The organism is Streptomyces sp. NPDC026522 (genome assembly GCF_055567555.1).
Genome location: NZ_JBVHQF010000006.1, coordinates 18,075 through 75,745 on the forward strand (window position 1 = coordinate 18,075; position 57,671 = coordinate 75,745).

Annotated in this window: 46 protein-coding genes and 2 pseudogenes (1 of these 48 only partly in view); 15 read left to right on the forward strand and 33 right to left on the reverse strand. The window is 71.3% G+C overall.

What is annotated here, in order from left to right; all coding sequences use genetic code 11:
- Positions 1–369 (reverse strand): tetratricopeptide repeat protein (locus ACZ4M3_RS16605; RefSeq protein WP_467733164.1); only part of this gene is annotated, 369 nt, incomplete at its 3' end.
- Between the two features lie 592 nt (positions 370–961).
- Positions 962–1,729 (reverse strand): type I methionyl aminopeptidase, encoded by a 768-nt coding sequence (map, locus tag ACZ4M3_RS16610; RefSeq protein WP_467733166.1) that lies wholly within the window; start codon positions 1,727–1,729, stop codon positions 962–964.
- A gap of 64 nt (positions 1,730–1,793) precedes the next feature.
- On the opposite strand from map, the gene ACZ4M3_RS16615 reads away from it, so the two are divergent.
- From ACZ4M3_RS16615 to ACZ4M3_RS16625, 3 genes are all read left to right on the forward strand, one after another.
- Complete coding sequence (locus tag ACZ4M3_RS16615) at positions 1,794–2,099, forward strand: helix-turn-helix domain-containing protein (RefSeq protein ID WP_467733168.1); 306 nt, start codon at positions 1,794–1,796, stop codon at positions 2,097–2,099.
- Between the two features lie 1,488 nt (positions 2,100–3,587).
- Entirely contained in the window at positions 3,588–4,844 is a 1,257-nt protein-coding gene (locus tag ACZ4M3_RS16620) for an SLC13 family permease (protein ID WP_467733170.1), read from the forward strand.
- Positions 4,845–4,849: 5 nt separating this feature from the next.
- Complete coding sequence (locus ACZ4M3_RS16625; RefSeq protein WP_467733171.1) at positions 4,850–5,377, forward strand: universal stress protein; 528 nt, start codon at positions 4,850–4,852, stop codon at positions 5,375–5,377.
- Between the two features lie 199 nt (positions 5,378–5,576).
- Here the strand turns inward: ACZ4M3_RS16625 and ACZ4M3_RS16630 are convergent.
- The 3 genes and pseudogenes from ACZ4M3_RS16630 to ACZ4M3_RS16640 form a co-directional block, all read right to left on the reverse strand.
- Positions 5,577–6,210: pseudogene (locus ACZ4M3_RS16630) on the reverse strand (transposase); the annotation flags it as partial.
- 87 nt (positions 6,211–6,297) lie between these two features.
- Positions 6,298–6,933 carry a VOC family protein gene (locus ACZ4M3_RS16635; RefSeq protein ID WP_467733173.1) on the reverse strand — a complete coding sequence of 212 codons (636 nt, stop codon included), beginning with the start codon at positions 6,931–6,933 and terminating at the stop codon, positions 6,298–6,300.
- A 922-nt stretch (positions 6,934–7,855) separates the two neighbouring features.
- Positions 7,856–8,233 (reverse strand): hypothetical protein, encoded by a 378-nt coding sequence (locus tag ACZ4M3_RS16640; RefSeq protein WP_467733175.1) that lies wholly within the window; start codon positions 8,231–8,233, stop codon positions 7,856–7,858.
- Between the two features lie 1,128 nt (positions 8,234–9,361).
- Between ACZ4M3_RS16640 and ACZ4M3_RS16645 the strand changes: the two genes are divergently transcribed.
- On the forward strand, positions 9,362–10,531 hold the full coding sequence (locus ACZ4M3_RS16645) for a hypothetical protein (protein WP_467733177.1): 1,170 nt from the start codon (positions 9,362–9,364) through the stop codon (positions 10,529–10,531).
- A 790-nt stretch (positions 10,532–11,321) separates the two neighbouring features.
- Here the strand turns inward: ACZ4M3_RS16645 and ACZ4M3_RS16650 are convergent.
- From ACZ4M3_RS16650 to ACZ4M3_RS16675, 6 genes are all read right to left on the reverse strand, one after another.
- Entirely contained in the window at positions 11,322–12,206 is an 885-nt protein-coding gene (locus tag ACZ4M3_RS16650; protein ID WP_467733179.1) for a COG4705 family protein, read from the reverse strand.
- Positions 12,207–12,624: 418 nt separating this feature from the next.
- Positions 12,625–13,368, reverse strand: coding sequence for a YoaK family protein (locus ACZ4M3_RS16655; RefSeq protein WP_467733181.1), 744 nt, complete (start codon positions 13,366–13,368; stop codon positions 12,625–12,627).
- Positions 13,369–13,417: 49 nt separating this feature from the next.
- Positions 13,418–14,401 (reverse strand): NAD(P)-dependent oxidoreductase, encoded by a 984-nt coding sequence (locus ACZ4M3_RS16660; protein ID WP_467733183.1) that lies wholly within the window; start codon positions 14,399–14,401, stop codon positions 13,418–13,420.
- A gap of 273 nt (positions 14,402–14,674) precedes the next feature.
- Complete coding sequence (locus tag ACZ4M3_RS16665; protein ID WP_467733185.1) at positions 14,675–18,619, reverse strand: WD40 repeat domain-containing protein; 3,945 nt, start codon at positions 18,617–18,619, stop codon at positions 14,675–14,677.
- Positions 18,616–19,026 carry a hypothetical protein gene (locus ACZ4M3_RS16670; protein ID WP_467733187.1) on the reverse strand — a complete coding sequence of 137 codons (411 nt, stop codon included), beginning with the start codon at positions 19,024–19,026 and terminating at the stop codon, positions 18,616–18,618. The genes ACZ4M3_RS16665 and ACZ4M3_RS16670 overlap by 4 nt, the downstream gene beginning before the upstream one ends.
- Before the next feature lie 49 nt (positions 19,027–19,075).
- Positions 19,076–21,070, reverse strand: coding sequence for an outer membrane protein assembly factor BamB family protein (locus tag ACZ4M3_RS16675; protein WP_467733189.1), 1,995 nt, complete (start codon positions 21,068–21,070; stop codon positions 19,076–19,078).
- Between the two features lie 1,146 nt (positions 21,071–22,216).
- On the opposite strand from ACZ4M3_RS16675, the gene ACZ4M3_RS16680 reads away from it, so the two are divergent.
- The 4 genes from ACZ4M3_RS16680 to ACZ4M3_RS16695 all read left to right on the forward strand — a co-directional run bounded on the left by ACZ4M3_RS16680 (position 22,217) and on the right by ACZ4M3_RS16695 (position 26,878).
- Positions 22,217–23,086 (forward strand): MBL fold metallo-hydrolase, encoded by an 870-nt coding sequence (locus tag ACZ4M3_RS16680; RefSeq protein ID WP_467733191.1) that lies wholly within the window; start codon positions 22,217–22,219, stop codon positions 23,084–23,086.
- Positions 23,087–23,576: 490 nt separating this feature from the next.
- The gene (locus ACZ4M3_RS16685; protein WP_467733999.1) at positions 23,577–23,912 is read left to right on the forward strand and encodes a hypothetical protein; all 336 of its coding nucleotides are present in this window, start codon (positions 23,577–23,579) and stop codon (positions 23,910–23,912) included.
- Between the two features lie 342 nt (positions 23,913–24,254).
- A complete protein-coding gene (locus ACZ4M3_RS16690) occupies positions 24,255–26,090 on the forward strand; it encodes a glycoside hydrolase family 15 protein (protein WP_467733193.1) in 1,836 nt (611 codons plus the stop codon).
- A 284-nt stretch (positions 26,091–26,374) separates the two neighbouring features.
- Positions 26,375–26,878, forward strand: coding sequence for an EF-Tu C-terminal domain-related protein (locus ACZ4M3_RS16695; RefSeq protein ID WP_467733195.1), 504 nt, complete (start codon positions 26,375–26,377; stop codon positions 26,876–26,878).
- 118 nt (positions 26,879–26,996) lie between these two features.
- On the opposite strand, the gene ACZ4M3_RS16700 is transcribed toward ACZ4M3_RS16695, so the two are convergent.
- Together ACZ4M3_RS16700 and ACZ4M3_RS16705 are read right to left on the reverse strand one after the other, a co-directional pair.
- Positions 26,997–27,827 carry an alpha/beta fold hydrolase gene (locus tag ACZ4M3_RS16700; RefSeq protein ID WP_467733197.1) on the reverse strand — a complete coding sequence of 277 codons (831 nt, stop codon included), beginning with the start codon at positions 27,825–27,827 and terminating at the stop codon, positions 26,997–26,999.
- A 503-nt stretch (positions 27,828–28,330) separates the two neighbouring features.
- Positions 28,331–29,374 (reverse strand): saccharopine dehydrogenase family protein, encoded by a 1,044-nt coding sequence (locus tag ACZ4M3_RS16705; RefSeq protein ID WP_467733199.1) that lies wholly within the window; start codon positions 29,372–29,374, stop codon positions 28,331–28,333.
- Positions 29,375–29,501: 127 nt separating this feature from the next.
- Here ACZ4M3_RS16705 and ACZ4M3_RS16710 point away from each other — a divergent pair, with 127 nt between their 5' ends.
- Positions 29,502–30,464 (forward strand): helix-turn-helix domain-containing protein, encoded by a 963-nt coding sequence (locus tag ACZ4M3_RS16710; RefSeq protein WP_467733201.1) that lies wholly within the window; start codon positions 29,502–29,504, stop codon positions 30,462–30,464.
- Between the two features lie 372 nt (positions 30,465–30,836).
- Positions 30,837–31,052: a DUF6243 family protein gene (locus ACZ4M3_RS16715; protein WP_467733203.1), complete on the forward strand. Its 216-nt coding sequence runs from the start codon at positions 30,837–30,839 to the stop codon at positions 31,050–31,052.
- 133 nt (positions 31,053–31,185) lie between these two features.
- Here ACZ4M3_RS16715 and ACZ4M3_RS16720 read toward each other — a convergent pair whose 3' ends face one another.
- On the reverse strand, positions 31,186–31,773 hold the full coding sequence (locus ACZ4M3_RS16720; protein ID WP_467733205.1) for a TetR/AcrR family transcriptional regulator: 588 nt from the start codon (positions 31,771–31,773) through the stop codon (positions 31,186–31,188).
- A gap of 139 nt (positions 31,774–31,912) precedes the next feature.
- Between ACZ4M3_RS16720 and ACZ4M3_RS16725 the strand changes: the two genes are divergently transcribed.
- Positions 31,913–32,818 (forward strand): class I SAM-dependent methyltransferase, encoded by a 906-nt coding sequence (locus ACZ4M3_RS16725; protein WP_467733207.1) that lies wholly within the window; start codon positions 31,913–31,915, stop codon positions 32,816–32,818.
- A gap of 400 nt (positions 32,819–33,218) precedes the next feature.
- Here ACZ4M3_RS16725 and ACZ4M3_RS16730 read toward each other — a convergent pair whose 3' ends face one another.
- From ACZ4M3_RS16730 to ACZ4M3_RS16745, 4 genes are all read right to left on the reverse strand, one after another.
- Entirely contained in the window at positions 33,219–33,629 is a 411-nt protein-coding gene (locus ACZ4M3_RS16730; protein WP_467733209.1) for an alpha/beta fold hydrolase, read from the reverse strand.
- Positions 33,630–34,092: 463 nt separating this feature from the next.
- Positions 34,093–34,872, reverse strand: coding sequence for a hypothetical protein (locus ACZ4M3_RS16735; protein ID WP_467733211.1), 780 nt, complete (start codon positions 34,870–34,872; stop codon positions 34,093–34,095).
- Between the two features lie 784 nt (positions 34,873–35,656).
- A complete protein-coding gene (locus ACZ4M3_RS16740; protein WP_467733213.1) occupies positions 35,657–36,322 on the reverse strand; it encodes an RlpA-like double-psi beta-barrel domain-containing protein in 666 nt (221 codons plus the stop codon).
- A gap of 989 nt (positions 36,323–37,311) precedes the next feature.
- A complete protein-coding gene (locus ACZ4M3_RS16745) occupies positions 37,312–37,428 on the reverse strand; it encodes an LmrA/YxaF family transcription factor (protein WP_467733214.1) in 117 nt (38 codons plus the stop codon).
- 229 nt (positions 37,429–37,657) lie between these two features.
- Here ACZ4M3_RS16745 and ACZ4M3_RS16750 point away from each other — a divergent pair, with 229 nt between their 5' ends.
- Positions 37,658–37,984, forward strand: a complete 327-nt coding sequence (locus tag ACZ4M3_RS16750; protein ID WP_467733216.1) for a hypothetical protein — start codon at positions 37,658–37,660, stop codon at positions 37,982–37,984.
- 132 nt (positions 37,985–38,116) lie between these two features.
- On the opposite strand, the pseudogene ACZ4M3_RS16755 reads toward ACZ4M3_RS16750, so the two are convergent.
- The 3 genes and pseudogenes from ACZ4M3_RS16755 to ACZ4M3_RS16765 all read right to left on the reverse strand — a co-directional run bounded on the left by ACZ4M3_RS16755 (position 38,117) and on the right by ACZ4M3_RS16765 (position 41,990).
- A pseudogene (locus ACZ4M3_RS16755) lies at positions 38,117–38,672 on the reverse strand (effector binding domain-containing protein).
- A 102-nt stretch (positions 38,673–38,774) separates the two neighbouring features.
- Positions 38,775–40,442 (reverse strand): amidohydrolase, encoded by a 1,668-nt coding sequence (locus ACZ4M3_RS16760; RefSeq protein ID WP_467733218.1) that lies wholly within the window; start codon positions 40,440–40,442, stop codon positions 38,775–38,777.
- Between the two features lie 147 nt (positions 40,443–40,589).
- The gene (locus ACZ4M3_RS16765) at positions 40,590–41,990 is read right to left on the reverse strand and encodes a purine-cytosine permease family protein (protein ID WP_467733220.1); all 1,401 of its coding nucleotides are present in this window, start codon (positions 41,988–41,990) and stop codon (positions 40,590–40,592) included.
- A 204-nt stretch (positions 41,991–42,194) separates the two neighbouring features.
- Between ACZ4M3_RS16765 and ACZ4M3_RS16770 the strand changes: the two genes are divergently transcribed.
- Complete coding sequence (locus ACZ4M3_RS16770; RefSeq protein WP_467734001.1) at positions 42,195–42,752, forward strand: TetR/AcrR family transcriptional regulator; 558 nt, start codon at positions 42,195–42,197, stop codon at positions 42,750–42,752.
- 169 nt (positions 42,753–42,921) lie between these two features.
- Here ACZ4M3_RS16770 and ACZ4M3_RS16775 read toward each other — a convergent pair whose 3' ends face one another.
- Together ACZ4M3_RS16775 and ACZ4M3_RS16780 are read right to left on the reverse strand one after the other, a co-directional pair.
- Positions 42,922–43,701 (reverse strand): TIGR03943 family putative permease subunit, encoded by a 780-nt coding sequence (locus tag ACZ4M3_RS16775; RefSeq protein ID WP_467733221.1) that lies wholly within the window; start codon positions 43,699–43,701, stop codon positions 42,922–42,924.
- A complete protein-coding gene (locus tag ACZ4M3_RS16780) occupies positions 43,698–44,705 on the reverse strand; it encodes a permease (protein WP_467733223.1) in 1,008 nt (335 codons plus the stop codon). Before ACZ4M3_RS16780 ends, ACZ4M3_RS16775 begins: the two co-directional genes overlap by 4 nt.
- A gap of 345 nt (positions 44,706–45,050) precedes the next feature.
- Here ACZ4M3_RS16780 and ACZ4M3_RS16785 point away from each other — a divergent pair, with 345 nt between their 5' ends.
- On the forward strand, positions 45,051–45,197 hold the full coding sequence (locus ACZ4M3_RS16785) for a hypothetical protein (protein ID WP_467733225.1): 147 nt from the start codon (positions 45,051–45,053) through the stop codon (positions 45,195–45,197).
- Positions 45,188–45,508, forward strand: coding sequence for a hypothetical protein (locus ACZ4M3_RS16790; RefSeq protein ID WP_467733227.1), 321 nt, complete (start codon positions 45,188–45,190; stop codon positions 45,506–45,508). The genes ACZ4M3_RS16785 and ACZ4M3_RS16790 overlap by 10 nt, the downstream gene beginning before the upstream one ends.
- A gap of 25 nt (positions 45,509–45,533) precedes the next feature.
- On the opposite strand, the gene ACZ4M3_RS16795 is transcribed toward ACZ4M3_RS16790, so the two are convergent.
- From ACZ4M3_RS16795 to ACZ4M3_RS16840, 10 genes are all read right to left on the reverse strand, one after another.
- Entirely contained in the window at positions 45,534–47,534 is a 2,001-nt protein-coding gene (locus ACZ4M3_RS16795; RefSeq protein ID WP_467733229.1) for a class I tRNA ligase family protein, read from the reverse strand.
- Positions 47,531–48,691, reverse strand: a complete 1,161-nt coding sequence (locus tag ACZ4M3_RS16800) for an NAD(P)/FAD-dependent oxidoreductase (protein ID WP_467733231.1) — start codon at positions 48,689–48,691, stop codon at positions 47,531–47,533. Before ACZ4M3_RS16800 ends, ACZ4M3_RS16795 begins: the two co-directional genes overlap by 4 nt.
- Entirely contained in the window at positions 48,688–50,010 is a 1,323-nt protein-coding gene (locus tag ACZ4M3_RS16805) for a lysine N(6)-hydroxylase/L-ornithine N(5)-oxygenase family protein (protein ID WP_467733233.1), read from the reverse strand. Before ACZ4M3_RS16805 ends, ACZ4M3_RS16800 begins: the two co-directional genes overlap by 4 nt.
- Before the next feature lie 94 nt (positions 50,011–50,104).
- Positions 50,105–51,286: a saccharopine dehydrogenase family protein gene (locus ACZ4M3_RS16810; RefSeq protein WP_467733234.1), complete on the reverse strand. Its 1,182-nt coding sequence runs from the start codon at positions 51,284–51,286 to the stop codon at positions 50,105–50,107.
- Positions 51,287–51,434: 148 nt separating this feature from the next.
- Positions 51,435–52,838 carry a KamA family radical SAM protein gene (locus tag ACZ4M3_RS16815; protein WP_467733236.1) on the reverse strand — a complete coding sequence of 468 codons (1,404 nt, stop codon included), beginning with the start codon at positions 52,836–52,838 and terminating at the stop codon, positions 51,435–51,437.
- A 163-nt stretch (positions 52,839–53,001) separates the two neighbouring features.
- Positions 53,002–53,637, reverse strand: coding sequence for an SET domain-containing protein (locus ACZ4M3_RS16820; RefSeq protein ID WP_467733238.1), 636 nt, complete (start codon positions 53,635–53,637; stop codon positions 53,002–53,004).
- Between the two features lie 4 nt (positions 53,638–53,641).
- Complete coding sequence (locus tag ACZ4M3_RS16825) at positions 53,642–55,021, reverse strand: preATP grasp domain-containing protein (RefSeq protein ID WP_467733240.1); 1,380 nt, start codon at positions 55,019–55,021, stop codon at positions 53,642–53,644.
- A 5-nt stretch (positions 55,022–55,026) separates the two neighbouring features.
- Complete coding sequence (locus ACZ4M3_RS16830) at positions 55,027–55,755, reverse strand: class I SAM-dependent methyltransferase (RefSeq protein WP_467733242.1); 729 nt, start codon at positions 55,753–55,755, stop codon at positions 55,027–55,029.
- A gap of 86 nt (positions 55,756–55,841) precedes the next feature.
- Positions 55,842–56,696, reverse strand: a complete 855-nt coding sequence (locus tag ACZ4M3_RS16835) for an alpha/beta fold hydrolase (protein ID WP_467733244.1) — start codon at positions 56,694–56,696, stop codon at positions 55,842–55,844.
- Positions 56,696–57,671 carry the 3' portion of an MFS transporter gene (locus ACZ4M3_RS16840; RefSeq protein WP_467733246.1) on the reverse strand. The gene runs 221 nt beyond the window's last position, so the window shows 976 of its 1,197 coding nt (coding positions 222–1,197); its start codon lies off the right edge, out of view — the gene reads right to left on this strand; the stop codon is at positions 56,696–56,698. Before ACZ4M3_RS16840 ends, ACZ4M3_RS16835 begins: the two co-directional genes overlap by 1 nt.

Genomic DNA, 57,671 nt, shown 5'->3' on the forward strand with positions numbered 1-57,671 from the left:
GTGCGCGTCGATGGCCTCCTCGAACCGCCGCACCTGCTGCAACGCCGTACCCAGATTGTTCAGGGCCTGCCCCTCGCGGTGATGGTCACCCAGCTCTGTGAACCGGGCGGCGGCCTGCTGGTGCGCGTCGATGGCCTCCTCGAAGCGCTGCATCTGCTGCAGGGCCGTGCCGAGGTTGTTCAGGGCTTGCCCTTCGGCATGGTGCTCGCCCAGCTCGCGGCATGTGACGAGGTCGTGCTGGTGGGCGTCGATGGCTTCGTCGAACCGCTGCACCTGCTGCAGGGCGACGCCGAGGCTGTTCAGCGCCCGGCTCTCGCCATGACGTTCGCCCAGTTCGCGACAAATGATCAAATCCTGCTGGTAGCTCATGGTGTCTCCCTGGAGTCGCGCCGTTCATGACGACACCCTCAGCAATCAGCCAAACGCGGACGACCGCAACCGGTCCGGGGCCGGTGGCATCCAACCGAATGGCGCTTTCGCCTGTCTGGCGGACGCGGCCTGCCACAGCTGCCCGGCCGCCTCCTCGCCGGCACCGACGTCCCGGGCGAGGACGACCACGGTGCGCCGACTGGGCAGCGGCCCTCCCGGGCCCGGCGCAGCGTGCACGCGCACACTCTGCGGCAGTGACTCCCATCGCACAGGGCGGGGCAGCCGAACGCTGCGGCGTAGGTCTCGGCGCCAAGAACGGCGGCGCCGGTGCCCGTGACGCGGCCGGGACATCCTGCACCGCCTGCCCACGACTGGATTCCCCTTGCTCCGAATCGGCCTCCTCCAAGACCGCCCAGTAGCGGGTCCACTGGTCACGTGGAGGTCACCACGCTGGAACAGCTGCCGAAGAACGCCACCCACTGGTCGCGAACGTCATGGCGCAGCACCGTGGACCGTCGAAGTCGACCGCTGGGCCGGATCTGGCGGCAGTTCCAGCTCAAGCCGCATCTGGCGGACTCGGCGCTACCCCCTCTTAGGCTCGGGTGAGAATTTCAGCTCCGCTGTCGGTGATGGCGATGGTGTGCTCGCTGTGCGCGCTCCGGCAGCCTGTCGCGCTGCGCAGCGTCCACCCGTCGGCGTCGGTGACGAGTGTGGCAGTGTCGGCCATGACCCAGGGCTCCAGGGCGAGCAGCAGTCCGGGGCGCAGCTTGTATCCGCGGCCGGGCCGTCCGATGTTCGCGACGTGTGGGTCCTGGTGCATGGTCGAGCCGATGCCGTGGCCTCCGAACTCGGCGTTGATCGGGTAGCCCGCCTCGCTGAGCACCGTGCCGATGGCGTGGGAGAGGTCGCCGATGCGCGCCCCAGGCTTGGCGGCGGCGATGCCGGCGGCGAGTGCACGTTCGGTGGTCTCGATCATCGCGACGCTCTCCGCCGGCCTGGCCTTGCCCACCAGAAAGCTGATCGCGGCGTCCGCGGCCACCCCGCCCCTGGATACGGCCAGGTCGAGAGTCAGCAGATCGCCTTCTGCCAGCGTGTAGTTGTGAGGCCGCCCGTGGAGCACTGCGTCATTGACGGCCGTGCAGATGTAGTGCCCGAACGGGCCGCGCCCGAAGGAAGGCGCGTAGTCGACGTAGCAGGACTGCGCTCCGGCCTCGGTGATCATCTCCTTGGCCCACTGGTCGATGTCCAGCAGGTTCGACCCGACCGTGCTGCGCCGCTTCAGCGTGTGCAGGATGTTTCCGACCAGGGCGCCTGTGTCCCTCGCCTGCTCAAGCCGCGCGGAGTTCAGGATCTCAATCATGGGGGCCCCTCACGTATGTCCAATAACTATCCCGGTCTAACTATACCGGTATTAGAATAGGGTCATGGTCAGGTTGCCGCTCACCCCCGCCGAGGTAGAGCGCGGACAGCGCCTTGGCGCCCTGCTCCGCCGAGCCCGGGGCTGCCGCTCGATGCTGGACGTGGCGCTCGCTTCGCACATCTCGCCGGAAACTCTGCGGAAGATCGAATCCGGCCGTGTGGCTACCCCCGCCTTCCCGACCGTCGCGGCGATCGCTGACACCCTCGGCCTGTCTCTCGACGCCGTCTGGGCCGAAATCAGCCAGGCGGAGCGAACCGTCGAGGATCAGTCGGTCCTGCCCGTCACACGGCATCCGTTGCTGGTTTCGTAACGCCGCACTCAGAGAGTCAGCGGTTCACTGACCCTGCGAGTGCGGCGCGCCTGCGCGCACGCCGGGCCCCGCTCATGGACGGGCCGCCCTTCGCTTGCGGTAGCGCGTGGCGGGATCGACTTCCCCCTACACGGCAATGCGCTGGCCAATCCGTATGAGGGCACCCAGCAACCGGTGTCAGGGAGCAAAACGGATGGGTGTCCTCGTCCTCGCGGAGGACATCCTCGACGACGAGGTGGACGGATGACTGCATTGGGCCATGGACGTCACCGCGGAGCTTCCGCCCAAGGAGAAGTGAACCTGCCCGACCGCGTGCGGCACCGGAGACCAGGTGTCACTGGTCTCCGGTGCCGTTCCTGTGGGTCGACTGTGGTACTCGCCCCTCCTTGTGAGGGCATGGGTCACACGAGCCATCCCGACCAGTACGTGCTCGTACGTGTGCTGAGAAGGACGCCGAGAGTGGGCCGGTCAGATCGCGTCCTCGGTGAAGAGAGCGGCGGCCCGCTCGGGTTCGTGTGCGTCCACGGCCGCTTTCCAGCGGTCGAGCACGTCCCGCAGGACCGCTTCGCCGTGTGGGCCTCCCCCGCACCGCCTGGTCCAGCACGAGTGTGTAGTTGTCGAAGCAAGGCGCGCCGGCACACCGGCGGCCACGGCGCCTTCGATGTACTCGCTGGCTGCGTGGCCGCCGTCACTGCCCAGAGCGAGCAGGTCCCGCGCTGTCGGTCGGCGTGTGCGATGCGGCCCACCCGGCGGCGGGCATCGGCAGGGTCCAGGACCAAAGTCGCCGAGGGCGGCGAACACCTCGCTCGTCGCTGCCGGGCCGGGACGGTGCGGCGCGGACGAGGGGTTGACGGAGTGCCGGGCGGGGACGGTGGCGAGGCGGGCGGGGTCCCGCCCGGTGGCGATGACTGCGCCGACGACCGCACCGGCGGAGGTGCCCACGATGAGGTCGGCCTCGCCCAGGTCCACCCCGAAGCTACGTAGGCCTGCTGCCAGTCCGGCCGTCCACGCAGTGCCAAGACGCCCGCCGGGCCCAAGGACCCGGTGCCCGGTCGAGGTCGTGCATGCCGTCGCTCTCCATGGCTCGCCGTCCGTTACTGCGCTGAACTCCCCCGGTGGTTCGTGGTGCTTGTCGTCACTTCGACCGAGCCCACCGGGGACGCCCGAACCAAGCTTCACCATCTGGTCGAGACCGCCCGGCGCACCCCGAGCCGTCGGCAGCCTGGTCCGGTCCGAGGGGGACGTGACGATCGAGCAGGTGCGGGAGGTTCCCTGCGGCGGCCGAGCGAGGTGGCCGGCTACTGCGTCCGGCCGAACGGAGACGGAGCGGCCTGGCCGTCGGCTGGGTGGAGGACGGCAGGCTGACCGTGGGCGTCGCCGAGCGCCCGCCCCCGGTCGGGCTGAGCACCGCCAAGGACAGCCAGCGGTGATTCACCGTCCGGCGGAGGCGCGGGACGGTGAATCCCCCAGCTGGGAGAAGATCTGATCGTGAACTCCTCGCTGGCGGAGGCCGTCTCCGTCGTTCTGCTCTTGGCGGTGCTGGCGTGCGCCGTCATCCGTCCTTTCGGCTGGCCGGAGGCCGTTGTCGCCGTCCCGGCCGCAGGCGTGGTCATCGCCACCGGAGCGATCTCCCTGGACCACGCCCGCGACGAGGCCGCGCGGCTCGGACCGGTGATCGGCTTCCTCGCCGCCGTCCTGGTCCTGGCCCAGCTGTGCGATGACGAGGGTCTGTTCCACGCGTGCGGAGCGTGGATGGCCCGCACCGCGGCAGGTCGCCCGCGGCGCCTACTGGTCCAGGTGTTCGCAGCCGCATCGGTGATCACCGCGGTGCTCAGCCTGGACGCCACGATCGTGCTGCTGACCCCGGTGGTGTTCGCCACCGCCGCCCGGCTCGGCGCCCGGCCCAAACCGCACGTCTACGCCTGCACCCACCTGTCGAACACCGCCTCCCTGCTGCTGCCGGTCTCCAACCTCACGAACCTGCTCGCGTTCGCCGCTAGCGGACTGAGCTTTACCCGCTTCGCCGCCCTGATGGTCCTGCCCTGGCTGGTCGCCATCGGTACCGAGTACGTGGTCTTCCGCCGGTTCTTCGCCACCGACCTGGACGCCGGAGCCCAGGCCCCACCGACCGCCGAACCCCGCGAGCTGCCGGTGTTCGCCCTGGCCACCGTCGCGTGCACGCTGGCCGGATTCGTCCTCACCTCCGTGCTTGAGGTCAATCCAGCCTGGGCGGCCTTCGCCGGCGCCGTAGTGCTGACCGTGCGTGCTCTGGCACAGCGCCGCACCAGCCCCACCGCCATCATGGGCGCCGTCGCGGTCCCCTTCCTCGCCTTCGTCCTGGCCCTGGGCATCGTGGTCCGTGCGGTCGTCGACAACGGCCTCGCCGCCGGCCTGAGCCACCTGATCCCCGGCGGCACCGGCTTTGCGGCCCTGCTCGCCATCGCCGCGCTGGCCGCAGTACTGGCGAATGTCATCAACAACCTGCCCGCCGTGCTGGTGCTGTTGCCGTTGACCGCACCGTCCGGGCCCGGTGCCGTCCTCGCCGTGCTGCTCGGGGTGAACATCGGACCCAACCTCACCTACGCAGGTTCCCTGGCCACCCTGCTGTGGCGGCGCATCGTGCACGAACACGACAGTGACGTCGAGCTCGGTGAGTTCACCCGGCTCGGCCTGTTCACCGTGCCTGCCACCCTGCTGCTCGCGGTGGTGGCACTGTGGGCCTCGCTCGTCATCATCGGAGGCTGATCACCATGAGAGTCGTCGCGTGGATCACCGAGGGCACCTGGCCCTCCTGCATCGATGCCGCACGCAGCCACGCACCCGAGGCCGCCGACATCGTGCTGCTGCACGTCACCGGGCCCGAAGCCCCCGGCGCCGCGCACGGCGCCTTCGCCGGGCTGCTCGGCCGTGGGCATCCCGAACGCGACCCCGGCACTGCAGTAGAGCGCCTGGCCGCCGCCTCCGCGGAACGACTCCTCGCCGAAGCCGCGCAGCGCCTGGGGCGCCCCTGTGACCGTGTTGAGCGAACCGGCCGCATCGAGCGGGAGGTCGTGGCCACCGCCGAGGGCGCCGACCTGCTCATCCTCGCCCGCGACGGCGACCGCACCCACCTGGGGCCTCGCAGTCTCGGACCAGCCAGCCGCTTCATCGTCGACCATGCCCCCTGCCCCGTCCTCCTCGTCTGGCCCGAGACCGCCCCCGGCGTCGCCACGATTCCGCCTCCGCCACCACACCCACCACACCCACCACACCCACCACACCCACCACACCACCGGTAGCCGCAAGCACCGGCCCGGGCTACGGGTGTCACGGCCGCTCCCACACAACCCGCAGCGACCTCGTCGACGCGTTGACGAAGGCCTCCTGGGCAGCTGCGCGTACCGATCGTGCCGGCCTGCGACGGCCCCTCGCGTGAGCGGCGTGCCGGGTGCCGTGTGGTTCCACTATGCCCACGACGCAGACGGCGCCGACCCGGGCGTCGCGTCGTGTGGCCACGCCGCGCCACTGCTTGAGGCGGTTGATGCAGCGTTCGACGCTGTTCCGCTGCCTGTAGATCTCGGCGTCGAAGCCGGACGGGCGGCTGCCTCGGCGTCCTCGCCGAAGGCGGTGGCCGGTCTGGTCGGACCGCTGCGGGATGACCGCGCGGATCCCGCGTCGTCGTAGGTGGGACCGGATGGCACGGGAGGAGTAGGCCCGGTCCGCGAGCACGGCCAACGGCCGGGTTCGGGGCCTGCCGGGCCCGCTTCGTGACACGCGGATGCGGACCACGACCGCTACGAAGGCGGGTGCGTCGCCGGCCCGGCCCGCGGTGACGGTCAAAGCGGGCCAGGGGCCGTGCGCGGTCGTCGGCGTCCGCGGCCGCCAGCACGGCGGTCAGGGTGTTCTGCCAGGTGCCGTCGACGGCCCATCTGATCAGCCGTCTGTGGGCGGTCTGGAACGGGCCGAGCTCGTCGGGCAGGTCCCGCCAGGGTGAGTTGGTGCGGTACTTCCACGCGATGGCCTCGAGCGTTCGGCGGTGATCAGCCCACCGCCGTCCACGGACCGGATCGGCCGGCATCAGCGCCTCGTTCCGGCCCCACATCGCATCAGTGATCACTAGTCGGGCAGACACATTCGATCGACTGACAAACCCATCAAGCAGACACGCGGTAGCCAGCAGACCCCAGCCGGCTGCTCCCGCGGGGCAGGCGGGCCCTGGTCAGATCGTGACCGGGCCATGGGCGGTGGCGAACTCGACCGAGACCAGGCCCGGTTCCTCATCCTCGACCCAGGTGACGTCGATCTGGTCGAGGGGGTGGTCGGCCGGTTCGCCGAGGAATTCGGCGATGGAGGCGGCGTCGCCGGCGATGGAGACCCCGTGGATGGTGGTGGAGGTGCGCGGGTCGGCGCTCGGGCGCTCCTCGTTGGGGACCAACCACTGCAGGAAGTAGGGCAGTTGCGGGTCCTCCAGCAGTTCCAGCAGGCCGATCTGCTTCCACCTCAGGTCGAACCCGTCAGGGCGGACACGGTGGCCCTCGGCCGAGGTGCGGCCAAGACGTGCCTCGACCGGGGCGATGTCGTCGACGGAGACCACCCAACCGAGCCAGCCGCCGCCCTCGGCGGCGCGGCGCGCGACCGCCTGGCCGAAGGGTGCGCGGTCGGCGGCAGGGTGGTCGAGTGTGGTGACGACCTCGACGTAGGTGCCGCCGCTCAGCGGGAGGACAAAATTGCGGGTGCCGAATCGCGGGTGCACGCCCCCGTCGACGAACCCGGCGCCGAGGGCCGATCCGATCCACTGGACGGTCGAGACGAAGCTGTCGCGGGCCACCGCATAGGACACGTGATCAAGTCGCACTGAGCCATCATCACCCGACAAGCCACACAAATCCCGACGCCACGCCCGCCGCCCCGGCCGCGTCCGCCGTGGATCCAGCCGTGGAGCGGATCGATCATCGTCATCCCGGCGATGGAGGCCCGATCGAAGCCAGGCAGCAGCGCTGCCGCCCCGTCGAGGCCCACGACCCGCTCGATCAGCCGCTGCGGGGCGAGGCCTGGGCCGTGGTCACGCGGGTGATGTGGTGGTGCCAGCCCGGCCAGGACCGTCCCTCGAAGTGGTCCAGGCCCAAGGCCGTCTATGCGCCAGCGGAGCTCGGCCAGACGGACCAGCTCGGTGACCGGGGTGTCGGCCGGGAGGCTGGAGCACCACTGGTCGCTGGGAGCCTCAGCGTTCTGACCATTCGACCAGCAGCCAGCAGCCAGCAGTCGGGCAGGACCCCGTCCCACCAGCCCTGCTCGGATGAGGCAGCGGCCTTGATGGGAGCTCGACGGCCTTGCCCGCAGGACGGACGCGCACGGCGGCAAAGCGGGACCGCAGCCGGCCGCGGGTGCCCTGCCGCCGGGCAAGGTGGTAAACGTCTGCGGCTCGAGGCCGGCGGCCAGGGTCGCCACCGACGGTGATCCGCCCGCGCGTACGGTTCGAACACCTGCGCCGCGAAATCCTCCAGATCACACCGGACCGCAGCCAACTCCTCAGGCATCACACCCGATCAACGCGACAACCGAGCACCCGGACACACCACCAACAACTGGACCTGACCAAGCCCTACCAGCTTGCCGCCTGGCAGATTCCCCGCTCAGCCAGCAGCGGCCGCAAGATCAGTGTTGAAGGAAGTGCACGGTCCCACCTCGGCAACTCAGAAGCCGTACGAGCGGCTGCTCCCGAACCAGCCAGCACTACCGCCTTCGCCGAACGGTGACACCAGCAGCGCACCGCGGCCTCAGCCCCGAGCGGCGACCGCTGCCTCCAGGAACGTCCAGCCATCGGCCTTCGTTTCCTGCCTCTTCCCCGGTTCCCACCCGCGTGCCAGCGCCGTATCGAGCAGGAACCGTACGGTGCCCGGTTCGTGCAGGTTCAGCGCGCCGACGCCGACGGCCCCCACCTCTCCCGACCCGGTGGTAAAGCCCGCGACGTACCGGCCGGGGCCCTCATCGAAGACGAAGCGCAGCGGACCGCCGCTGCCCGATGGGCGAGGGATCAGGGTGAGGGTCTTGCGGCAGCCGCCGTCTTCCAGCACGCAGTGGCCGTGGCGAACCGTCCACAAGTAGACACGCCCGTCCGCGACGAGCCGGCGGGACTTCTTCGAAGATCGAGGCATGCGCCCGAGAGTACGCGGACGGACGCGACGACCCTCAGATGGGCATCCGGCCGCAAGGCGACGGGCCAGCGCGGCATCGTGCTGTACACCCGCAGGCAGCGGTACCACGGATCTGTCCCCCGCCAGGACTGGGTGAAAGTGCCGTCCGAGTCGAGTCTGGGCCGCAACTCGATGCGTCGTTGTCTTGGGGACCGATCACCACAGGAACCCTTTGTCGGTGATCCCCTGGGAATCCGGGCGCGGTCGACCCGCACGTACTCGGGGGTGCCGCCCGCCCGTCCGTACTGGCCAGTACGCAGTGCCGCGGTGCGCAGGGCCGCCAGGACCGAGGCCCGGGACGGCTGGCCAGGGGTGACCTAGGTACCCGTGATGACCTTCGTCGCGACGTCGATGAACCACGTCTAGAGCGGGCGCACCCGCTCCCCGTCCGCCTCGACCAGGAGCGGCGCCGGGACGTGGTCGGCGGACACCTGAACGTCCCTTGCGAGCACTGCGAAGGCCCGCACCCGCTCGGCCGGTGGTTCTCCGACCAGCGCCGGTCCCTGCGGGCCGCGACGATCTCCGCCGGACGCGCCGCGACCTCGACTCTCGGCATCGTCGGGGACCGCGCCGAAGCGGCCTGGGAAGAGAACCTCGACGCCGCCCGCGAAGGCCGCGCCGTCGTCCCCCGCACCCACACCGGGAACCTCCCCCGACGGCCCGGTACGGCTCGGGGTACGGCTGTCCAACACCCGTTCCCGTCGCGAGGGGCTCACCGCCGAGCAGCGTGAGCGCCTCGCCGCCCTCCGTATCGACTGGGCCGGGTAGAAAGCGGAAACGCAGCGGACGTCGGAACCCGGCTCAGCCGCCCGGTCAACCGCCGCCCGAGACACAGGCCGTGCCGGATGCGGTCCCACTCCTCATCGCTCACCACAGGGCGCATCCTTGCAGCCAGTCGAGCCGGGGTGCGGTGTGCGGTGCGGGGGGGCGGTGCGGTTCCCCGCTCGTGGGTTCAGGACGAAAGCATGTCCATCATGACAGGTCAGCGCCTTTTTTCGTAGGACGGAACGCACAGTTCGCGAGGCTTGTCCGATCCGTTCCCCGCCTCTCAGAATCTCCTTCGTGCGTCATCCGGAGACAGGGGGAACAGTGACGATCGATCACGACGCGGTGCTGCGGGCCCGCGTGCTGCTGCTGGGGTCCGGTCGGCCGAGTCGGGCCGAACTGGTCGGCGCGTACCGGGTTCTGGCCGAGGTGAGTCCGAAGGCGTACATGCCGAAGTTGGTCGACGCCCTGCTCGCGCTGCGCCATGAGAGCCGGGATCCGAAGGTGGACGTCGCCCTGGCCGCCGAGGCTTCCCGGGCCGCTCGCACGCTGGAGGTCCGGGCGCCGAACCGGGCGGAGCGGTTGCGCCGGGCCTTGGACGCCTACCAGGCCTCCTTGTTCGCCCTCGGGCGCAGGGCGGAAGGACGCGCAATCTGCGAGGAGCTGGCCGAGGCCGGCCGAAGCGACCGACTGGCGAGCGCTCTGGCCGAGGAGGGGCGCTTCAAGGAGGCCGCGGAGCTCGACGAACAGGGCGCCCGGAGCGGGATCCGGGAGCACTCCTTCTGGAACATGGTGCGGTGGGCGGCGAACCTGGAGGGCGCCGGGCTGCACGACGCCGCATCGACCGTCTTCCGCGAGCTCCTTGAGGAGACCCGGCGCAAGGCAGCCGAACAGCGCACCGCTCTGGCGATACTCACCTGGGAGTTGGTTCATTTCTCGCGGATGCGGGAGACCGCCGGGGACGGCGCGAGTGCTGCGGCCGCCCGGCGAGAGGCCCTGAGTGTCCTGGAGGAGCTCGCGACCACGGGCGAGCCGAAGAACTGGAGTTGCATCCTCGGGTGGTGGAGGACGCTCTTCGTCCTGTCGGGGCGCCCAGCCGAACCCGCCGCGAGCCCCGAGTCCCCGATGCCGCCGTTCGGCACGGCGCTCGGATGGTCGCGCGACGTGCGGGACGGTTTTCTCGGCATGCTGCCGGGCCTCGAAGCGGAGGCGGCGAGACTGCGCGACGCCGACCGACTGCCCGAGCTGGTCGACGTCCAACGCAGGATCGGCATCCGCGCGGCCGTCCGCGAAGGCGACCGTCCCTACTTGTTCGAGGAGCGGTTCACGCCATACTTCGACGAGGGTGTGACGCTCGCCCGCCGACTGCCTGACAACCCCTCACGCCTCGCCCGCGCCCTGACGGACCGGTCGATGTTCCTCGTCGCGGCACGCTCCTTCGAACCCGCGCATGCCGACTTCGCCGAAGCGGTCGCCCTTCTCCACGATCGCTGATCGCGCCGCCGCCCGGTCGCGTCGCGTCCTCGTGCCGGGCACGAGGACGCGGGTCAGACCGTCGCACGATCACCAACGGCGGATACGGGCCGCGGTGGTGGTCGGGCGTCGACCACATGGTGCGCCACGGCACGACGTCGCGCCCGGCCCGGATGACGGTACGGGCGAAGAAGCGGCCGTTCTTCACCCCCCGGTCCACCGCCGTGCTCTTCTCGCCTCGCCCGGCGATGAACGGCGCACCGCCCGCCGCGCCGTTGTCGTCCTTGATCGCCCCGGTGATACCGGCAGCCAAGTCGGTGTCCGTTGCCGCTCCGGCGCACGTGCTGAATTTCGCCAACCCGTACGCGCCCACGAGTGGCCGCCCCCGGGGCAGCGCGGCCGCGGCTGTGGAGGATGTCGGCCCGGCCGCACTGCATGCAGGTGTAGACGGCGGCGAAGCCGACGCAAGGTCCGCACACTGCTGCGCCATCACATCCATCCCCCGCGATCAGCGGCAGAACATTGCCGCAGCGAGGACACCCGGCCGGAGAACGGAGTGGCCGCAGCAAGCACGGTTCGCCGGTGCGAGTGCGCCGGTACCAGGTGCCACAGACCGGCTGGCGCTGCTGGTCGCGCATGACCCAGGGGCGGACCCGGCTGTAGATCGGGCAAGCTGCCTCGGGCCCTGGTCGCAGCCGTCGCAGCGGTACGGCTGTCCGTCGCGCGTATTGCTACGGCCGAGGTGCCGACCCCTACGGCAGGCACGCCGGTGCGGGCGCCGCCTGGCCCGCACCGTCGGCGGCGAGGCCTCCTACGACCCCGGTGCGGATACGGGGCCGCTTCGAACGGTCCGGCGCTCCCGCAGCTGAGCGTAGGTCATCAGGCCGAACAGAACCGCGAGCAGGACGGCGGACGATCCCGCCGTACCGAGATCCAGACCACCCTTGGCGACCGGCTTGGTGAGGAAGTCGCCGGCGGTGGCGCCCAGCGGCCGGGTGAGGACGAAGGCGATCCAGAACAGCAGGACGTTGGGTACCGCGGGCACCCTCATCAGCGCGACGAGCACCGCGAGCACCGCGGTCACCAGCAGCGCGCCGCCCAGGTAACCGAGGCCGGAGCTGTCGGAGAGGAAGTCGCCCATCGAGGTGCCGAGGGTGTTGGAGACGAGGATCGCCGCCCAGAACAGGGCCTCGCCCTTGAAGGTGACGATGTCGCGGATCTGAAAGGTCATCCCGCTCATCTTCCAGGCGAGGAAGATCGCCAAGAGGATGGAGATGAGGATCGCCGCGCCAGCCGGGTAGCCCAGGCCGAGGCCCTGCGGGCCCGAACCCAGCTTGGTGGCACCGCCCGAGAGGAACTTGGCGCTGGCGTCGCGGTTCATGAAGTCGGACATCGTGGTCCCGGCCATGCTGGTCGAAAGGATCACGGTCCAGTAGAAGAACGGGTTGTAGCGGCTGGATCGCAACTGAACCACCAGCGTCACCACGAAGATCAGGAACAGCGCGATCGTGGTGAGGAAGTAGCCCAGCTGCAGGGTCTGCGCGAAGAGGTCGCCCGCCGTCTCGCCCAAGGTCGTCGCGGCGATCTTCATGATCCAGAAGGCCAGCGTAACCTCGGGCAGTTTCTTCATGACCAACTTGGTCCTGGTCGACGTGCTCGCCACGTCGGGGTCGGCGAGGACCTCCGGATTCTCCACTCGATATCTCCTGTCCTGTCGCAACGACAGGGCACTCGCCCCGAGAAAGCGGGACGAACGCCCTGCGAAGACGTGCCGACCGCGCACCGCGGCTGATGTCTCAGACCGTGGCACAGGGATCGTCAAGGCATCCTGATTGCGAGCCGTGGGCCAGGTCAGGCCGCGTGTCGGGCGGCCTGCTCAGGCTCAGCGCGCGTCGCGCGTCGCGCGTCGGCCACCGCTGCGATGGCCGACGCCCGGCCGGTAGGTCCTTTCGTTCAGGAGGTCGGCCGCGGTCTCGCCGACCATGGCGCACCTTGATGATCCAGAAGTAGACGGAACGATCACGAGGTCGTGTACGTCGTTGTCCAGTCCGCGGAAGCCGCCGCGCGGGCGCCGAGGCCGGCGGCGCGCAGACGGGCCAGGATGAGATCGCTGGTCACGACGCGGCGGGCCGGATCCACGCGGCGTCTGACGCCGAGAGCCGACGGGTGGAAACGGCGGTGCCGACGAGCAGGAGCAGTGCAAGGACCAAAGCCGCGGACACGGCGACGTGCAGAAGGAGAAGACCACCGACGAGGGCACCGAGGAACATCGCCAGAACGGAGAGGGCGCGACGGCCCGGGTGCGGTCCTGCGCCGCCTGCCGTCCTGGAGTCGGCGGCGAGTCCGGTGAGGGTCAGAGTGAGGACGGTCGTGGTGAGGTCAGGGACGCCGAGGCGCCGGGCGACCGCGTTCTGCAAGCCCATGCCCAGGGCGAGGAGCACGATGAGCACGTACTGGACACCTGAGGTCATCTTCTTGTCATCGGTTGCCGCAGCTATGACCACCGTCATGGCCACCAGCACAACCTGCGCCCCGGTGGCGAAGGTGAGCAGCCGTCCGCGATGGGTGCCCAGCCGGGCGTGCAGCCGGCCCCCGGCGAGCGCACCACCGATGAAGGCGCCGAGGGCGGTGACGGAGGCGGCAGCCGACAGCCCCTGGGCACCGGCCAGCGCGAAGCCGAGGAAGACGACGTTGCCGGTCATGTTGGCGACGAAGACGTGGCCGAGTCCCAGATAGCTCACCGCGTCGACCAGACCTGTCACCACCGTGAGTGTGAGCATCAGCGGCGGTAGCGGGCCGTGCGGGTCGTCCCGCGGCGGGACGAGCGTATGCACGACATCAGTCAGCAGTCTGCGCATGCGGTCCTTTCTCCAAAGGGGTCTCAGCGAACGACGGCCCGCTGGCGGACTACGACGACGGGTTCCTCAGGTAGTCGACGGCGGCGAGGTCGTCGTCCTCGTGCCCGGCTTCGACGGTTGCTTCCAGGCGGTCCCGGACGGCCCGGAGCAGAGGGCTGGGAGCGGCGGCTGCCGCGGCCAGGTCGATGTCCTTCAGTGCGAGTTGCACCGCGAATCCAGGCTCATAGGAGGCCTTATCCATGAGGCCCACCTTCTGCAACTCGTACGGCATGGCGAGCGGGCCCGACTCGAGCACCCGGAGAAACGTTGCGTGGTCGACGCCGAGTGCGTCACACAGCGCGAGGACATCGCTCATGGCCACCGTGGAGGCAGCCATCCAGGCGTTGACCGCGAGCTTGACGGCGCTGCCTTCGGTCCCCGTCCCGACGTGGAGCACGGAAGAGCCGAGGTCGTCGAGCAAGGGACGCGCCCGCACAAGAACGTCCTCGGAGCCGGCAACCAGCCAGACGAGTTTCCCCTGCAATGCGGGAGCTGTGCTTCCGGAGACCGGTGCGTCGAGGTACGCAACACCGTGATCACGAGCCAGACCGGCCAGGGCATCGGCGCTCCGTGGCCCTACCGTGCTCGCCTGCACCCACACAGCCCCGTCATCGAGCCGACCGACGGCACCCGACATGACCTGCGTGACCGCTTCGCCGTCCCGGAGCACGGTGAGAACGGCGGACGCGCCGGAGACCGCATCGCCCACCGTGTCCACTGCCGTGACCCCGGCAGCGTCCTCCGCCACGGCTCGGGCCTTCTCCGCCGTACGGTTCCACAGCCGTACCTCGTGGCCAGTCTCTCCAAGCCGCGTCGCCATCGCAGCGCCGAGTGCGCCTGCTCCGAGAACAGCGACGGTGGAAGCCTGCGACATGGACAACCTCTTCTCCGTTTCCCATGCCATGTACAACCGGCACGGTGATTTCCGCCGCGCAAGTGCCACACGAGGGGTACGAGGACGCCCACAGAACCAGCAGACCAGCTCCAGCCCCATCTCGCGCGTCGAAGGACGAGGCGCACCCCGGCGGCCGTCGGCGTCATCCTTGCTGCCCCGGCAGGCGAGGTGTCACCGACGGTCCGAAGCGACCTTCTAAGCACGCTGGGCGGACGGGGTACCTGTCCCCGCCCCCCCCCGGCAGGCAAAGCCACAACCACGGCGTGAGCGCTCTAAAGCCACACCCAGGCCCCGGGTCTCCCGATCGTACGAAGGACCGGAATCAACCCGCCCACAAGGTAAGAAGCACTCCGGTCGGCCGGATGCCAGCGGTCAGCACGCGTTCCTGTACGGCAGAGAAGTCACCAGGCGCGTCCACTGCTGGGCGTCGAGGGCCCCCGCAGTTGCGCAGATCTGCGCGGCGACCTGCTCGATGTCGAGGTTCCACAGGCCTAGCGCGCCGCCTTCGGTGGTGGCGGCGAGGGCGCGGCCGTCGGGGCTGAAGGAGGTGACGGCAAGTGGCCCGGTACTGGTGGTGATGGGCTCGCCGATCGGTGTCGGCCGCGTCCGGTCGCGTACGTCCCAGCGGACGAGGGCGCCGGTCGAGGTGTGCAGCGCCGCGGCCAGGGTGCGGCCGTCAGGGCTGAACGCCACGGCCCAGACCGGTCCCGTCGTGGGGAGGGGTTTCCCGAGCTGAACCGGGTGGTGGGGGTCGGCGGTGTTCCAGAGCGTGACGGCGCCCTGGCTGCTGCCCACAGCCAGGGTGCGGCCGTCAGGGCTGAAGGCCGTCCACAGTGCCGATCCGGCGGGCTGTTGCAGGGGCTGTCCGAGGCGGACGGTATCGGCGCCTTGGACCCGCCACAGGCCGATCTGGCTGCTGCTGCTGTCGCCGCCGGTGGCCAGGGTGTGGCCGTCGGCGGCGAACGCGACGGTGAAGACGTTCCGCGCCCCGTCGGTGGTGATGCCGCCGGAGGAGCGCGGCTTGCGGGGGTCCGACAGGTCCCAGAGGCCGACGCCGTGGGTGAGGTCACCCCCGGCCGCGACCGCGAGGGTGTGTCCGTCGGGGGTGAACGAGAGTGCGGTCACGACACCGCCGGTACCGGTCAGTGGGGTTTCGACGGCGATGGGCCCGGTCGGATCGGACATGTTCCACAGGCGGACCGTGCCACCGCCGTCACCGGCCGCCAGGAACTGCCCGTCGGGACTGAACGCCAGCGCGGCCACGGCCGAGGCGGAGGCGGAGGCGGAGGCGGTCAGCGGGTTGCCCAGCGGGGCCGGGCGATTCCGGTCGGCCAGGCTCCACAGGCTGACCGTTCCGTTCTGGTTGGCCGCCGCGAGGAGCCGGCCGTCGGGGCTGAAGGCCGTGGCGTTCACCGCACCGCCCGCGCCGGCCAGCAGGGTCGGCGCGAGGTGCCACAGGTCCACCGCGCCATCGATGTTGCCGGCCGCCAAGGTGTGCCCGTCCGGGCTGAACGCCAGCGCGAATACGGCACCGCCGGCGCTGGCCAGCGGCTGTCCGAGCGGGAGGGGCCGCTTGGGGGCGCCCACGTTCCACCGGTAGACGGCGTGGTCGGCGCTGGCGGCGGCCAGGGTGCGCCCGTCGGGGCTGAAGGCCACCGACAGGACCGTGTTCGCCGGGCCGGTCAGGGGTGCGCCGATCTGCTGGGGCCGGCCGGGGTCGGCGACGTCCCACAGCCGGACGGTGCTGTCCTTGCTGCCGACGGCGAGGGTGTGCCCGTCCGGGCTGAACGCCGTCGCAGCCGCCTCGGTCCCCGCGCCGGTCAGGGGGTCGCCGATCTGCGCGGGCCGGCCGGGGTCGGCGACGTTCCACAACCGGACCCCGCCGCCGGAGTCCGTAGCGGCCAGCACCTTCCCGTCCGGACTGAACACCACGGACCGGACCGGATCTTTCGGGCCGGTCAGGGGGTCGCCGACCTGTGCGGGCCGGCCGGGGTCGGCGACGTTCCACAACCGGACCCCGCCGCCGGAGTCCGCGGCGGCCAGTACTCGGCCGTCGGGGCTGAACACCACCGACTCGACGGCGCCCCAGGGCAGTTGCTGGGTGCTGCTGAGGGCACGGGGGTGTGCCGCGTTGCCCACGTCCCACAGGTCGATCACGCCCGCGCCGGTGACGCCGTCGCGCATGTGGTCACCGCTGTGACCGCCGACGGCAAGGGTGCGGCCGTCGGGACTGAAGGCCACCGACCGGATCGAGTCCACGGCGGGGTCCTCGGGCAGCGGTTCCCCCAGCTGGACGGGCCGGGCCGGGTCGGTGACGTCCCACAGCCGCACCGTCGACTCCGCGAGGTTCCCGGCCGCCATGGTCCGGCCGTCCGGGCTGTAGGCGACGGTGCGGACGGAACCGCCCGCACCGGGCGCCCGTGCTCTGGTGGGCGTCGGGGTGTTCTGGGTGCTCAGCAGCCGCGACGCGTTCTGCGGGGTGGGGAACAGCCGGTAGGCGCTCAGTGCGAGGCGCGCGGACAGCGCGGTGTCGGTGGCGGCGTACTGGAGGGTCTCGGCGACCAGTTGCGCTTCGACCGCCCGGTCCCGTTCGCTGCGGGCGCGGGCGGCGGCTGCCCGGGCGTTGGCGTCCTGCCGGACGGCGACGACGGCCGCCGTGGAGGCGAGCACGGCCAGTGCGGTGATCGCGGCTACCGCGGTACGCCGCACGGTGCGGGTGCGGCGCTCCTGTCTCCGGGCCGCGTTCAGGTAGACGAGCGCACCCGGGCTCAGCTCGTTCGGGTGCGCCTTCGACCACTCGTCGGCCGCCTCCAGGCGGCTGCCCCTGAGCAGTGCCGCGCGTTCGCGCCCGCCGTGCGCCCAGGCGGTGGCGGACTCCTCGAGCTCCTGTCGGACCAGCGCACCGGCCCGGTCGTCCTCGATCCACTGGCGCAGGGTCGGCCAGGCCCGCATCAGCGCCTCATGGGTCAGGACCACGTACTCCTGGTCCCGGGACAGCAGCCGGGCGCCGGTGAACAGTTCGACGACCTCGGCCCCGACCTCGGGGTCCGGGAGCCCTTCCAGCAGGTCGTGGTGGCGCATCCGCCGCCTGGCGTCGTCGGCGTCCATGCGGACGACTACCAGTTGCCGGAACACCAGGCGGGCGATGTCCCGCGCCTGCGGCGACAGTCCGAGGTAGTGCGCCTCGGCGGTGGCGGCGATGGCCCCGGTGATTCCGCCGGTGCGCCGGTAGCTGCCGATCGTCAGCAGGTCCCCGTCGCGGGCGAACCAGGTGGCCCACAGCGCGTGGGCGAGCAGCGGCAGCCGGCTGGCCCGGGCCGCGGTGTTCCAGGCGCTGTTGCGGTCGCGCGGCGCCGCCGCGCCGTCGAGCTCGGCGAGCATGACCTCGACGAGGCCGTCCTCGACGGCGAGGCCGACGTCCGCGGCGGGTCTGCGGATGGCATCGGCGAGCTCGTCCGCCGTCATCGGCTCCAGCAGGACGGGATCGGCGCGCAGCGCGGTACGCAGTTGCCGGTGGTCGGTGCAGGCCGCGAAGAAGTCGGCCCGCACCGCCAGCAGCACCAGCGCGCCGGGGCGCCCGGCGGCGGGCCGGGACAACAGGTCCAGTACGTCGACGAACCACTGGCGTTCCGGGTAGTCCGTGCCCAGGGTGAACAGTTCTTCCAACTGGTCCACGACGACCACGAGACGGGCCGCCGCCACGGGGCCGGGCGCCGCCGTCGCACCGGCCGGGCCGGCACGCTCGGCGAATTCGCGCGCGCACCGCTCGGCGTCGCCGAGCCACTGCGCCGCCACCGTCCGGGCCTCCTCCGGGCCCAGCCCGGCCGCGGCCGCGAGAGCCAGCGCGGGCGACGCCGTCGGCGTCAGCACGACCCTGGCCCAGTCCCCGGACCCGGCGCGGGCCAGCCGGCCGGCCGCCAGCGCGGGCAGGACTCCGGCGGCGAGCAGGGAGGACTTGCCCGCGCCCGACGGGCCGATCACGACGAGCGGTCCACCACCGGTGCCGGTCCGGGCCTCCAGCCGGGCGCAGACGGCTTCCACCGCATGGGCCCGGCCGTGGAACCACCGCGCCTGCTCCTCGCCGAACGAAGCCAGGCCCGGATACGGGCACACGGTGGAGGCCCGGCCCGTCGCGAACGCGGGGCCGGCTCCGGAGTCGAACTTCTGGACGACGATGCTGTGGCCGGCGAGGAACCCGTCACCCCCGCCCGTGACCTCCAGGTGCAAGCCGGCCGACGGCGCGGCAGGCCCCTCGCCGCCGTCGGCCGCAAGGCCGCCGGACAGAGCCTCCTGCGCCGGCCCGTCCGGGTCGCTCACGCCTGCTCGCGCCGGTTGACCGTGATGTCGCGGGCGGCCATGTAGCCGTCGCCCCCTCCGGAGACCTCCATGCGCATGGAGACCTGCGGCATGGTCGGGGCGGGAAGCGCGTCGAAGACGCGGCGCACCTCCTCGGCCGCCTCCGGCCGGTCGAGGAGCAGGCGGGTGAACCTGTCCTGCCACTCCTGCGCCAGCTGGACCCGCACCTGCGCGGCAGTGTGCTCGTCCGGGGCCCGGGTCAGGGCGAGCCGGGTGTCGGTGAGGTCGGCGTCCACCTGTTCTGCGCGTGCGTGCCGCCACAGTGCGGGAACCGAGGCCTTGGCGGCCTCCCACGCGTCCGTGGTCAGCAGTTCGATGAGCTTGCCGGCCGCGGCCACAGCCAGTGCGGCCAGTGCGATGTCCACCATGTGCGGGTGTCCTTTCCGATCGCCGGTGTACGGGTGCTCCCGGCCGGGCTCAGCCGCGGGTGGCGATCGCGGTGAGGGTGAGGTTGGAGGAGACGTAGACCCGTTCGCCGGCGACCGTCCACCGGAACCCGGACGGCGGGGCGGCCGGATCGTTGTACTTCCACCGGGCTTGTCCGGTGGCCGCGTCGATCGCCCACAGGTTCCGCTGCGTGTCGGTGGCGAGGACGGTGTCGGCCGAGCAGCGGGCGTGGACGCCGTTGAGGGAGAGGGCCGCCGTCCACATCACGTGCGACGGCAGGACGGCCACCCATCTGACCTTGCCGTTCGCGGAGTCGAGGGCGATCAGGTCCTGGCCGACCGGGACGTAGACGGTCTTGCCGTCCGGGCCGGCAAAGGGGGTGCCGAAGCGAACGTCGGGCTGCTCGTCGGCCCTCAGGTCCCAGACCTGCTGTCCGGTCGTCGGGTCGGCCGCGACGATCCGGTCGGCGCCGAACACGAACAGGCCGCCCGCGTAGCAGGTCATCGCGGGTCCTGCCTGGTAGTACCACCGGCCGTTCGGCACGGTCTGCTTCCAGCCGCGGGCGCCGTTCGCCGCCGCGTCGAGCACGACGACCTGGCCGTCGGGCTTCGCGGCGGCGCCGGCCGCCAGGAGCAGGTGCCCGCTCGGCGGCACCAGGACATTGCTCAGATCGGTGCCGCTCGTCTTCCACCGCAGTTCGCCGCCTGCGGCGTCGAACGCGGCGAGCACACCGCTGTAGGTGGAGGCGGAGCCGATGTCGTCGCCCAGTGAGAGATCGCCCGCGCTCACGTACACCGTGTCCCCGGCCACCGCCACGTCGGCGGGCTGGTTGCCGCCGCCCAGCAGCGCGGGCAGCGACACCGCCCATTTCGGGTTCCCGGTGGTGGCGTCGAGCGCGGCAAGGGCCGACCCCGAGCCGCGGACATCGCCCAGGACGTAGAAGGTTCCGTTGGCGAACGTCATCATCGACCGGTCGGACCACGGGAACATGGTCAGGTTGTGCGGACTGAACGCCTGTTTGCCGTCGCGGTCGACGTACAGGGTCGACTTCTGCGACACGAGGGCGAGGACCGCGTCCGAGGCCGCCAGGCCGCTCGGCTCGTCCTGGAGGACGATCTGCCAGACCGTGGCCGGCTGCGCCCCCGCCAATTCGACCCGTACCTCGCCGGTCGGGGACGGTGACCCAGCCGGAGGGGACTCGACCGGCAACGACCCGGCCGGCGTGACGGCCCCGCCCGGCGCACCGGGTCCGGACCGGCTCGGCCACGCGAGCACGGTCGCCAGGCCGGCGGCGGCCAACACGCCGCCCGCCGTACCCGCGAGCAGCGTGCGGCGGCTGATTCCCGGGCCGCTTCCGACCGCCGCGGACTCCGCGGCCACGGGCGCGGGCAGCCAGCCGCCGTCCGGGGCCCCGTCGGCCTGACCGCCGAGAAGCTCGATCAGCCGCCGAACGGCGGGCCGCTCGACCGGTTCCGCGCCGGGCCGCAGCCGGAACTCGTCGATGGCCTCCTGCAGCAACGGCAGCAACACGCTCGCCGGCGCAACGGTCCCGCCAGCCGCGAAGTCCAGGACCGTCGCCAAGTCCGACACGTCGTCCGACTGGGCCGCGGCCCCCGACACCCGGGCCGCCAGCAGGGGCGCGGGCACGGCGAGCAGTACCGCGCCGGGCGTGAGCGCGCCGTACGCGAAGCCGGCCGTGTGCACGCTCGCGAGCGCCTGCGCCAGCCCCGGCGCCAGCACCGACAGACTCGGCCAGGGCAACGGCCCGTGTCCCTCCACCGCCTGCCGGAGGGTCACCGCCGGGGTGAACGTATCGGCCAGCCACGGCGTCGGGCCGTCCAGATCGGCGCCGAGCAGCGGGGCGAGGCCCGCACCCGTGAGGGTCAAGGCCCGTTCCACGTCCGCTCGGAACCGCAGGTCCCGCGCCAGCGCTTCCGGTACCAGCGTGACGGCCGCCAGCACCCCTCCCGGACCCCGGCCCAGGCGGACCGGGCCGCCCAGTGTGCTGTCGGCCAGCTTCCGCACCAGCCGATAGGGCCCTAACCGCGTCGGCTCACCCGCCCCCGTACGATCCATCGCCTCAACCCCCCGGTTGATCGCTGCACCACGAGGCCGCTGCCGGCAGCCCCTTAGGCATCGAACATTGACACGCCGTCCAGTGCGGTCGCGGAAAGCCAGCCCCCCGCCGCTTCACCGGCGACCGCCGATCCGGCCGCCACCCCGATCATCCGCGACACCTCCTCGATACGCAATGACACTTGCCCACAAGCGAGTTGGGGGAGGCAGGCAGCGCTCAGCGGACCCGGGCCGCCGATCCCGGGCCCGCCGCCACGGTGCGGCCGGCCCCGTCCCGGGTGATCAGGGCGAAGCCGTGCTCCTCGCGTGCAACCGGATCGTGATCACGCCGCGGGCGTGCAGGGCCGCGGCGCAGCGGGGCTTCCGGGACCACGCCCCGGCCGGACCCCGAAGCCGGCCCGGCGGTGTTGCCGCCGCAGCATGAGTAATAGGCCTGTTGCCGGTCCACCTCGTTGACGGCATCGAGGCCGAACGACCGGAGCCCGCTCCCATGGCGAGCGCTACGGCGACCGCGCGCCAGCCGGTGGGGTGAGGACGGTGCGGTCGAACGGGCCGCCGATGGCGCGGCGCAGCGATCGGGTCCGGGACGTCGGGGCAACCCGGAACTCGGGTCGGGTGGTACAGGACCGGCACGCTGTCGGCGTAGGCAGTCGGAGGCTGGTTCGGCCAGGGCACCCCGCCCTCGGCCACGGGCATCGAGGCGCCGCCTCACGCGCCGGCGTTCGAACTCCACCTCCCGCCGCCTTTGCCCGACCGCGTCTGCCAGGCGCTCCTCCAGGGGGCCCGCTTCCCCGATGACCTGCTCGCCCTGCAAGGGGCCTGGCTGCGTGCCTCCGCTGATCTCGTCCGGCCCGGCGCCTCCGGTTGGACCGCGCTGTGGCGCCGGCTGGTCGTCCTGTCCGGATCTTTGCGCGCCCATCCCTACCGGTCGGCCGCCACCAGGTGGCGGACGTGTCCGGGCGTTGGCCGAGTCGGGAGAACGTACGGGGACCGGAAGTACAAGATCGGCAGGGCCTATCGATTCGGGCCGCGGGTGGGGTAACTCTGGAAAGCGGCCCCGATCGTGGGTCGTCGCCCCGTGGAAGGACACTTGCCGTGGACCGCTGGTACGTGGACGAACGCTGCTCCAACTGCGATGTCGCACGACAGCTCGCGCCCGACCTGATCGGGGAGGCTGACGGAAGGTCCCAGATCCTGCGCCAGCCCCGCGACGAAGTGGAAACGCGGAACTTACACGCAGCCGTCTTCGCCTGCCCCACCCGCTCGATCCGCCCCTCCTCCGGCCAACCGGACCAGCGGCTCGATCCCTTTCCGATGGCCTTGGACAACGGCGTACTGCTGTGCGGGCACAACTCGAAACACACCGCCGGAGCCAATTCCTACCTGCTTCTGCGGCCCTCCCGCACCGTCATGATGATCGACACACCGCGCTGGAGCCGTGACCTCGCCGAACGTTACGCAGCAGTGGGCCCGGTCACCGATGTGCTCCTGACCCACCGCGACCACGCTGCACACGGCCGCCGCTACGCGGACCATTTCGGCGCCCGGCTGTGGATCCACGAGGGCGACCTCGATGCGGCGCCGGACGCGGACCAGGTGATCCGGGGCCTGGAGCCTCTGGAGATCAGTGAGGGAGTCACAGCCCACCCGCTGCCCGGCCACACCGAGGGCAGCGTGCTCTACCTCGCAGACGACCGGTACTGCTTCAGCGGGGACAGCTTCTACTGGTCACGCACCACGGAAGACCTGGCAGTCGCGGACAGTGTGACCTGGTACTCCATTGAGGAATTGGCCACCTCACTCGCCAGAACGGCCGGACGGATCCGGTTCGAATGGGTTCTGCCGGGCCACGGCGATCGCCGCCGACTGTCCGCCGACGAGATGTCCCAGCGGTTGAGAACACTGGCTGAACGCACTCGGCTGCTGCAGCCTCGGCCGGTCGACTTCACCGCCGTTCGCTGGTGAGAGGGCGGCCCAACCGGAGCCGCAACCCATGACACCGGCCACGCTGCCTCGACCTGGAGCCCCGGCGCAAAGGAGCCATATACCGACATGCGGATGATCCTTGCGCGCCCGGCCGGGGCCTGTGACCGGGCAACGTGCCGGGCCGGACCCGCTGGTGTCGGATCCGCCTACGGGACGCTGACGGTGCACGGGTAACCGCCCCTGCCGCCTGGCCGGGCGATACCGGTCGGATTCGGCCGGGCGGGTGGGCGGCACCGGCCGGTCGCGGCGGCGGGTGTGGCGATGGAAGAGACCCGGATACGGCGGACGGCAACGCCTTGATGAACCGGGTGCCGGAGGTCCGCCACGGACCGCCCGCCCCGCCGTGGATCGACCTCGGAGCACTGGTCGAGCACGCGTCGGTGATCGTTGAGTACCCGATGCTCGACCGCGCCCCCTGCCACGCTGGAGCTTCGGGCGGGTCACCGTGCCGGGCGACGCCGCACATCCGGTGTTCCCCACGGCCATGAACGGCGGATCGCGGTCCATCGCAGACACCGGTGTCCTGGCCCGGTGCCTGGCCGGTCAGTACGACCCCGGGGCTGCGCTCCGCCACTACACCCGATGCGCCGGCCGGCGGTCGACGCGGTCGTACTCGCCAACCGGGACCTGGAACCGGAAGGAATCATCTGGCGAGCCGCGGAACAGGCGGCCCACGGCCGTCGGCCGGACCGAGGAGATCGCCATCCGCTACAGGAGACCGGCCCAGGCCACCGCCACTCAGGTCGACTCCTGGCCGCGTTCGGCCACGGGCGACGCCGATACGGTTGCCATCGGCGACGTCTGAAGGGCTCCCCGGACGGTTGCCGATGCCGTCCGGCCGGCCGGGTCCGCGCCGGAGGCCGGACGCAACACGGGCGCTGTCGAACTCCCCCGTCGTGGCGTCGGGCGAGGACCGCGCACCAAATGCAGCGCCCGGAAAGACGCACGCGACTACGCGCATGAACACCCAGGGAGACGTGCCGCCACGCAACGTAGCAAGAAAGGCCGGAACTCCCGCCCGCCCTGAAGCGCGCCCGCCACCGCGGCCTGTCCACCCGGCTCCGTCAGACCCCGCTACGAGCAGCGGTCTAGCATGAACAACAAGGCACCATCTCCAGGCACGGGTCGCAGCGGCAGGGAGGCCGGTATGGCGTTCGACGCGACTGGTATCGAGCAGGCGGACGGCAGCCGCTACATGCCGATTTCCGATCACGGTCTGATCGGCGATCTTCGTACGACCGCCCTGGTCGGCACGAACGGCACCATCGACTGGTACTGCTGCCCGCGCTTCGACGCACCCAGCGTCTTCGGGTCCATTCTCGACGCCGACCGGGGCGGGTCGTTCGAGCTGGCCGCCGAGGTGCGGACCCGCAGCCGGCAGTTCTACTTCCCCGACACGAACGTGCTGATCACGCGGTTCTTCGCCGCCGACGGGGTGGCGGAGATCCAGGACTTCATGCCCGTGGTCGACGACTCGCGCGAGGCGTCCCGCCACCGGCTGATCCGGCGGGTGGTCTGCGTCCGCGGAACGCTCCCGTTCAGGGCGCGGATCGCCCCCCGCTTCGGCTACGGCGCCGAAGCGCACACCACGCACCTCGAAGACCACACAGCCGTGTTCCGCTCCCCGTCATTGACGCTCGCGCTGACCGCCACCTCCCCCCTGGAAACCGACGGGCGGGACGTGTCGTCGCACTTCAAGCTCCTGGAGGGTGAGTCCCACGTGTTCGCCCTCGACCATATCGGCGACGACGTCCCACCCAGGGCGTGCCCGCGCGCCGAGGCGCAGGAGCAGGCCGATGCGACCGTCCGGTTCTGGCGCCACTGGCTGGCCGCATCCCGCTACCACGGGCGGTGGCGGGAAATGGTGAACCGCTCCGCGCTGGTGCTGAAGTTGCTCACCTACGCACCGACCGGTGCGATCGTAGCCGCACCTACCACCAGCCTGCCCGAGCAGATCGGCGGCGAGCGCAACTGGGACTACCGCTACGTGTGGGTGCGCGACGCCGCCTTCTGCATCTACGCGATGCTGCGCCTGGGGTTCACCTCGGAGGCCGAGGCCTTCATGGGGTTCATCTCCGAACGGGGCATCCTGCGGGGCATGGGGGACACCGGTCCGTTGCAGATCATGTACGGCATAGACGGGCGCACCGACCTGCCCGAACATGTGCTTCCGCACCTGGAAGGATACCTCGGAGCGGCGCCGGTCCGGGTGGGCAACGCCGCCACCGGCCAGCTCCAGCTGGACATCTACGGTGCGCTGATCGACTCCATCTACCTCTACGACAAGTGGGGGCAGCCGATCAGCAGTGACCGCTGGGACGAGGTCGGTGCCGTGGTGGACTGGCTGTGTGAGCACTGGGACCAGCCCGACGAGGGGATCTGGGAGACCAGGGCGGGCCGGCGGAACTTCGTGTACTCACGGCTGATGTGCTGGGTGGCGCTGGAGCGCGCGATACGCATGGCGAACCGCCGCGGTCTGCCGGCGGACCTGACCCGCTGGCGGGAGTCCCGGGACGCGATCTACCGGCAGATCATGCGGCGCGGCTGGTCGGCCGAACGCGGGGCGTTCGTCCAGGGACTGGACGGCCACGTGCTGGACGCCTCGCTGTTGATGATGCCGATGGCCAAGTTCATCTCGCCCACCGACCCCAAGTGGCTCGCCACCCTGGACGCGCTCACCACGGACCTGGTCTCCGACTCGCTGGTGTACCGCTACGACCCGACCGCCAGCCCGGACGGCCTGCACGGCCCCGAGGGCACGTTCTCGATCTGCTCCTTCTGGTACGTGGAGGCACTGGCCCGCGCCGGCCGGCTGGAGGAGGCCAGGCTCGCCTTCGAGAAGATGCTCACCTACGCCAACCACGTCGGCCTGTTCGCAGAGGAGATCGGACCGACCGGAGAACAACTGGGCAACTTCCCCCAGGCCTTCACCCATCTCTCGCTGGTCAGCGCCGCCTTCAACCTCGACCGCGCACTGGGCTGACGCGGCACCCCGCCGTACCTGGCGCCACGTGGTGCGCAGTGCCGGTCGGCGCAGCAGGCGTGGGACTGCTGCCGGCTGCCTGACGCGGTCGGGCTCGTCGGTGTTGACCAGGTACCGCACCAGCCGGTCCGCGTACTCGGCGTTCTCCGGGCAGGTGCCGTCGAGCTGCTCTCCAGGCCCGGGAATCGCCCTGTCAGCGGTGGTGCCCCGGTCCCAACGGGAACAGACGGACACAGCGGACTACGTACGAGGATGTCTTCTACCCGAGGCCGGGCAGGCTGGTCATGCCGACGGGCCGGATCGAGCGCGGGCGGGTTCGCAAGGGCGACGCGGTGGAGCTCGTCGGCTTCGGCAGCGATGCGCTCGCTCATCACGTCACTGACATCGACGTGAGCGGGGTGCGCGTCAACGAGGCGAGTGCGGGCATGAACGTGGGGCTGCTGATGCCTGGTGCGGTGGCGGGAGCAATGGAGCGGGGGCAGATCCTCGCGGCACCGGGCTCAATCGGCGCACACGTCGGCTTCGCCGCGGACATCACGCTGCTGCCGGAGGAACAGGGCGGGGCGGAAGTGCTCACCGGGGTGAGCCTCGACTTCTATATTCGGGCTGCTGCCGTGAGGGGCATGGTGACGCTGCCTCGTGAAACGGACGTGCTGCGACCGCTTCACATGGGTGCGGTGACGGTCACGCTCGAACGGCCCGTCGCTCTTGAGGTCGGCCAGGCATTCGCCTTCCGTCTCCACGGTCGCGCTGCCGGCTCGGGAACTGTCACCCGGCTCCTGCACTGAGTCTCATGGTGATCCTCGCCGGCGGGTAACCGGTCTTGTCGGTGTTGTGCCCTGCTCAAGTGCCATGTGGGTCTGGGCCGCCGCGCCCGACGAGGGACACCCACACGCCCCGCGGTACTCAGGTACGGGCGAAGGTGCGCAGGTCTTCGTTGAGGCGGTCCGCGTGGGTCGCGAACAGCCCGTGGCCCGCGTTCTCGTACACGTGGAGTGCCGCGCCCGGGATCAAGGCGGCCGTACGGCGGCCCGTGAGGTGGAGCGGGGCGGAAGCGTCGGCGGACCCGTGCACGACGAGGACCGGGCAGTCGATCTTCGCCAGCTCCGGTACGAGGTTCAGCGAGGGCAGGAGGTCGTTGAGGGCCGTCGCGGCCCGTGCCGTCGCTTGGTGGCAGAGGTCCACCATGTGCGCCACGTACGCGTCCGACACCTGGGGGCCCGGAAGATGGCGGGCGAAGAAGGCGTCCGCCCCGTCGGCGAAGAACTTCGCCCGATCCTGCCGGAAGGTCTCGTTGAACGCCCGGATGAGCTCTGGATCCAGTCCCTCGGCGTGATGCGAAGACCGGGCCGGCCCCGGCACCACTCCGCTGACGAGAACAACCCGGGCCACGCGCTCACCACCGCCGAGGGCCAGCTGGCGGACGACCTCGGCGGTGCCGAGAGAGTGCCCGACCAGCGTGACGTCGAGCAGGTCCAGGTGGTCGAGCAGGGCGCCCAGATCGCCGGCCAGCGTATCGAGGTCGAAACCGCCCCAGACGTCCTCGGACCTGCCATGTCCCCTACGGTCGAACCCCACGCACCGGAACCCTTCGGCCGCCAGCGGCAGCATCTGGTACTCCCACATCTCGGTGCTGAAGTAGGAGCTGTTGACGAAGACGATGACGGGACCGCTCGCCGGACCGTAGTCGACGAAGTGGAGGCGGGTGTGATCGGTCGTGGACTCGAAGTACGGCATGACGGGGATCCCATCGTGAGGCGGTTGTGGGGCGTGGCACCATCCTCGCCCGGCGCAGCACGCCTGGCCATTACCACCGAGGTCATGGCCGAGGCGGCTCCCTGGTGTGCTGCGCCGGGAATTCCTGTCGGTGCCCCGCCCTCCGGAGAGACCCGGACGGGCCGACGGGCTCCCCGCTACCAGAGCTTGGGCTGCGGCCCGTCGAACTTCCAGAGCTGGTCGGGGTTGCCGTTGAACTCCCACTGGAAACGGGGGCCGCGCAGCTTCCCGCGCCCTGCGAGGCGTCACGCCCCTCCTTGCCTGCGGTGGCCGCGACCAGGGCGGCGACGGGTCGGCCCGGGACCGGCCGAGGGTGGCGCTGGAGACCGGCCGGCCAGGAGGACGGCGGGCACGTAACCGCACAGGAGGGTTTGCTCGGAGTCCGCGACGACCGCGGACTCCGAGGCCTACGTCGTCATGGCTCACTGAGGGGGCGCGCCCGACAGCCGGGCCGACGGGTGCGGTCAGGCGATCTGCAGCTGCGGGTTCAGGTCGAGTGTGATGTGTGGGGCGAGGGCGTGCAGGAAATCCGGGGCGTCGAAGATCTCGCCCGCGGAGGCGACGCCGATGGTCTTGATGCGGCGGCTGAGGACGCGCTCGAGGGCCTCGACGACAAGGGGCGCGGTGACGGCGTAGATGTCCTGCCCGCCGGCCGTGGCCCGGCGTTCGACTCCGCCCGAGCGCACGACGGCGTCGACGAGGAAGGTCTGGTCCGAGCGCCCGCTCCGGTCGGCGGCGGTCGGGGCCGGCGTGTGGGGGGCGGCTATGTCCCGGACCGCCTCGACGGTCATGTAGGTGGTCACATCGGGGATCGACAAGTGCTGGGTGACGGTGATGACGTCCGCCATCGTGAACTCCCCGATCACCTGCCGGGGCCCCATCGGATCCGGGAAGGTCCACTCCAGGGTGGGCGCCTGGTCCGTGCGGCGCTCCCACTGCCCGCCGCTGTAGCGCAGGCGGTGGTCGCCGCGCCGCTCGCGGGAGACCTTGCCCGAGAGCCGGGTGCCGGCGGTGGGGTGCCAGCTGCTGAGGGCGTAGGCGATGTGGGCCTCGTCGGCGTCGGTCCAGTCGCCCATCGCCGCGGTGGCCAGCAGGTCGCCAAGGCCGCCGAAGAAGGCCATGGCCGGGACGATCACCGCTCCGGCGTCCCGGGCCCGCTCGCGGTAATGGGCGAAGGTGTCGAGATTTGCCTCGAGCTCGGCCGCCACGTCCAGGTACGGGATCCCCGCGCGCAGCGCGGCCTCGATGACGGGGCCGGTGGTCGAGGCGAAGGGGCCGGCGCAGTTGATGACCGCCGCCGTTCCCGCCAGGGCCCGGTCCAGCGAAGCCGGGTCCTCGACCGACGCTACCCGGGCCTCCAGCCCGTGCTCGTCGGCCAGCTCCTCCAGGGCCTGCGCGTTGCGCCCGGACGGCAACGGGACGAACCCGCGCCTGGCCAGCTCTGCGACCACGAACCGCCCCGTGTGACCGTACGCGCCGAACACCGCTACCAGTTGACCTGATCCCATGAGACTGCCCCCGTGCACTCGAACGCCCGCTGCGCCGTCGATCCGCAGCGCCTGACCTCCCCCATCCTGTCTTCGAGGCAGCACCCGCACGAGCGTCGGAAACGACACGCCACGTACAGTTTCGGACATGCCCACTGTTGCGCTGGCCGTCACCGATGGCATGCTCCACTACGAACTGTCCGTGGCGCTCGAGATCTTCGGGTCCGACCTGACCCACATCGTGGACCCCTGGTACGACTTCTCCCTCTGCGGAAACGGCCCGGTGCGCGTCGGCCGCTTCCGCCTCGAACCCGACCACGGACTCGACCATCTCGCGTACGCGGACACGGTGATCATCCCCGGCTGGGCCGACACGGATCGCGAACCGACCCCTGAACTGGTCGAGGCGGTGCGCGCCGCTCACGCGGCCGGTGCCCGCGTGGCCTCGCTGTGCACGGGCGCCTTCGTCTTGGGCGCGGCAGGACTGCTCGATGACAGGCGCGCCACCACACATTGGGCGCACACGGGGGAATTGGCGCGGCGCCACCCGGCGGCCACCGTCGATCCTGACGTCCTCTACGTCGACAACGGCGATGTCCTCACCTCCGCGGGCAAGGCCGCCGCCATGGACCTGTGCCTGCACCTGGTCCGCCTCGACCACGGTTCGGCCAACGCCAACAAGATCGCCCGACGTCTGGTCATCCCACCCCACCGCGACGGCGGCCAAGCCCAGTTCATAGCCACCCCCCTCCCCACGCCGGGCAACCATCCCCTGAGTGACCTTTTCCCTTGGGCGCTGGAGCGACTGGACCAACCGCTCACCGTGGAGGACCTGGCCCGGCAGGCCCGCATGAGCTCACGTCACCTCGGCCGGCACTTCAAACACCTCACCGGGACCACGCCGCTGCAGTGGCTCCACACCCAGCGCATCCGCCATGCCCAGGAACTGCTGGAGACCACCGACGCCACCGTGGACACCATCGCCGTGGCCACCGGTATGGGCACTGCCACCACCCTGCGCCGCCACTTCCACCGCAGCGTCGGGGTGCCACCCGACACCTACCGCCGCACCTTCCGCTCCCAAGGGACGCCGTTGGCGCCCCCCTCGTAGCGTTGCGGGGGAAGGCTGGGCGTTGAGGAGCGGGAAGGGGTGCCGGCGGGCGTGGGGGCGTCGGTGCGGTCTTCGTCCTCGGAGTCGGTCACGACGCCTTCCGTCGGGGGTGGCCGGGGGTCGAGAACCGCTGTGGCCCGGCCCTCGCTGGGTGAGGGGACGGGATGGCAGAGGACATCGAGGTGTACCGCACCTCGGGGAGGTGGTCTGCGGGGCCGACGGAACCGGGTAACGTCTTTGTCATGTTCTTCCAGACGCCGATTTTGCGGACTGAGAGCGTGATGGGCGCCTGCTGACGTCCTTCAACGTCGATTGCCGCCCGTCCCCCATCGTTGAATCCGTAGATCACTTCGATCATTACCGGGAGAACCCGTGACCGTGAGCAAGAACATCAACAACCCCGTGGGCCAAGGCGGCGGCCAGCGCAAGAAGCTGTCCCGCGCCGAACGGCAGAACAACGGTCCGCACCGCAACCGCGACCGCCAGGGTGCGGCCGACCAGAAGGCGGAGCTGGTGCGCAAGATGCGCGAGAAGGCGGGCGCAGCTGAGGGCGCCGGGCAGGCGGGCGACGACACCGCACAGAGCTGACGCGCGGCCGCTGCAGGGCGGCCCCTCACGGGCCAGGGTCCGACCGTGAGGACGCTCCGCGGCCCTTCCCCGGCCTCGGCGCCGCCTTCTGCTGCCACAGACGGCTCGTCCGACTCACCGCACAGGACGCGGTCTAAGGGCTGTCCACCAGCGCGGTCACCAGGCGCGTCATGGCGGGCCGTGGGTCGGGGGCGCCCGGCCAGCTGGTCATCAGGAGGTGGTGGGCGGTGCCGACGACAGCGAGAGCCACCGTGCCCGGGTCGGCGGTCTCCGGCACCCGGCCAAGCTCCCTCTCGTCATTCAGGTAGCAGGTGATGGCCTCCTGGATCGCGGTGAATCCGGGCGCGCCTCCTTCCAGGGCCTTGCGGATGACGAGCGCGGCGTTGGGGCGGCTCATGGCCAGTCCGGCGACGGCGGGACCGCCGGAGTCGAACAGCGCCAGCGCGACGGCGTTGAGGTTGCGCGCCACCGTGCCCTGTCCGGCGAGCGTAGACAGTTCCCGCGCCTTCGCCGCCGTTCGCGCGAATCGGTCGAGGCAGAGCTCGGCCACGAATTCATCGAACCCCGCGAAGTGGGCGTGCAGCAGCCCCTTGGCGCAGCCCGCCTCGGTCGTCACGGACCGGCTGGTGAGCGCGCCGGGCCCCTCCCTTTCCACGACGCGTTCGGCGGCCGCGAACAGCCGCTCGCGGACGTTCGGCGTCGCCACTCCGCGCGGTGACATGGAGCCCTCTTCCGTTCCACCTCCGTCGCCCTCAAAGGGGGCGCCATTCGTCAATAGTACGGGGGATTGTCAGTATGGGCACGCGCCCATACTGTTTGGGCAGGTGCCCGTTCCAGGTCACACGTCATGGGAGGAAGTCGTGCCAGACATCGTCAACACCGAGCAGGCCCAAGCGTGGAACGGCCCTGAAGGGGTCCACTGGGCCGGCAACCAGGACCGCTGGAACGCCGTGAACGAGGGGTTCAACGAGCCACTCCTCGACGCCGCCGGCATCGCCGTGGATCACCGGACCCTCGACCTCGGCTGCGGCTCCGGCCAGACCACGCGCCTCGCTGCGGTCCGGGCCCCCCGAGGGTGCGCACTGGGCCTCGACCTGTCCGGCCCGATGCTCGCCCAGGCACGAGCCCGAGCAGAGCGGGAGGGCATCACCAACGCCTCCTTCACGCAAGGCGATGCGCAGGCACACCCTTTCGAGGCGGGCGCGTTCGACGCGGCGATCAGTCGCTACGGGGTGATGTTCTTCGCCGACCCCGTCGCGGCATTCGACAATGTCCGCCGGGCGCTGCGGCCCGGCGGACGCCTGGCGTTCGTCTGCCCGGCCGATGCCGCACTCAACGACTGGGTCCTGGCGCTGGCCGCACTGCGCGACTTCCTGCCGATCGGCGACTTCGGGCGGCCGGGGCAGCCCGGCATGTTCTCCCTGGCTGCCCCGGACCGGGTCCACGGCGTCCTCGAAGCGGCCGGATTCACCGGTATCACCATCAACCAGACGCAGGCCTACGGGGTATGGGGACGGGGAGCCGAGGACGCGGCAGGGTTCCTGCTGGAAACCGGCCCCGGTCGCCACCTGATGGAGCAGGTCGATGCGCCTGCACAGGTTGCCGCCCGCCGCACCCTGACCAACCATCTGCGCAACCATGAGGCGACGGACGCCACGGTCCGGCTGCGCAGCACGTCCTGGCTCGTCACGGCGGAACGCCCGGCCGACTCATCGGAGCGGCCCTCGCTCCAGAACCTGATCGCCGCCGACGGCTCGGGAACGTAGCCGGCTTCAGGCGCTGTCTCCGGGTGTACCGGAGGAGAGCAGTTGGCAGCTGTCCAAGTTCATGCACCCGCGGGCGAGGCGCTCGGCGACGGCATCCGCTGCGGCCGGCCAGGGGACGGCGGACCCGCACCTCCGTGCCGTCCATCCGAAGGCGCACCCCCTCGGCGTCGGCGTGTGCAAACAGGTCCTCCAGGGTTCGATGCCCCGCTCCCGGCAAGTCGGGCACCGCGCAGCCCGCGCCACGAGCAGCGGCCTCACCTCGCGCACCGCATGTGAGAGCGTCGAACGGTCCACACCGTAGAGCACGGCCGAGGGCCGCGTGCGGCATGAGCGCGGCGCCCGCTGCTCAGCAGATCCCGTGTCGGGGCTGTCATCTCCTGGCTGCCCCGGACAGGACACGCTATGGGCAGGTCAGGGCCGGTCCTCGGGCGCGTTGTCCGAGCACCTTTCCGCCGCAGTAGTCCAGAACAGTGTTGGCAACCAGGCCAGGAACGCGCAGCGGCGGAAGATGGTCGACGCCGGGCATCCTCAGGAGGCGGCAGCCAGGGGTTCGTGCGGCTACCTCCTCGTTGCACGTGATCAGCCCCGGTCGGTCCAGGTCCCCCACCATGACCACGGTCGGCGTGTCCAGCTCGTGGAGCCGGTCGAACGCGGGCGGGTCCCCCTGCTGGGACGCACCCTCGGTAAGCCACGCCGGAGCGGCAGCCCGCAACTGGGCCACGGCGTCCTCATCGGCACCGGCTGCCGCCCATTCGCGCAGCCCGAAGTGATCAAGAACAGCCACCAGGTCATCGAGGAGCGAATAGGGCACGGGTCGGCTGCGGGGATCGCCCGTAGCCCCGCACCTCGTAGCGGATCACTCGGTGACGTTCGGTCAGCTTCGGCAGGATCGGGTCCCAGATGCGCGAATCCCCGACGCCCGGGTGCAAAGCACCAGCGGAGGGCCACCCCCTCCGGTGTCATCTGCCCATAACTGGCCGCTGCTGACCGGCGCTGTGAGTTCCATAGTGGTGCCCTTGTCGGCAGAACAAGCTCACCGCCGAGTGGTTTTCCGAGTTCAACGGCGCTGCCACCAGCAGCCTTCACCGCTTATGGCGCCTCTGCCGTACAGCTTAGGCAGACTGGCCACCCGGTCGGCGGTCCGTACAGCTCATGCCGCGGTTCGCCGGCACCCCCACGGGCATCGGGCGAAGGAGCCGTCAGGTGCGTACACGGGTCAGGTCACAGCGCGACGACGTGCTGCCGAACTGGTCCTCGTCCGGGGCTGGGGGCGTTCAGCGGGCCAGGTGCAGGCGGGTGTGGAAGTATCCTGCCGATTCCTTGCCTGCGGGGTCCTCGCCGAAGGCGGTGACGGTGGCCACCGCGCGCTGCTGCTCCCCGCGGTCGGTGAAGCGGCGCTGTGGTTGGGTGGTGGCGGCCCGCTCGACGGTGAGGCCGTACGACCGCAGGCAGCCGCAGATCGCCCCGTAGTCGTGAGTGCGCAGCACGAAGGCGGCGACCGGCACGGGGTGGCCGATGGCGGTGAACAACCGGACGAAGGTGCGTTCGGTGAGGAAGCTGGTGCCGCCCGTCACGGTGATCAGGCCCGTCCCGGCGAGCGAGCCGCGCAACCGCTCCCCCGGCTCCGTGCGCTCCAAATCCACGCAGTGCCCTTCGTCGAGCAGCCCGACGGCCACCGCGTAATCCAGGGCGGCCCGTGACACGTCAACGCCGACGGCCCGCACGGCGTCCGGGCGACGGCGTGCGGCGTAGTAGTCCCGGTCCAGGTCGGCGAGTTCGGCGGTGCTGAGTCGGGCCGCCGCGGCCGAGGTGTAGCGCGCGTAGAGATCGTCGAGGGTGACGTCGTGGTTGAGGAGGGCGGCGTTGATCCCGTAGGAGCAGCACAGGTCGAGGACCGTACGCCGGCCCGGTCCGAGTTCGGCGGTGAGCGCGCGGAAGACCGGCTGGGCGTGGCCGGGGGTCTGGTACGCGTACGGCCCGAGGGCGCAGAAGTAGCCGCGCGGGTCGGGGAGGGCGTACACGTCGTCGAAGCTGGTCATGCCGATGGGGGTCATCGGGGGTGTGCCTCCGTGGCGTTCGGCGGGAGCGGGGAGGGGGACGGGGGCCCGGTCGTACCTGTCGTACCTCGCCACGCGCCGATGCCGAAAGACCGCCGATCCGGCCACCGACCGGGTGCGGGGCGTGGTGGCGTCCGCCGATGCACCGACCGCCCGACGGCCCGACGGCCCGACTGCGGAGGGCATCGGGCGTCCCGTCAGGCGGGCCCGGCCGCTTGCAGGGCGGCACACCTCCCCGCAGCATTCTCCGCCCCGCCAGCAGCGGAGATTCCCTTGCCCGTGGCTCCGGGAGGAGAAGGGGCGGAGGGGGTCCGCCTCACAGGGCGTGAGCAGGCCCGGGCGGCCTCTTCCTCGTACGCCGCACCGTCGTAGGCCAGATGGTGCGGGACCTCGGACGGCCCGCCGCCGCACGACGCGGCCACGGCCCCGAAGCCGTACGGCAGCTGCTCGGCCAGAGCGAACTCGCCCCACCCCCGGCCAGAACGGCGCGCTGGCGCGGACCCTCGCCGCGTGAGCGTGGTGGACGCCCGGCATCACCAGATCGGTACGTCGGCGATCCGCACCGGCGAGCCGGTGGAACGGTGTCCGTCGCCCCGGGGGACAGGTGGTCGGGGATCTGCACGGCCTGGAAACTGTTGGGTGGGCACACCTTTCCATAGGTCGACGTCGCGCGGCAGCTCGGCACTGCGTCCGGGCTGTTGGTGCGGAGGACGGCGGTCACGGGCCTGTGCCGCCGCTCGTGCCCCGCCGTAGCTTCGGTGCCCGCATCGGCTCCGGTCGCTCAGCGCACGCGCTCGATGCGGGCACGCCGGATCAGATTCTTGCCCGGCTCCCGCACCTTGTCGAAGGCCGCGTTGTTCAACAGGACACAACTGCCCGACGGACCGTTCACCGTCACCGTCGTCGCCTGACCGTTGTCCAGATTCGTCACCTTCAACCTCGTCCCCACCGGGAACGTCCCACTACTCGCCGCCGGCGCACCCGCCTCACCCGACAACGTCACCGTCGACCCAGGACACACCACCTCTCCGGTGGCGGGCGGCACCTGCACACCGGCCGGTCCGGGAGCGCCCCCCGATCCGGTCGAGGCGTTCCCGCCCCCAGCCGCCACGCGCTCGATGCGGGCACGCCGGATCAGATTCTTGCCCGGCTCCCGCACCTTGTCGAAGGCCGCGTTGTTCAACAGGACACAACTGCCCGACGGACCGTTCACCGTCACCGTCGTCGCCTGACCGTTGTCCAGATTCGTCACCTTCAACTTCGTCCCCACCGGGAACGTCCCACTGCTCGCCGCCGGCGCACCCGCCTCACCCGACAACGTCACCGTCGACCCAGGACACACGACGTCCGGGACGGCGGCATTGCCGGTCGCCATCGTGGTGACGAATCCTCCGGTCACCAGTGCTCCCGCTACGACAGAAAGCACGATCTTCTTCTGGGAACTCATGGTCCGCTTCCGGGACATTGACACTCCTCGATCCGATGGATGCTGTCTCCGTGTCCTTCATACGGGCCGACGTGATGAGCCAGTGCAGTCTTGTCACCGCCTTACAAATTCCGTCCCTGAAGAGGTTTCGGGCTCTACGCGGCACGCCACCTCGACTTGAGGCTCATACACAACCTTCAAAGAAGCAGGTCACAACCCCACTTCCCTTGAAGCGACGTCAGCGCGGCGCTCGCACAGACGGCCTTGACCGAAGCACGGCCGTGGAAAACAGGCAGCCTTAAGGTTCAGTTGATCTGCCCTTAACCAGCCCGAGTCAACAGGCCGGTGGGGCCACATGACGGGCTCCATCCTCCAAACGCGGGCTGGCCGAGGCGGCTGCCGACACCGCCGCCGTCGCGTGTCGGGCCGTGGCCGTAACCGTGGCCGTGGGAGGACCGACGAGCAGCCGGGGCCGCCCAGTACCCGGCTCGGCCGGCAACCACTGGCGGCGCGTCCGGCCCAGGGCGCTCCATACCGCCGGAGCAGCTGCTGCACTGCGCCTCAAATCCGCCTTCGTCAAGCCAAGTTCATGACTATGGGAGTCATTCGTGGCGCACCTGCGGAGAAGCGAGCCCACGGGAGGAGCAGCCGGTGGGGCTCAGCCGGCGCCTCCGCAAGATCGGACTCCCTACCGAGGCCGGACCATGCGCGGCCCTGCTTGATCTCTGCACTCAGATGCCGCCCGCGGTCCATCAGCGCCTGCTCGGCATCAGCCTCACAGCTGTCGGGCGCTGGGCCGCCTGGGCCGTCCGGACCGGATGCGCAGCCGAGGTGGCCAGCCGATCGGCCGCGGGATTACGCGGCTATGGTCCGAGAACGCCGACGACATGACCGGCGATGATCTTCTGACCGTCTTGCGGGGCGTTGCCTGCCCCGAGGCCTGTGCTCGCTGTTCGGGATCAGTCCTCGCCAGCCTGAGTGATGGTCGTGCGCCGCAGCTGGGCCATCGATCAGCCGGCCACCCGCAGCGGTTCCGGATCGCGGGCAGCCCGGCTGAGCATGAACGCACCCTCCAGCATCATGACCATCGAGTACGCGAGGGACTGCGCCGCCTTCCGTTCGGCCACCCAGCGGCCGAACCAGCGCGTCGCCGGTGGGAAACGCAGGAGTGGCGCGGAGTGGTCCCGGCCGCGCTGCCCACTTCCGCCAAAGCGAGCCGTGAGATGCCGAGTGACAAACCTGACGATAGTGTGGATTCACCACCAGTAGGGCGTAGCGGCTCGACCGCTGCCACGGGTGTCGAAGCCGTCACGCCTCACCGGCGCCGCACAGTCAGCGTCCAAGGCAGGTTGAACGATGAACCAGACACGTCGTCTTGCAGCACTCACGCTCTTGTTGGCCCCCGCTCTCGCCGTGGGCCCCACCGTCGCCGCCCACGCCTCGACCACCACGGCCCCCTCAGCCGCAAAGTGCAACATCGAGACGGAGTCGGACGGCAGGTATCACGTGTGGGGTGAAGGATTCCCTGCCGGCACGACGGTCACCTACTCCGGCTCCACCTCGGGCTCGGTCCCCATCGACAAGTCGGGAAGGTTCGACCTCGGCGGTCTCACCGGCACCAAGTACGTAGTGAAGACGGCAGACGGCAAGACCACGGTCACCTGCGCTGCGGTCCACTACTGAGTCATCGCGAACGGCTGAGCCAGGAAGAGGAACGCGCTCACCCCGCTCGCCGCCCGGCGTGGCGATGCCGGCTCAGTCCGTGGTGCGGGTCACCGGGATCCACAGTTGCGCGTCGGACCGCGCCGGATCGTCCTAAGAGCGGCGAGTGCGCAGGATCTCGGGCCCCGGGCGGTACTCGTACGGGTTCGACGGGATCCACTGGGCGGCCACGTCACCCCACATCTGCTGCACCGCCTGCGGGAACGGCCCGGTGGTCTCGAACACGGCCCAGGTGCCCGCCGGGCAGTGCAGCGCTTCGAGGTCCTCGGGCAACTCGGCAGCGGCGGTCACCACAGCGTGGTAGTAGTCGAGTTCACGTCCCTCCTCGAAGCCGTCCGACAGGCGGACGGTCGCCGACACCACGCCTTCCGGGTCCTGAGGCAGACCATCCGGAGCATCCCTTCGACGGTGAGGCGGAAGGACAGCCGGGGCTGCGAGTTCAGAGCCGCGCCGGTACGCCTGGCGCCCCGGCGACGGTAAGCCGCCGACGTCGGATGTACTCCGACAGCGGCATACCCGCCAGTGACGAGAACAGCCGCCGGAAGTGGTACTCAGACGTGACCGTGATGCGGGCCAATTCGGACACCTCTATGTGGTGTTCGAGGTGACCCTCGATGTGCTCCATGGCGTGGTTCAGCCGATCCAGCAACCCCGGCCTCCTTCCCTTTCGATCACCAACGTTAGGAAGGACCAAGCCTGCCGCACCCGACATCCTGTGCCCGCTCCGGTCGGGTACCGCCGGCCGTCGCGCCTATGACCCCGGCCGCGAGGCGGCCCGGTGGACTACCTCGCCCGCGACCACCACCGTCTCGGCCACCGTGCCCGGGATGCGTTCCGGGGCCACGGCCAGGATGTCCCGGGACAGCACCACGAAGTCGGCCGCCTTGCCCGCCGTCAGCGAACCCCGGTCCTTCTCCAGGAAGTTGGCGTACGCCGAGCCCATCGTGTAGCCGTACACCGCCGTCGCGACGTCCACCGTCTCGGCCGGCTGCCACGGATCGCCGCCGCCCAGCGGGCGGCGGGTGACCGCCGTGTAGATCCCGATCATCGGGTCCATCTCGGCCACGTTCCAGTCGCTCGAGAACGCCAGCACCGCGCCGGCCTCGTGCAGGCTCCGCATCGGCCACGCCTTGTGCCAGCGGCCCTCGCCCACGTTCTCCGCCCAGTCCTGGCCGGGCCCGGCGATCTCCGGCGCGCAGTGCCTCGGCTGCATGCAGGCCACCACGCCGAGCCCGGCGAAGCGCGGCACATCCACCGGGTCCAGGCATTCCACGTGCACCACTTGGTGGCGGGCGTCCCGCGGCCCGTTGACCGTACGGGCGTGTTCCACGGCGTCCAGGACCGTACGGATTCCCCGGTCGCCCGTGGCGTGCACGAAGCACTGGAATCCGCGCGCGTCCAGCCGCGCCAGCAGCTCCGCGAACTCCTCCGCCGGGTAGAAGGTCTCGCCCCGGTGTGCCCCGCAGCCGGTGTACGGCTCCAGCAGCGCGGCCGTGCGCGGCTCGACCACGTCGTCGATGTACAGCTTGAGCGGCCCCACCCGCAGACGGTCTCCCGCGTACGTCCGGGCCGCCGCCGCGAACGCGTCGAGTTCCTCCTTCGTGGTGCCGCGCGGGTGGAAGAGCGCCGCGACGATCCGCGAGCGCAGCCGGCCTTCGGCGCGGGCCCGCTCGTACAGCTCCAGGTCGTCCAGGGAGTTCTGCGGTTCCACCACCGTGGTGATGCCGAAGCCGATCGCATCGTCCAGGCTCTTGGCCAGCCGGCCGTACTGCCGGTCCGGCGAGGCCCACGGCACCCCGAGCTCGCGCAGCGCCCGGTGGCCGTCCCGGGAGAGTCCCTTGATGGCGAAGTCCTTGACGAAGCCAGTGGGTTCGCCGCTCTCCGGGTCGACGGCCGCGGTGCCGAAGGGCAGGTCGGTGCGGTCCTTCGCGACCCCGAGCCGGCGCATCGCCGCCGTGTTCAGCCAGGCAGTGTGCACGTCGTACGAGAGCACGATCGCCGGGACGTCCCCGGTGACCGGGTCCAGGTCGGCGGCGGTGGGCATCCGGCCGCCGGGGATCGCGGAGTAGTCGAACGCTTCGGCCTCGATCCACGCGGCGTCCGGGTGGGCTTCGCGCCAGGCCCCGATCCGGTCGAGGATCGCCTCCAGCGTGCGCACCCCGGCGAGCTGTACGCACGCGTCGTCGGAGCCGAGCCGGACGTGGTTGTGGGCGTCGATGAAGCCGGGCAGCACCAGCCGGCCGCCCGCATCGATCCGCTCGGTGTCCGGGCCCGCCCACGCGAGGGCCTCCGCGTCCGGGCCGATCCAGACGATCCGGCCGTCGGACACGGCCAGGGCCTCGGCCTCGGGGAGGTCAGGGTCGACGGTGTGGATACGGGCTCCGGTGAGCAACAGATCGGCAGGGATGGGGTGCGGCATGGTCGGTGCTCCTGTGCAGAGGTGGCAGTACGGGGGCGGGGCGGGTACGTCCCCCTCGCCCACGGGGGGCGCACAAGGGGCGCACGTAGGCGTGCGCGAGGGGCGTACGGGGCGAGTCGAGGGGCGCGGGCGGCGAGTACGTCGCGTTCAGGCGGCCGGGGCGTACGTCGGGCGCAGCGTCCGCCGGGCGAGGGCCGCGTACGTGAGCGCGGAGACGACCGAGCCGAGCAGAGTGAGGTCGGCGCCGCCGAGCGGGGCCACCAGCGGGCCGGTCCACAGCTCGGAGTCGCAGGTCAGGGCGGCGAAGGCCATGCCGGCGAGCAGCGCGGCCATGCCTGCGGGGTGGTAGCCGGCCCGGTACCAGTAAGCGCCGGCGCTCCCGCTGTGGAGTGCGTCGGAGTCGTAGTGGCAGCGGCGCAGCAGCATGTCGGCGAGGAAGACCCCGCCCCAGGGCGCGAACACGATGATCAGCAGCGAGAGGAACGAGAGCAGCGAGGTGGTGAAGTCGGTCAGGAAGAGCGCGGCGAGCGATCCGGCTGCGGTGACCGTAGCGCTGATCACGATGGCGCGGGCGCGGCTCCACGGGATGCCGAGGACCTGCAGGTTCAGGCTGGAGGAGTAGAGGGTGATGATCGAGTTGGTGACGGAGCCACCGAGGACCAGGGCCAGGAACACCGGCTTGAACCAGCTCGGAAGCAGACTCTCGGCCCCTGCCACCGCATCTGTCATGTCGGTCCGGGTGGCGGCGGCGACCCCGGCGACGCCGAGCGCGACGGAGGAGAGGATCCCGCCGAGCGCCCCCATCCAGGTGATCGACTTCAGCGAGGTGGTCCGGGGCAGGTAGCGGGTGTAGTCGGCGGGCATCGGCAGGTAGGAGAAGGGACCGGCCAGCATCACGACGAAGGCCAGGCTCCAGCCGGACAGGCCGGGGGCGGCGGCGGCCGGAGCGGCGGTCTCGGCGCCGGGCAGGACGAAGACGAGGAGCGCGCCGAAACCGACGGCGAGGACGTACGCCATCCAGCGCTCGGCGAACTGGACCGTGGCGTGGCCCCACATCGCGACGGCGAAGGTGAGCGCGAGCGTGATCCCGAGCGCGAGCGCCCGTACCGCGGTCCCGGCGCCCAGTCCCACCTCGGCGAAGAACACCTCCAGGGCGAGGGTGCCGACCACGGTGTTGACGATGGTGTAGCCGATGCTCACCACCCAGTTCAGGACGCCGGCCGGGAAGTTCCCGCGGACGCCGAAGGCGGCCCGGGAGATGACCAGGGTGGCGGTGCCGGTGCGGATGCCGCTGAGGCCGGCGGCGCTGACCGCGAAGAAGGACAGTCCGCTGACCACGACCACGGCGGTGGCCTGCCAGAAGGAGAGGCCGAAGGCCACGGCGAGGGCGCCGTTGATCACGTAGGTGAAGGTGAGGTTGGAGCCGAACCAGAGCCAGAAGAGGTCCCGGGCGCTTCCGTGCCGCTCCGCGTCGGGAATGGGGTCGATGCCGTGGGTCTCGACCCGGAACACCTCGTCGACATCGGCCGTCGTGTCCTGCTGCGCCATGCGCCGTACCCCTGACTGTGGACCCCATGAACCTTGAATGACGTTCTAAGTTCTTGAATGGCATTCAAGATGCGCCGCCGGACGGGACCGCGTCAAGACCTTGTCCGGGATAAGGTCGGGCCACGAAGATCGGAAAGGCGGGCACGGGTGGCGGGAGCAGCGGGGTCGGCGCGACGGCGCGACGGACGGATCGCCCAAGAGCGGATGCTGGAAGAGGCCATGGCGGCGATCGCCGAGGGCGGCCTCGCGGAGCTCACCATGTCCGCGCTCGCCGAGCGCCTCGGCACCAGTGGCGGCCACATCCTCTACTACTTCGGCACGAAGGACCGGCTACTGCTGGCGGCTCTGCGCTGGAGCGAGGAACAACTCGCCGTGGAGCGCGCGAAGTTGCTTGAGCGCCGGATCACCGCGCACCGCAAGCTCGCGCTGTTCCTGGAGCTCTACCTGCCGCGCGGCCCCCGCGACCCCCGCTGGACCCTGTGGATCGAGCTGTGGGCCCGCATCCCTTCCAACGAAGACCTGCGCGCAGCCCAGCAAGAGATGGACGACGGCTGGCAGCGGGACCTGGAAGCGTTGCTCGCCAAGGGCGTGGCCCAGGGACGCTTCGCCGCCGGCCTGGACGTGGCCGCCCGTGCGTCCGAGCTGCTCGCGCTGCTGGACGGACTGAGCACCCGGGTGGTGCTCGGACAGCGCGGCGCCGACCGCGCCGCCTCCCTGAAGCACGCCACCTCGGCGGCGGCCCTTCTGGTCCCGCCTGCCTGAGGGCTGCCCCGTTTCGCCTCCACACTCACCGCGGCCGGGTTGCCGTGATGCGGTCGGCCAGGAACCACCACGTCCGTCGCGCCACGCCCGGCCGGCTGTCGCCAGGGGTTCGCGGTGGGCCAGTTCCGTTTGAGCCGATCCGTATGTCGGGGTTCCCGTCAGGGAGCTGTCACCCCGAGGGGACGAGCGGCAGACTGTCGCTGTACCCGTTTACCGGCCGGTCGATCTCCTCGACCGTGAGGGCGTCCAGTTCGGCCGGGGCGGACTGCGTGCCGAGCGTGCCGCCGGGGTGCCAGGTGCCGGTGACCGAGACCCAGGTGTCGGCGGGCAGGGAGGGTGCGCCGTGGACGCGGACCTTTACGGACTGTGCGTCCGCGGCGCAGCACGAGATGATGATCCGGGTGAGGTACCAGCCGTCATGCCCCTGATCGAGCGTGACCAGGCCGCTCATCTGGACCGTACGTCCCTTGATGGCCTGGGTGCTGTCCTGCTGCACCCGTCGCGTGAACTGCGTGAGGGTCATCGGCAGCGGTGAGGTGGCGGGCAGCGGCTCGAAGCTCTGCTGCTCCGTGACGACCTTGGCGGTGTCGCGGGAGGCGGTGTACGAGCCGAGGGCGGGCGGGGCGTACACGAGCAGGCTCAGGGCGGGCAGGAACAGCAGCCAGGCCACCCGGGGGACACTGGAATGGTCGTGACCGTGTGTGTGTGCGTGCGCGGGCTCGACCATGTCGTCGGGTTCGGGGGTCTTTGCGGCCCTGCGCCGCGCGCCCGGGCTGCGGTGGGACCAGGCGTCCGCTGCCGCCAGTACCAGCAGCAGGAGACCGGAGACGATCAGTACGGGCCGCATGCCCGGCTTGACGTACCTCAGGCACAGGTCGGTGAACAGCGAGACGTGCAGCAGGCCGGAGCCGATGAGGAGGAGCAGGAACGTCTGTGCCGACCGTTTCACAGCAGCACTCCTGCGATCAGGACGCTGGACAGCACCGCCACGACTGTCGTGGCGGTGGAGAAGCGGACCGCGAAGGCCCGGCCGAACGTGCCCGCCTGCAGGGCGATGAGTTTCAGGTCGACCATCGGGCCGACCACCATGAACGTCAGCCGCGCCAGGGGCGAGAAGCCGGTGAGCGAGGCCGCCACGAAGGCGTCGGCTTCGGAGCACACCGCGAGGACGATGGCGAGTGCCGCCAGGAAGAACACGGACAGCCAGGGCGAGCCGGAGACCACGTCGAGGACCGAGCGCGGGACCGCCACGTTGAAGGTGGCCGCCGCCATCGCTCCGAGGACCAGGAATCCCCCGGCGTGCAGGAAGTCGTGCTGGAAACCGAGCCGGAACTCGCTCCAACGGCTGCCCCCCGTCTGATGACCGGTGTACCGCGCGGCAGGACGCAGCCACTCCTCGCGGCCCAGCCAGAGCCAGAGCCAGCCCATGACCGCGGCGGTGGCCAGCGAGGCGAGGAGCCGGGCCAGGACCATGGCGGGATGGCCGGGGAAGGCGATGGCCGTGGCGGTCAGTACGACGGGGTTGATGGCGGGGGCGGACAGCAGGAAGGCGAAGGCCGCGGCCGGGGTGACTCCTCGGCCGATCAGACTGTTGGCGACCGGGACCGACGCACATTCGCAGCCGGGCAGCACCACTCCGGCCAGGCCGGCGACCGGGACGGCGAGCGCCGGCCGCTTGGGCAGCACCCGGGTGAACACGCGCTCGGGCACGAAGGCGTTGATGGCACCGGACAGCGCCGTGCCGAGCAGCAGGAACGGCAGCGCCTGTACGGTGACGGCGAGACAGACGGTCCGCCAGGCCTGCACCGCCGCCGCGTCCAGCCATCCGGCGCCGACCAGGATCACGACGCCGCACGCGGCCATCGCCATGGCCCACAGGTACACCCAGCCGGGGACCGGCTCGCGGATGGCGGCGCCGTCGGATGGGGCAGCGACCCCGGCAACCTCAGCCATCTTGTGCACCCCGTCTGCGCATGTCGGACGTTCGGATCGAAATATAGCTGGCGTCAGGCCAAGAGGACCGACTGCCCGCTCGTCCGCGATTCGTCGTCCGGCCACGAGCCACGAGCCACGAGCCCCGCGTGTCCGTCCCGACCCGTACGCGGCAGGGCCGGCCTTCGCCGCCTGACCGTCCGGGGCGGAGCGAGGGCGGCGGCGCCTCGGGGCACGCGGCGGCGGCCGCGGATCTTGCCGCGGCCGGAGATGAACGGGTGCGGCAGGTCCGTGTCCCGGTCGCGCTGACCTCGATCCGGAGACGGTGCCCGCACCGAGCGGGGAACTGGTCAGCGGCCGCGGGGCGTGCACGGCCATGGCGGACCGTTCGCCGCGGAGCACCTGCCCCGGCGCGGCGGCTCGCTCGACGGCATGCTCACCGAGATCGACGTGGACGCGCTCGTCGCCGTCCCCGCGCGCTCCAGTTCGCCGAGGCGCTCGGCGTGCGGGTGATCGCCACGACCAGCAGTGCCGGCAAGGCCGCCCGGCTGCGCGGCCTCGGAGCCGACGACGTCGTGGACTACGCGGCCGCACCCGACGGGGCCGGTGCGCTCACCGGCGGCGCCTCCGGTGCCGCCAGCCGCGCCCCGTTCGCCGCGATGAACACCTTCATCGGGACCATGGCCTCCGGCCCGTCATGGACCGGTCTCCCCCCACCGGCAGCCCCTTCGGCAAAGCCGTCGTCAGCACTTCCTGAGCTGCGCCCCTGGTCCTCTGCGCCCGGCGGACGCACGGGCCGGTCGCGCACCGCGCGCGGGGGGTGATAGCGCCGTGCCGCCCGCGGCCCGGTCAGGCCACGTCCGCGCCCGCGGGGAGCGGCTGACGGAAGAACACCGCCGACGCCAAGGTCACGCGGCTGCCGGGGCGGAGCAGTTCGACGGTGTCGGGCCAGACCGAGGGGGCGGGGAGGTCCAGGCGCCGCGCGAGGTGCGCCGCGAAGCGGGGTACGACGGGTGCCGCGACGGTGGCGAGCAGGCGGGCGGCGGCCAGCTCCAGTGCGACGGCCGTACGGGTTTCGTCCGCCCAGGCCGGGTCGTCGGCGCGCAGCCGCTGGGCGGCGGAGAAGCGGGCGGCGTCCTCGACCAGGCCGGCGAGTTCGGCCGCGGCATCCCGGAGCGAGAAGCCCGCCGGGCCGAGCGCTCCGGTGACGGCGGCCAGCCGGGTGCCGAGCCGGGCGAGGAAGGCGGAGTGTTCGGGGGTCCAGTTCCCGGCGTCCGGGGCGCGGCCGCCGTAGTACTTGGCGGCGCGGGCGCCGAGGTCGTTCAGCCAGTGCTGCCAGGTGCCGATGAGGGTGTGGGTGAGGGTGGCCTCGTAGGCGGAGCGCCGGAAGTCGGTGCGCCTTCCCTCGGGGCGGGTGGAGGCGAGGAAGTAGCGGACGGCGTCGACCGTGTCGGGGCTCAGGATGTCCTTGCCCCAGAGGGCGTGGCGCCGACTGGTGGAGAACTTGCTGCCTTCCAGCAGGTAGAACTCGTTGACGTGGTAGTCGATGTCGGCTTCCCAGTCCGGGTGGGCCAGTTCGTAGAGGACGGGGTAGAGCAGTGAGTGGTAGAAGCTGTTGTCGTAGCCGAAGAAGTGGACGATCTTCCAGTCGGGGGCCGGGTCCGCGGCCTTCCACGGCCGGCCGAGCCGCGCGCCGAGCGACTGGATCGCGTGCAGGAAGCCGTAGCTCATCTCGGGCCACACCCAGATGACCTGGCCGGGCACCTCCCGGCCGGCCGGGGGCACCCCCCATTCGGCCGGGTGGGTGAGGGGCAGGTCGAACCGGGGGCGGTCGAAGACGCGCCGCGCGAGCTCGGCGAGGCGGGCCGGAACCCGGCCGAGGCGGTGGTGTTCGCGGACGGTGTCGCGGAAGGCGTGTACGGGCAGGGAGTAACGGCTGATCCGCTCTCGGCGGGGCGGGGCGGAGGACTGCGCCGAGACGGGGGCGGTGAGGTCGTGCACCAGGTTCGGCTCACCGCACTCCTCGCAGATGTTGCCGCCGGTGTGCGCGGGGCAGTGCGGGCAGCCGCCGCTCACGTCCACCTCGTACAGGTAACGGCCGCTCTCCGCGTCGACGAGGGCGTCGGTCTCCTCCACGGAGACGACGCCGGAGGCGATGACGCGGGCGAAGAACTCCCTCAGACCGTCCGGATACCCGGGGTCGGTACTGGTCACCGTGTACTGGTCGATGGGAACGTCCATCAGCCGCAGCGTCTCGGCGATCTCGGCGCTGTAGTGGGCGGCCGTCTCGGCGGGGGTCCGGCCCTCCTTGGCGGCGGCGGTGACCACGTAGCTCTGGTGGTCGTCGCTGCCCGTCAGGTGGTATGCCTCCGCGCCGGTCATGCGCTGGAAGCGGACGTAGGCGTCGGCGCCCAGGTAGGGGCCGGACAAGTGGCCCAGGTGCAGGTCTCCGTTGGGGGTCGGCGGGGTGGAGAAGACGAAGACGGGGCGGTCGCCGAAGGAGGCGCGCCCGGTGTCGGCCGCCGATGTCAGGGCCCGGCGCGGGTCGCGCCAGTACTGGGTGACGAAGACCAGATCGCTGTCCCCGGTGTTCTCCAGGACGTGTGACTCGAAGGGTTCGAAGAGGACGACGGTACCCGGCTCCGCGAGATGACGGGCGCCGTCCACGACGAACTCACCGCGGCCGGCGACGATCACGAAGCACTCGGTCTCGTCGTGGTGGTGGCCGGTGGAGCGGACGCCCGGCGCCACCCGGCCCCAGCCCGCACCGACACCGAGGCCGTCGATGGCGCTCATGTCGATGCCGAACGCCGCACCGAGCGCCTCCGGGTCGTACCTGCTGATGATCACTTCGGTTTCCTCGTTTCGTCCGTCGGGGTGCGCTGGAGGTGCAGGAGGCCGGCCGCATCCGCCGCGACGGCGGGGGCCAGCCGGTAGCCGGAGCCGCCGGCCGCGCCCGCGAAGACGAGGCGGCCCGCGGCGTCGAGTGCCCTGACCACCGGGCCGGAGCCACCGGGGTGGTAGGCATCGCAGAAGACCCGGCCAGAGGCGCAGTGTGCGGCGAACTCCGGCGCGTAGCGGGCCAGGAGCTCGCGTGCTTCGTACAGGTTCTGCGGAGATACCCCGCCCCACAGCCGGTCCGGGGTGACGTCCCACTCCTGGCAGGTGTAGCTGAACAGCCAGTGGCCGCGCTCGTGCAGCGGCAGCAGAAAGGCATCCTCGTCGTGGAACACCACCGCGCCGTCCCCCGCGGACGGCGGGATGTCCACGTGCAGGGCCACGATCTTCTTCACCCGCAGCCCGAGCGGTTCGAGGGCCTCGGCCCACGCCGGGTCGTCGAGCCAGGGCCCGGGGGCGAGGACCACCCGGCCGGCGGTGACCTGGGCGCCCGTGCCGAGGCGGAGCACGACGTGATCCGGGCCGGGGTGGACCGCCGTGGCCCGTACGCCCTCGCGGAAGGCGGCGTACGGGCGCAGGGCGCGAGCGATCCGCGCGGTGAGCGCGCCCACGTCGGCGTACTGGCAGCCGTCGGCCGTCCAGGCCGCACTGCCGTCGGGCACCGCGACCCGGCCTGCGGCGACCGGGCCGGGGGCGGGGCGCAGCCGGGCGGTGGGCACGTACGCCGTGTGCAGCGCGGCCTGCGCATCCGGACCCGCGCCGCAGATCACCGTCATCCCGAGCGGGTGGACGGGCACGCCGGGCTGGGCCGCCCGCAGTTCCTCGTACCAGTCCTGGCTGTACTCGGTCATTCGCCGGACCCGGTCGGTGGCGCCCCGGGGGAAGTGCAGCCCGGCCGAGCGGCGGGTGGCGCCGGAACCGACGGCGTCGCGGTCGAGGACCATGACGGTGGTGCCGGGGCTGCGGTGCAGGACCTCCCGGGCGGTCATGCAGCCGATGACGCCGGCGCCGACGACCGCCACGTCGACGTACGCCCTCTCCTCGGGGCCCGGTCCGGCGGTCCGGGGTTCGGCCGGGTCGGCGGGCCCGGCCCCGGTGCGGGCGGTCACCGGCCGTTCCACGGCTGCTTGGAGTCCGGTTTCGAGGACCACTCGACGAAGGAGGCGAGCTGCTCGTCGCTGCGGACCCCGCGCAGCCGGTCCGCGATCCGGCGGCTGCGCCAGGCGTTCAGGCTCAGGTTGACGTCGGCCAGCCCGCGCTGGGCGCGGACCGCGTTCTGCAGGAAGACGGCGTGCTGCGGCGGGCCGTCCCAGCGAACCGCGAAATCCTCGTCCACGCGGAACTCGTCACCCTCGCGCTCCAGCCGCCCCTCGATGGGGGCGAGGAACTCGGCGGGCGCGGGCCGGAAACCGGTGGCCCAGATGACGAGGTCGGCCTCGTGCTGCTCGACGGCGCGCGGCTCGTCGTTGTGCCGGGCAGTGATCTCCCAGTTGCCCCGGATTCCCCGGGTGACGGTGGTGACCTCGCGGTTCGGGTGGAGCCCGACCAGATCGGGCAGCCCCTCGACGAACCGGTGGAGGTAGAGCTGCTGGTAGATGGCGCGGAGCGTGTACTCGGAGATCCCGTCGCTGCTGAGCAGGGTGTCCTGGTTCACGCTGCGCCGGGCGCCGGCCGGCAGGCCGTAGAAGTGGTCCGAAAAGGACGGCGTGTAGAAGTCGTTGGTGAAGGGCGAGTCGTCGATCGGGAGGTAGGTGCGGCGCCGGGAGATCCAGGAGATCCGTCGCGGCCGGTCGGCTGCCGGGCGGGATATGAGGTCGAGGAACGCCTCGGCTCCCGACTGGCCGCCGCCGACGACCATGATGCGCTTGCCGGCCAGACCCACGGCACGCGTGATGAATTCGCTGACGTGGAACTGGGTGGGGCCGAGCAGTTCACGGGCCTGCGGCGGGACGTACGGGTTGCTGCCGACTCCGACGACGACGTTGTCGGCGGTGACCGTGCGGCGGCTCGTGCGGATGTGGAAGACCCGGTCGAAGGTGACCTCGTGGACCTCCTCGCCGAAGACCACGTCGGGATTGCGCTCGGCGGCCCAGGCCAGGTAGTTGCGGAACTCCTGGCGTGGGACGGCGGAGAACTGGGCGTTCAGGAAGTGGTAGACGCGGCCCTGGTCATGGAGGTACGAGAGGAAGGAGAACCGATTCGTCGGATCGGCGAGGCTCACGAGGTCCTTGAACAGGGAGACCTGGAGCGTGCTTCCGGGCATCTGCTGGCCGTCGTGCCAGGCGAACGCCTCCTTCCGGTCGAGGAACAGACGGGTCACGTCGGGGTGTTCGTGGAGCAGTGACGCAAGGCTCAGGTTCGCGGGCCCCACGCCGACACCGACGCACCGGTAGTGCACGGGCGGGTGGCCGCGGCTCTCGTTCCCCATGTCCGGACCTCTTCCTTCGCATGCGAGTGGGTGTCAGAAGGTCGATCACTGGCATCGATCACGGGCCCCGCGCATCGGCACCACAGGGCGGGCGTCATACGGCCTGCTCCCGGAAGACCGGCGCGATGCCGTGTTCCCGCAGGAAGCCCAGCCAGCGGGGCGCTTCCTGTCCCACGGCGGCGCAGTGCAGGCCGGCAGGCAGGGCGCCGTCCAGGACCCGGGTCACGCCATAGGCGAGCGGGAGCGAGACGCACAGGGCCATCGCACTCTCCTGGGCGGTGCCCACGAGGTCCAGCAGGCCCTCGCCCCGCCAGCCCGGGCCGTCCCGCTCGGTGCCGAGGGCCAAGGAGACGGCGAGGACGACCCGGTCGCGGTCCTCCCCCGTGGCCGGATAGCGCTGGGCGAGGTCCTCCGCGAGGGCGCGGACCCGGTCGGGGTCGCCGGTCTCCACGATGCGGAAGACCGGCTGCCAGGCCGCCTGCCAGCCGCTGTTGCGCAGTGTGCCGCGGACGAAGGTGCGCAGCCGCCAGCCGTCCGGGATGGCGTACTGCGCGGTGAAGGGCACGCTGTCGCGGTTGGGATACGCCTCGAAGTCCTCGCCGCCGAGCCGTAGCGCACGGGTGGCCTCCCACGGGCGGGAGCTGGTGCGCGCCACGCCGTCCTCGATGTGCCGGGCGGGCTGGGCGAGGGCCGACAAGACGCCGTACGGGGCCCAGCTGAACCGGTAGCGGAACGCGTTCGGGACGGCCGGCAGCCCGCCGCAGTACGAGGTCAGGTCGACGGGCCCGGCGCTGTCCCCGACAGCCTTTCGGGCAGCGGACACCAGTTCGTGCGCGAGTAGGTGGTCGATGCCGGGGTCGAGTCCGGCCTCGGTCAGCACCACGAGCCCGGCGCGGCCCGCTTCCGCGGCCAGGGTGCGCAGTTCGGCGGAGACATAGCTGGTACAGGCGAAGTGGGCGCCCCGCGCGATCGCCAGCCGCAGCAGCCCCGCGTGCTCGGTGGCCGGCAGCATCGAGACCAGGGCGTGGCCCGGACCCAGCAGGTCCGCCAGCTTCCCGTCGTCCAGGCCGTGGGCCTCGGCGCGGCCGGTCAGATCGAGCCGGTCGAGCAGGGCCGTGGCCTTGGCCTGCGTACGGCCCCATACGAGGACCCGGCCGGCCCGTTCGCACAGCAGGCCGAGCCCGCTGCGGCCGACGGACAGGCCGGTACCGATCCAGTGCACGGTGCCCGCGGGCCGGGCGGGGCGCGGGGCGGCACCTGGCAGGGCGTCAGACATCGCTGGTGTCCTCCTTGACGGGCTCGGCGGGGACGGATCCGGCGGCCGCGCTCCAGGGCCGGACGGTCCGGGGAGAGGCTGGGGTGGGGAGCGGCTGGGGTGGGAGCGAGCGGGGTGGGAGCGAGCGGGACCGGACGTACCGGGCCGGTCAGCGGGCGGTCCGGAAGGGAGCCCCGCGGTCCGGATCCCCGCCTCCGTGCACACGCCACCAGGCGCGGCCCTCCTCCGGCAGGGTGTAGAGCGGGTCGTAGTACTCGTGGAGCCGGTCGAGGTCGTCGGCGTTCCCGCTGTCCGCGGCGGTGCGGTAGTTCTTCGCCCAGTACGAGATCCCGCGTACCCGGTCGTAGTCCGACAGCTGGTGCATCCAGCGCTTGCCGACGAACGGTACGTCGCACACGATCCGCGGGGTGGCGAAGCCCGGAAGGTAGCCCATGATCGCGTGTTGCAGGTCCTGGGCCTCGGCGACCGAGGTCCGCCAGTGCTCACTGAACGGGATCATGTCGCACATGTAGAAGTAGTAGGGCATGATCCCGGCCCGGTCGAGCAGCGCGAAGCACAGGTCCAGCAGGGCCGCGGGCGTGTCGTTGACGGTGCGCAGGAGTACCGCCTGGTTGCGGATGTCCCGCAGTCCCGCGTCGAGCAGCAGCCGGGCGGCTTCCGACACGCCAGTGGTGATCTGCTGGGCGGCGTTGGCGTGGGTGTGCAGCGCGATCTGGACCCCGCGGGCGCGCGCGGTCGTGGTCAGCCGGGCGATCCCGGCCAGCACGGGTGCGGCCGTCCAGTGCTGGGGCAGTCCGATGACGGCCTTGCTGGCGAGCCTGATGTCCCGGACCGACTCGACGTCGAGCAGCGACTCGACGAAGGACTCCAGGCGCGGCCAGGGGACGTTGGCGACATCGCCGCCGGAGACGACCACGTCGCGGACGGCGGGGGTCTTGCGCAGATAGTCGATCATGGACTGGAGCCGGGCGTCGTTCTTGAGGGCGAAACCCGCTTTGGTGATCTGCGCGGTGGAATTGCCGACGAGGTCCATGCGGGTGCAGTGCCCGCAGTACTGCGGGCAGGTGGCGACGAGTTCGGCGAGGACCTTGGTGGGGTAGCGGTGCGTCAGCCCCTCCGTGGCCCACATGTCGCGCTCGTGCAGGGAGTCCCGCTCGGCTCGGGGGTGGGAGGGGTGATCGGTCCTGCGGTCGGAGAACACCGGCAGCATGTAGCGGCGTACCGGGTCCGCGTAGTAGGCGTCGGTGAGGCTGTCCGGACCGGTGGCGGCGACCCCGGGGGCGATGGTGTTGATCATGTACGGGGTGACGAGCATGGACATCGTGGCCCGCTCCCGCTGGTCGCGCTCCAGGTCCGCCAGGAAGCGGTCGCCGAGCGCGGGTCCGGTCACCTCACGGAGCTGGCGGAGATTCTTGACGCAGTGGGCCCGCTGCCACTGCGCGGAGTCCCACTCCTCGTCGGTGACGTCCCGCCAGCCGGGTAATCGGCGGCGGTCGGGCTCCGCAGCCGGACTGTAGGCGTAGGCGTAGGGCTGTGGCAGGCCGTCGAGCATGGGGGTCCTCTCCGTCGGTCCCGCGCGGTACGGGAATGCGGTGCAGGAGGTACGACGCGCTGTGCTGTCGGGCGGGGCGGGGCGGCGGACGCCTTCCGCCACCGCCGTGGGGTGCGGGTCGGGAGCGCCGGACGGCTTCCGTCCGGGGTGGCGCGGGCCGCGGTCATGCCCCGCGGCCACCGGGTGGGCGGAGGACGAAGTCCGGTGCGCAGACGGTGGATCCGGTCGACACCTCGTCCAGGGTGCGGGCACCGGCCAGCGCCCGCCGGTACGGCTCGCTCAGCTCCACCAGCACGTCGTCCAGCGGCTGTCGCACCTGTGGCAGCCGGCCGAGCGCCGGCTCCAGCCGAGTGCGCCACCACGCGCGGAGCCGCGGGTCGGCGCCCTGGCCGGTGGTGACCGTCCCTCGGCAGCCGGGCGACGCACACCGGCACTCCATGCTCCAGCCGGTGTCCTCGGTGAAGGTGGCGTAGTCGCAGCTGACCTCCTCACCCGGCGCGATGTCCCGTACGGCCACTCCGAAGTCAAGCCCGAGATCGAGGACGTTGGCCTCGCAGGAGTGGTTCATCAGGTATGCGCCGAGGCAGGGCAGCAGCAGGCTGCCGTCGGCGAGCAGGTGGCCGTAGGTGTCGAGCCGTTCGAACCGGTCCGCGGGCAGGGCCGCGACCTGTTCCTCGGTCCAGCGGGAGCACGTGGCGCACGGGCACCACACCGCCGTGCCGGCCGGGATCGGCCGGGTGGCGAACAGCCCCACGTTGTGGGTGTGGCTGGCACGGATGTCGATTCCGCTGCTCAGCACGGGATCACGCCAGCTTCAGGGTGTCGGCGAGCCGGGCCTCCAGCTCCTCGGTGCTGGCCCTCGTCCGGCCCAGGACGAGGTAGCGCCACTTGCCGTCGAAGGCCAGGGTGTCGGCGGTGAGGACGACTCCCTCGTCGGCTCCGGGGGTGAAGTCCAGTCCGGCGGCCCGCACCCGGGCCAGCCCGGCCGCGAAGTCGGTTTCCACCCCGCCGGGCCGCGAGTCGGCGATCCACACCGAGGCGGCCGCCCGCTCCTCGCCGAGCAGCCGGCGCACGAGCAGGTCCAGGTAGGTGCACCCGGTCTTGCGGACGTTGCTCTCGGTGGCGTAGAGGGTGTCGTCGGCGGTGATGCCGCCGTCGATGTCGAACGGGCCGCGGTAGCCGGCCCCGTGCAGCCGACGGCCGAGGGCGAGGCCGCCCGCCACCAGCTCGTCGGTCGCCCCGGAACTCGCCACGAGCGGTGTGACCTGGCCGCTGAAGCTGCCGTTCGGAGTGCGCATCTCACCGACGTGCAGGACTTGCGGCCCGGCGGCGTACACCTCCATCTCGACGGTCACCACCCGGGCGAAGTCGAGACGCTGTTCGACGACCCAGCCGGGCGGCTGCTCGGCGACCGAGTGGAGGTAGCCGGCGAGTTCGGTATCGAGGCGGGGCAGGTCAGCGGCTTCCCAGAAGCGGACCCCGTAGCCGTTGGAGCCGCGGACCGGCTTGACGACGGCGGCGCCGTGGGCGTCGAGCACCTTGCGCAGGGCGGCCGCGAGGTCCTGCGGGTCCGCGCAGGTGTGGCCCTCGGCGACGCGGATCCCGAGCTCGGCGGCGATCCGCCGGAAGCCGCTCTTCGTGTTGACGGCGTACACGGCTGCGACCGCGCTGTCCGGGACCCCGGATTCCGCATAGCCCTCGACCGGGACGCCGAGTTCGGCCGCCAGTTCGAGGGCGGGGCGGTCCTGCGCGAATGCCTGGAAGCGGATGCCGGGCCGACCGCGGACCTCCTCACGCAGCCGGTCCACGAGTCCGTTCGCGCGGACGGCGGCGGTGAGCGTGGCGAGGCCCTCGGCGGGTGCGTCGAGCAGGGTCACGTCCGCAGGGGCGAAGCCGAGCAGGTCGCAGGCGTAATCGCACAGGGGCTTCGACATGGCGCGCGGGGTGACGAGCACGTCGCCGGGGCGAGTGAGCCAGATCTTCCGCGGGGACACGGCGACCAGGGCATCGGCGTGCCGGTGCACGGGAACGGTGACCATGAGTTCGTTGACGAAGTTGCCGAAGACGAGCAGGGGGTAGTCGCGCCGCGAGGCGGTGCTCGGCACGGCGGAGGAGGTGCTCGGCACGGCGCTGGCGGTGCTCGCCCCGGTACCCGGGTCACCGGTCATCCGTGTGGTGTCCATGTCCGTCACTCCCCCGCCTTGACGCCGCCGTAAATGGCGTGGCCGGCCTTCATCCAGTAGACGTCGACCTCCCGGAAGCCGGCCGCGCGCAGCCATTGGAGCTGGTCCAGAAGTGGGGACGGCTTGTCGAGCTCGTCCGGGTACTCGAAGCAGCTCCATTCGAGGGCGTGGAACTGGTCGTACGGTCCAGTGCCACCGGTTCCGGCGAGGCCCTGATCGCGTACCGACTCGTTCCACATACGGCGGGCCAGGGCGAGGCCGCGGTCACCGGCGGGCTGGACCAAGTCGGCGATGACCAGTGCCCCGCCGGGCCGCAGCATGGCGTGCACGTCGCGGAACAGCTCCTGTTTGCCCGGGCCGTCGAGGTGGTGGACGGCCAGCGAGGACACGACGGCGGCCGGCGCCACGGGGCGCTCGCGCCAGGCCGACTCCGGGAGGTCGAACTCCTCGGTGCGGAAGCGGGCGCCGTGTCCGGCGAGTTCCTTGGCGGCCACGCCCAGCATGGTGGAACTGAGGTCCATGCCGACGACGGTGGCCAGCGGGAACCTCCGCAGCAGCGTGTCGCTCAGCCGCCCTTGGCCACAGCACAGGTCGAGGATCTCGGCCGGCTCGTCGATCGGGGGAATCAGCGAGGCGACAACGTCCATCTGGACGTCTCGATCGGGGACGAAGTAATCGCCGAACTCGATGAACTCACTGGAATCTGCCTCTTTCCAGTCCTGTTGCACGTCCATGCGGTTTCTCTCCTGTTCATCTCGCCACAGTGGATTCAGTGGAACGGCACGCAAGAGCGCAGGCGCCGAAAGCGGGAATCCTGCTTTCAGGATGTGCAGAGGAATTCGCGGACGGACTTCACGACCTCTTCCGTGGCGTCCGCATGGCACATGTGGCCGGCGCCTGCGAGGACCATGCCGGTGCAGCGGGTCACCGATCCGGCCAACAGGGCGACGTGCTCCGGCCCCGCCCACCCGTCCAGGTCTCCGGCGAGCGCCAGGGTCGGGCATCTGACGGCGGACAGGTGTTCCATCTCCCGGTCGAGGACCGGGAAGACGATTTCGTTGAAGTAACGCAGGGCGTCCACGTTCGCGGGCCACCCGGCCAGTTTCGCCTGCCAGGCGGCGACCCGGTCCGTCATCGGCCCGACCCACAGCGGGATCACCTCGGCGATGAGCCGGCCGAGGCCCGCGTCGTCTGCCGGATAGGCGTCGCCCTGCGCCGCCAGCGCGGCGAGCGCCCGCGCCACGGCGGGCTCGGCACGCCGGGCGTGCTGAAACGCCTGCGCCTGGGCCTCCGCCCGGTCCCCGCCATATGCGGGGGTGCCCAGCAGCACCAGCCGCCGGACGAGCTCCGGGTACCGGGCGGCGGTCAGCGAGACCACCGCGCCGCCGTGCGAGTGTCCGAGCAGGTCCACCGGACCGCCGGCCGCCTCACGGCGGATCCAGGCCGCCAGGTCGGCGGCGTAGGACTCCACGGAGTAGTCGCCGTCCGCGGGGCGCGCGCTGGACCCGGCTCCCCGGGGGTGGACGATCGCCACCGTGCGACGGTCCGCGAGGCCGTCCAGCGGTTCGAGGTACCGAGGGTCCATGCCGGGCCCTCCCGGGTGGCACACGAGCAGCGGGCCGCTGCCGCGCCATGTCGTGGCGAGCGGTACGGCGGAGAGCCGTACGGGTGCCATCACCCCTCCTTCGGGATGAGGAGCCGGGCGCAGACCGCGGCCACCAGCGCTATCGCCGCGGCGATGGCCAGAGCCCGGGCCGGGCTGCCGTTGTCGACCATGAAGCCGCCGACCGCGGTACCCACGGGGAAGCCGATCAGGTTCACGCTGATCGACACCGTCATCACCCGGCCCAGCCGGTCCGGTGCGGTGCGCCGCAGCCGCAGCGACATCAGGCTGACGTTGACCGTGCCCTCCATCACCCCGAACAGGGCGAGGCCGGTGCCCAGCGCGATGAGCGACCCCAGGGCGCTGAGGGGGTAGACGGCGAGGGCGGACAGGACGAGGGCGCCCACCATGAAGCGGCGCTCCAGCCCGGCGTGCACGTACTTGCCCGCGAGCAGCGCGCCCGTCCCGCCCGCCAGGCCGAGTACCGCCCAGATCACGCCGACGTACCGGCTGGAGGACGCCTCGTCGGCGACGTGGCCGGCCACCGCGACCGGGACGATGATCACGAGCATTCCGTACGCCACCTGGAAGACGGAGTACGAGGCCGCCAGGCCGCGCAGCGTCGGGTTGCGCAGCAGGTACGTGATCCCCTCCCAGGCCGAACGCAGCAGGTGCTGCGCGGGCTCCGCCGGATCGTTCGCCGGGTCCCCAGGGTCCTTGCCCGCCCCCACCCCGCCACCGCGCAGCAGCGAGAGACTCAGCGCGGCGAGACCGTACATGGCGGCGATCGTGAGCAGCGCGGGGTTGGCGCCGGACAGCGCGAAGAGCGCGCCCGCCACGAGCGGCCCGCCGACCTCGATCACGGAGTACGTGCTGAGGTCCAGGGCATTGGCCCGGTCGTAGGCCGCGTCGGGGACGAACTGCGGGAACAGGGTACGGATGCCGCCGTCGGTGAGCGGACTGGTGATCGAGAAGAGTCCCAGCATGACGTAGAGGACGGCCGGGGTGAGCCGGTCGAGGAAGGAGAAGACGGCGATCCCGCCCACG

Coding starts and splice junctions, on each gene's coding strand:
- map (WP_467733166.1), bottom strand. CDS start 1,729: ATGATTGAGATCCTGAACTCCGCGCGGCTTGAGCAGGCGAGGGACACA.
- ACZ4M3_RS16615 (WP_467733168.1), top strand. CDS start 1,794: ATGGTCAGGTTGCCGCTCACCCCCGCCGAGGTAGAGCGCGGACAGCGC.
- ACZ4M3_RS16625 (WP_467733171.1), top strand. CDS start 4,850: ATGAGAGTCGTCGCGTGGATCACCGAGGGCACCTGGCCCTCCTGCATC.
- ACZ4M3_RS16640 (WP_467733175.1), bottom strand. CDS start 8,233: ATGCCTCGATCTTCGAAGAAGTCCCGCCGGCTCGTCGCGGACGGGCGT.
- ACZ4M3_RS16655 (WP_467733181.1), bottom strand. CDS start 13,368: ATGCGCAGACTGCTGACTGATGTCGTGCATACGCTCGTCCCGCCGCGG.
- ACZ4M3_RS16660 (WP_467733183.1), bottom strand. CDS start 14,401: ATGGGGCTGGAGCTGGTCTGCTGGTTCTGTGGGCGTCCTCGTACCCCT.
- ACZ4M3_RS16670 (WP_467733187.1), bottom strand. CDS start 19,026: ATGGTGGACATCGCACTGGCCGCACTGGCTGTGGCCGCGGCCGGCAAG.
- ACZ4M3_RS16690 (WP_467733193.1), top strand. CDS start 24,255: ATGGCGTTCGACGCGACTGGTATCGAGCAGGCGGACGGCAGCCGCTAC.
- ACZ4M3_RS16695 (WP_467733195.1), top strand. CDS start 26,375: ATGCCGACGGGCCGGATCGAGCGCGGGCGGGTTCGCAAGGGCGACGCG.
- ACZ4M3_RS16700 (WP_467733197.1), bottom strand. CDS start 27,827: ATGCCGTACTTCGAGTCCACGACCGATCACACCCGCCTCCACTTCGTC.
- ACZ4M3_RS16705 (WP_467733199.1), bottom strand. CDS start 29,374: ATGGGATCAGGTCAACTGGTAGCGGTGTTCGGCGCGTACGGTCACACG.
- ACZ4M3_RS16710 (WP_467733201.1), top strand. CDS start 29,502: ATGCCCACTGTTGCGCTGGCCGTCACCGATGGCATGCTCCACTACGAA.
- ACZ4M3_RS16720 (WP_467733205.1), bottom strand. CDS start 31,773: ATGTCACCGCGCGGAGTGGCGACGCCGAACGTCCGCGAGCGGCTGTTC.
- ACZ4M3_RS16735 (WP_467733211.1), bottom strand. CDS start 34,872: ATGACCCCCATCGGCATGACCAGCTTCGACGACGTGTACGCCCTCCCC.
- ACZ4M3_RS16740 (WP_467733213.1), bottom strand. CDS start 36,322: ATGAGTTCCCAGAAGAAGATCGTGCTTTCTGTCGTAGCGGGAGCACTG.
- ACZ4M3_RS16750 (WP_467733216.1), top strand. CDS start 37,658: ATGAACCAGACACGTCGTCTTGCAGCACTCACGCTCTTGTTGGCCCCC.
- ACZ4M3_RS16760 (WP_467733218.1), bottom strand. CDS start 40,442: ATGCCGCACCCCATCCCTGCCGATCTGTTGCTCACCGGAGCCCGTATC.
- ACZ4M3_RS16765 (WP_467733220.1), bottom strand. CDS start 41,990: ATGGCGCAGCAGGACACGACGGCCGATGTCGACGAGGTGTTCCGGGTC.
- ACZ4M3_RS16770 (WP_467734001.1), top strand. CDS start 42,195: ATGCTGGAAGAGGCCATGGCGGCGATCGCCGAGGGCGGCCTCGCGGAG.
- ACZ4M3_RS16780 (WP_467733223.1), bottom strand. CDS start 44,705: ATGGCTGAGGTTGCCGGGGTCGCTGCCCCATCCGACGGCGCCGCCATC.
- ACZ4M3_RS16805 (WP_467733233.1), bottom strand. CDS start 50,010: ATGGGGAACGAGAGCCGCGGCCACCCGCCCGTGCACTACCGGTGCGTC.
- ACZ4M3_RS16810 (WP_467733234.1), bottom strand. CDS start 51,286: ATGTCTGACGCCCTGCCAGGTGCCGCCCCGCGCCCCGCCCGGCCCGCG.
- ACZ4M3_RS16815 (WP_467733236.1), bottom strand. CDS start 52,838: ATGCTCGACGGCCTGCCACAGCCCTACGCCTACGCCTACAGTCCGGCT.
- ACZ4M3_RS16825 (WP_467733240.1), bottom strand. CDS start 55,021: ATGGACACCACACGGATGACCGGTGACCCGGGTACCGGGGCGAGCACC.
- ACZ4M3_RS16830 (WP_467733242.1), bottom strand. CDS start 55,755: ATGGACGTGCAACAGGACTGGAAAGAGGCAGATTCCAGTGAGTTCATC.
- ACZ4M3_RS16835 (WP_467733244.1), bottom strand. CDS start 56,696: ATGGCACCCGTACGGCTCTCCGCCGTACCGCTCGCCACGACATGGCGC.